The sequence below is a fragment of the Allomuricauda sp. CAU 1633 genome (genome assembly GCF_017313225.1).
In the GTDB taxonomy this organism is placed as follows: domain Bacteria; phylum Bacteroidota; class Bacteroidia; order Flavobacteriales; family Flavobacteriaceae; genus Flagellimonas.
The window spans coordinates 1-57671 of sequence record NZ_JAFLNE010000008.1 but is presented as its reverse complement, the minus strand read 5'-3'; the positions used below and the strand labels follow the sequence as shown (position 1 = coordinate 57671).

Here is a 57671-nt window from a genome sequence, read left to right as displayed (position 1 = left end):
TCCAAATGGAGCTATTACCCTGAGCGAAAGGTGAAAAAAATAGCATCTACCTTCAGGAAACTAAATATACCCTGCGATGCTATTTATTTGGATATCGATTATATGGAAGGGTTTAGATGCTTTACCTGGAACAATCGTTATTTCCCCAATCCCAAGAAAATGGTAGAAGAAATGGAAGAGGACGGATTCAAGGTCATTACCATGATTGATCCTGGGATAAAAATAGACCGCGATTATTGGGTATATCAACAAGCCATGGACAACGACTTTTTCTGTAAAAGGGCAGATGGACCCCATTTTAAGGGAAAAGTTTGGCCAGGGGAATGTAAGTTTCCAGATTTTACCGATCCCGAAGTGCGCGAATGGTGGGCAGGACTCTACAAAGAGATGATTGCCGATATGGGGGTAAGAGGGGTTTGGAACGATATGAATGAACCAGCGGTTATGGAAGTTCCGACCAAAACGGCCAATCTGGACGTTCGCCACGATTATGACGGTCATCCCTGTAGCCATAGAAAGGCCCACAATGTATATGGTATGCAGATGGTGCGTGCCACATATGAGGGTATAAAAAAGTTCACTTTTCCAAGGAGGCCTTTTGTACTTACACGGGCCGCTTATTCAGGGACACAACGCTACTGTGCTACATGGACGGGAGATAATGTGGCTACCTGGGAGCATTTATGGATCGCTAATGTGCAGATGCAGCGCATGTGCATGAGTGGATATTCCTTTGTGGGTTCCGATATTGGTGGATTTGCAGAACAACCTAATGGTGAATTGTTTGCCAGATGGGTCCAATTGGCCATTTTCCATCCATTTTGCAGGGTGCATTCCAGTGGAGATCATGGAGATCAGGAACCTTGGTCTTTTGGTGAGGAAATTACCAACATTGTTCGGAAATATATCGAGTTGAGATATCAGTTACTGCCTTATTTGTATACCATGTTCTACAAGTATATTAAAGAAGGTATGCCCATGCTTCAGTCGTTGGTTTTTTACGATCAAGAAGATACACAGACCCATTTTAGGACCGATGAGTTCCTTTTTGGTGAAAAAATGTTGGTATGCCCAGTACAGGAACCCAATGCCCAAGGGAGACGAATGTTTTTTCCAAAGGGCAAATGGTATAGCTACTGGACCGATGAGGTAATTACCGGAGGAATGGAAAAATGGGTTCCAGCCGAAATTCACAAGATTCCCTTATATGTGAAAGAAGGGGCCATGATACCAAAATATCCAGTTCAGCAATATGTAGGTGAAAAAGAGATCAAGGAACTGCGAATTGATGTCTACTATAAGGAAGGCTTGGAAAATTCCAGCGTGTATGAAGACCAACAAGATGGTTACGACTATAAAAAAGGACGTTTCAGTCTACGGAATTTTAGGTTGCGGGGCAAACAGAACGAATTGATCATACAGCAGTTCAAGGACGGTAATTTTATTACGCCGTACGAAAAATTCAGACTCTACTTCCATGGTTTGCCATTTAGCATTGGAATGGTGGAATTGGACAATGAAGAGGTCAATCCAGAAGACATAAAATTGAATGGAAGCAATTCCATTGAAGTAAGTAAGGATTTTACAGAGCTCCATATTTTTGGAAAATAATTTTGTAATTTCCCTATTACTAAACACTATTAAAAATTACGTATGAAAAGGTTGATTTTGACGGTTGCAGTATTCTTGGTTGTGGCCGCATGCAAAACAAATCCGTTTACAGGGAAGAGCACACTCAATTTTTACCCAAATAGCCAAATTTTTCCTATGGCATTTGCCCAATACGATGAGTTTTTGGGAGATAACAAGGTGGTCACGGGAACATCCGATGCCCAGATGATCACACGGGTGGGGCAGCGTATCGCCTCTGCTGCTGAGCGTTGGCTCGATGCCAATGGGTATCCTGGCTATTTAAAGGATTATAAATGGGAATACAATTTAGTGGATGATGAAACTGTGAATGCATGGTGTATGCCTGGCGGTAAGATTGTATTCTACACCGGCATATTGCCCATCACCCAAAATGAAACCGGAATAGCCGTGGTCATGGGGCATGAGGTGGCTCACGCCTTGGCCGATCATGGTGCACAGCGTATGAGCGCGGGAATGTTGCAACAGATAGGAGCGGTTGCCGGAAATGTGGCCATCCAAGACCCCGAAGCAAGAAATACGTTCAACACGGCCTATGGATTGGGATCAACGGTTGGGGTAATGTTGCCTTTCAGTAGAAGTCATGAGACTGAAGCAGACCGAATTGGATTGCAGATTATGGCCATTGCTGGATATAACCCCGATGAGGCAGCAAGGCTTTGGCAGCGAATGAAAGCACAATCTGGAGGGGAGGCACCACCTGAGTTTATGAGCACCCACCCATCCAATGATACCCGTATCAGTAATTTAACGGCTTGGGCACCGGCAGCAAAACAAGAAGCCCGTAAATTTGGAGTAACATCATTCAAATAAATTGGGATATAACAAACCAAAAATGTCATTTTGAGCCAGCGTGAAATTTAGTTTCATTAAAAGTTCAAAGTGACATTTTTATTTTAACCAACCACCATGGCACAAGTACTGGCACTAAAAGGAAGTAAAAAACTATTGAATGCTTGGGCGTTTTACGATTGGGCCAACTCGGTCTACAGTCTTGTTATTTCCTCAGCGGTATTTCCTATTTTTTACGGAGCCCTTTTCCGTGTGGCCGGTATTGAAAAAGTAACGGTATTTGGCGGGGAAATAGCCCGAGCGCCCCTTATCAGCTATGTTACATCCCTGGCCTTTGTTTTTATTGCCATTGTAACTCCTTTGGTGTCCGGTATTGCAGACTATTTGGGAAACAAAAGGGTCTTTCTCAAGTTTTTCTGCTATTTGGGGGCACTTTCTTGCATAGGTCTGTACTGGTTTTCCTTGGAGAACATTTATTTTGGACTGATCTGTTATTTCTTTGGTTTGGTTGGATTCTGGGTCAGTTTTGCCATCAATAATTCGTATTTACCCGATATAGCCTATCCTGAACAGCAAGACCGAGTCAGTGCAAAAGGTTTTTCTTTTGGCTATGTGGGTAGCGTAATATTGTTGGTTTTCAATTTGGCCATGGTGATGCAGCCCGATGTTTTTGGGATTACAGATAGTGGAGGAGAGGCCGCTGAAATCAAGGCTATGAAATACTCTTTCATTTCTGTAGGGATTTGGTGGGCGCTATTCAGTCAATATACATTCAAACACCTGCCCAAAGGCTACAAACGCGAAGGAGAGCGAAAAAACATTATCATGAACGGGTTTCATGAACTTCAAAGTGTTTGGAGACAACTGGGAGATCAAACCCGATTGAAACGCTATCTGGGTGCCTTTTTTGTCTACAGCATGGCGGTACAGACCGTAATGCTGATAGCCACTTATTTTGGCGAAGAAGAAATAGCATGGGGATCAGACAGTGAACGAACTACGGGATTAATTGTAAGCATTTTGGTGATTCAGATTGTGGCCATTTTAGGAGCAACGTTGACCGCAAAAGCGTCTAGCAGATTTGGAAACATCAATACATTGATGGTCATTAACTGTATTTGGGTGGTGCTATGTGTCTACGCCTATTTTTTGGAGACACCGATGGATTTTTATATCGCAGCAAGTTTTGTGGGCCTTGTTATGGGGGGAATTCAAGCCCTGTCACGATCTACATATTCCAAATTTTTGCCGGAGACCACCGATACCACCTCATTCTTCAGCTTTTATGATGTAGCCGAAAAAATAGGGATTATTATCGGTACTTTTCTATATGGGGCGGTGTCCCAGTTTACTGGAAGCATGCGGAACAGCATCATCTTTTTGGGGCTTTTCTTTTTGGTGGGAATATTTATGCTGGCCAGAGTCAATACTAAAAACTAAACAAATGAAACAGCTATGCATTTTAATCCTCTCATTCCTATGGATAGGGACGGGGCTCAGTGCCCAAAAAACACTTGCGAAACAGTTAGGATACCCATCCAATGCCAAATTACTCATCATACATGCTGATGACTTGGGCGTGTTGCACACGGTAAACGAGGCTACCTTTAAAGCATTTGAAGTTGGATCGGTTAAAAGTGCCAGCATCATGGTGCCAACCCCTTGGTTGGCTGGAGTGGCAGAATATGCCAAGAAAAATCCAGAACATGATATGGGAATTCATCTTACACTCACCAGCGAATGGAAATTGTTGCGATGGGGACCCGTGGCCCCACGTTCAAAAGTATCCAGTCTGGTAGATGAAAATGGCTACCTGTACCCTGATTGCAATCAACTTTGGGAAAATGCAAAGATTGAGGAGGTTGAAATAGAACTGAGGGCCCAGATTGACAAAGCTATAGCCATGGGCATTAATCCAACCCATTTGGACAGTCACATGGGATGCTTGTTTGCACAAGACTCGCGGTACTATCAATTGTATTTAAAATTGGCTGAAGAATATGGAATTCCTGCTATGGTGAACCATCAAATTGCCCAACTGGGAGGGGAAGGTTCACCACCTCCTGTGGTAATTAATCAAATTTTAGGTGCCGGTACCACGGATTACGATACCGATATGGCCGCATATTATGCAAATGCCTTGCGGAAAATGACACCTGGCGTCCATGTAATGATCATTCATTGTGGGTATGATAATTTGGAAAGTCAGGGCATGTCTTTTGAACATCCGTATTGGGGTGCTCAATGGCGACAACAGGATTTTGATTTCTTTACCAGTGAGGAATGCGCTAAAATTTTAAAAGAGGAGAATATTCACGTAGTGACTTGGAAGGAAATAGGACAGTTGGTCAAGCACTAACTTGATACAAACAAAAAACCCCGATGATGACCGGGGCTCTTTCGTTTTTTGATTGGCCCTTCGACTGCGCTCAGGGCAAGTGATAAACTCCTTTTATCCCTTGGAAATGTCTCCAGAACCTGAGGATTTACTATTGATTTTCTTTGGATTTCCGCGATAATGGATGTCTCCCGATCCAGATACGCGGGCATCGATGGATTGATTTGCGGTAACTCTAATATCAGCAGATCCAGAGACCGCTGCAGTAACATGTTCAGCCTCCAATTCGTACGCCTTAATGTCGCCAGACCCTGAAACCTGAACATCAAAATCCATTGTCTTTCCGGAAAGGTTAATATCTCCCGATCCAGATAAAGATGCCTCAACATTTTGGGCTTCAACCATAAGGCTAATATCCCCAGACCCTGCTATCCGAGTACTAAAGCGATTTGATTTTATTGTGGTCTTCCCTACAATATCTCCAGAACCGGAAAGTGAAACTTCCCTGATGGATTCTACAGGAACCGTAATGCGAATTCCCTTGCCCCAGTTGGAAGGTCTAAGATTGACCCCTTTTTCTACCTTTATGACCAAGGTTCCCGCTTTAACCTCAGTTTCTACATATTCCAATAAGTTAGATTCCCCTTCAAGGGTGATTTCACCTTCACGTCCATCTACCAAGTCCACATCGAACCAACCGGCCAATGCCACACCATCGTAATCGCCAACCGAGCGTTCAATGGTGACCACATTACCATCCCCTTTAATTTTTCTGCCCCATTGGGCGTTAGTAACGGCCACAGTGCAAAGTGCCAAGGCCAATGTGATAAGTTTTCTCATGATTCTGTTATTTAATTGTTTTTTGATGTGATTTAGTTTTTATAAAATGTAATGCCTCCGTAATCAGTGGTGATATTGATTCTGTTCCCAGAGTTTTCTTTTCCGTAATAACCTTTATAGTATTTTTCGTTGGATTTTTCCTTACTGATATTGATTTCAAAATCGTCCTTTCCACTTACCCCCGCATATTCTGCCACAATTTCAAAATCGAAGTAATACTCAGGGTGGTATCCAATTTTTATCCCGGTATAATCGGTTCTAATGTCCACATTTCCGGCATCTGGAGCCAACTCATCAATTCGTAGAGACCCATAATCACTGGAGATGTTTACGTTACCATGGACCTTTCCGAGCTTCACCCCGATGTAATCCCCATTTCCGTTTACATTTTTAACATTATGGGCCTCAAGCGAACCATAATCACTGGAATAGTCCAAGTTGCCCATTTCCTCAATTACAGCGTTGGTATAATCTGCTTTGATACGAAGATCCCCTGCTTTTTCAATGGTAAAACCGGAGTAGTCGGCCACAATTTCACCACTGTTGATGTAGCCAAAATGAGACCTTGAGGTGTAATCGAACTTCAATTCATTGTTGCGCCCGCGTAGTTCCCCGGCATCGATTTTACCATAATCACATTTTATTTTGGCATGACCATCGACCCTATCTAAAAAGATGTTGCCATAATCGTTGCTCAGATTTACACTATTTTTTACCGGTAGTTTTATGGTATAGTTCACCTGCACATTAACGTTTCGGCGCTTGCCCCAGTTCCATCCCCAGCTATTGCCGCGGTCGCCAAAAAGGGTTCTGGCGGATACCATGCTGGAGCTGTTTTCAAAGTCGACATCAATTTCGTTTAAGCGTTCCAAGACACGCTCTTCATCATTACCGTTGGTCTTGATGAGCACCTCGATCACTACTCTGTTTTCATTCCAAGAGGTGATGTTGAGGTTACCATAGCTATTGCTCACCTTGAACAGCGCATCCGAGTTTACGTTGAACTCCCTTTTTATGGTTTTTTCCTTGGTGTATTTGCCATTCATACCATCGGTAAGTGCGCTCGTCGTTAGGGGAAAGAGCGTCATGGCCAAAAGGAAACTCTTAAATAGTAATGTTTTCATCATTGTACGATTTTAAATTTTTAATATTCTCTATTTGGCTCAAAACATCTTTTAAAAGGTCAATTCGGGTTTGGAAGTTGAAGATCATCGCGTTCAATATAATTTTGCTATCACCGCCATTGACAAGGTCTTGTTCCAAACTTTTATAATCTTTTTCCAATTTTTTCAATTGCAATAAGGTGTCGTCCACCAATTTTGCAGTTTCAGGGGATTTTTCATTTTGGAGTTGTCTCACCTGCTCTTCAATAAGATTGGCAAAGTAGAACTCCGTTTGGGAAACTTCCGGTGAAATCTCCACCACCTGTTCCTCTAAGCTGGGTCTTCCAGTAAAAACCTGAAAGGCCAATACGGCAACAACCGCAATGGAGGCTGCAATGGAGAGTGGTTTCCACCAGTTGGTCCTTTTTCTGTGGAGGGAAACCGTACCATTGGTTTGGTTCAGTTTCTCCAAAAAGCGATCTTGATGTCCGCTTTGGGGTTCTTCAAGGTCAAACTGTCCCTGAAGCCTCTCAAACAATTTATCTAATTTGTCTTCCTTCATGGTCAAACATTTATGGTCAATTTTTTTCTAAGGCTTTCCTTGGCCCTGGAAATTGTAGTTCTGCAATTGGCATAACTAATATTCATTATTTCACTTATTTCTTCGTAATCGTACCCTTCAATTAAATGTAAGGTCAAAGAAACTCTGTAGTTGTCTTTTAAACTTTTCATGGTTTCCATCACTTTTTGAGCCTTTAGTTCAGCAAAACCATCTGCATTCAAATCAACTTCATCATTATCTTCGACCTTGTACATTACTTCATCCAAGTCCACAGCCCTTAATTTTTGCTGCTTTTTGTAATGATGGATACTGTTGTTGATCACTATCCGCTTTAACCATGCTCCAAAGGCAACCTCTCCTTTAAATGTGTGCAGTTTCGTAAAAGCACTCAAGAACGATTCCTGCATTACATCCTCTGCTTCGGCGGAGTCCTTTACAATTCGAAAAGCTGTGTTGTACATGGCTTTGTAATAGCGATTGTAAATCTCCAACTGTGCACTTTGCTTTCCCTGCATGCACGATTTCAGCAGTGCATCAATATGTTCATTTTGGTGGCTCAAAAAATGATTGATTTGTCTTATAGAGGTGTGAATTTATCAATTGTTACACTTTTTTCTTAAAATTTCAATTTTAATGGCACAGGAATTGCCTATTTAGGAGTGTAGATAAGCCTATTATTCCTTACATATATTGATTATGAGTAAGTTGCAGGGGCTTCATGGTTTAATAAAACGGGCCAATTTTTGTAGTTTATGACAAAATGGCCGATATGATGATATGAAAGAGATGAAAATATCAAGTTTTGACAATATAGATTTTCAGGGACTGGATGAGGATGCGGAACTGATACCGCTGCTCACGCCGGAAGATGAAGAGCAGATGAACAAGGAGAGCCTGCCACAGGTTCTGCCAATATTACCTTTGCGGAATACCGTACTTTTTCCAGGGGTGGTAATACCCATTACCGCTGGAAGGGATAAATCCATCAACTTGATTAAGGATGCCAACAATGGCACAAAGACCATTGGTGTGGTTTCCCAGAAAGATGAGGAGACCGAAAATCCAGGGGTAGACGACATCAACACTTTGGGTACCGTTGCCCGGATTCTGCGTGTGCTTCAAATGCCCGATGGAAATACCACGGTCATCATTCAAGGAAAAAAGCGTTTTCAAATAGACAGTATCGTTTCTGAAAAGCCGTACTTAACCGCTACGGTTAAAGAAGCCAAAGAAGTACGACCCGATGAAAAAGGCGAGGAGTTCGAGGCCATTATTGACTCGATTAAGGAATTGGCGTTCAAAATCATTAAGGATAACCCCAATATTCCCAGTGAGGCCACTTTTGCCATCAAGAACATTCAGAGTAATTCGTTCTTGATCAATTTTGTATCCTCCAACCTTAACCTAAGTGTTGCCGAAAAACAACAATTGTTGGAAATTCCCAACCTACAGGAACGTGCCTTGACCACCTTGCGCTACATGAACATGGAACTGCAACGATTGGAACTGAAAAATGACATTCAGTCCAAGGTGCGCAGTGATATGGACCAGCAACAACGCGAATATTTCTTGCACCAGCAGATGAAGACTATCCAAGAGGAGCTTGGGGGTTTGTCTTATGAAGAGGAAGTGGAAGAAATGCGGAATCGGGCCAAAAAGAAAAAATGGGGCAAAAAGGTCAAGGAGCATTTTGAGAGGGAGCTTGGAAAAATGCAGCGCATGAACCCCCAAGTGGCGGAGTATTCCATCCAACGGAACTACTTGGACCTGATTTTGGACTTGCCTTGGGAAGAATTTTCAAAGGACAAATTCGACCTGAAACGAGCGCAGCAGATTTTAGATAGAGATCATTACGGCTTGGAAGATGTAAAGCGCCGAATCATTGAATATTTGGCCGTGTTGAAGCTAAGAAACGATATGAAATCGCCCATACTTTGTCTATATGGCCCTCCAGGGGTGGGTAAAACCTCCTTGGGGAAATCAGTGGCAGAGGCTTTGGGTAGGGAATATGTGCGCATGTCCTTGGGAGGATTGCGTGACGAAGCCGAAATCCGCGGTCACCGAAAAACCTATATCGGCGCCATGCCTGGGCGAATCATACAGAGCTTAAAAAAGGCAGGGACGTCCAATCCTGTTTTCATCTTGGATGAGATTGATAAATTGTCCAACAGTCATCAAGGTGACCCATCTTCGGCGATGTTGGAGGTATTGGACCCCGAACAGAACAGCGAGTTCCATGATAATTTCTTGGAAATGGGCTATGATCTATCCAAAGTGATGTTCATTGCCACGGCCAACAACCTATCCACCATTCAACCTGCATTACGTGACCGAATGGAAATCATCAATGTCACTGGATATACTATCGAGGAAAAAGTGGAGATTGCCAAAAGACACCTGCTTCCAAAGCAATTGAAGGAACACGGTCTATCGGATAAGGATTTGAAGATTGGAAAACGTCAATTGGAAAAAATTGTGGAAGGGTACACCCGTGAATCAGGAGTACGTGGATTGGAGAAACAAATTGCCAAGGTGGTTCGTTTTGCAGCCAAGTCCATTGCCATGGAGGAGGAGTACAATAGCAAAGTCACCAATGAGGATGTTGAAAAAATCCTGGGGCCAGCACGATTGGAGCGCGACAAGTACGAGCACAACGAAGTGGCTGGAGTGGTCACCGGATTGGCTTGGACCAGCGTGGGAGGTGATATCCTTTTTATTGAATCCATTCTTTCCAAAGGAAAGGGTGCCCTTAATATTACGGGGAACCTTGGAAAAGTGATGAAGGAGTCGGCCACCATTGCCATGGAATACATCAAATCCAATGCCGATACCTTTGGTATTAATCCTGAAGTGTTTGATAAATATAATGTGCACATTCACGTACCTGAAGGTGCTACGCCCAAAGATGGCCCCAGTGCGGGAATCACCATGTTAACGTCTTTGGTGTCCCTTTTTACACAGCGTAAGGTGAAGAAAAGCTTGGCCATGACCGGGGAGATTACGCTTCGGGGCAAAGTATTGCCGGTAGGAGGAATCAAAGAGAAGATTTTGGCTGCAAAACGTGCCCGAATCAAGGAAATCATTCTGTGTGCGGATAATCGTAAGGACATCGAGGAAATCAAAGAAGAATATTTAAAAGGGTTGACGTTTCACTACGTGACCGATATGAGCGAGGTGATTGACATCGCCATTACGGACAGAAAGGTGAAAAATGCCAAGCAACTCTGATATTGTCTAAAGTCCAAATTGATAATATGCGAGCTTTTATAAGAGTTCTACTTTTTTACTTTGTATTATCTCTGTTGAGTTGTAATTCATATTCAGGTGTTGAAGTCGGTAAAGATCATGAGACTACAATTAGAGTCAGGTCGCACAGGAATGATCGTGGCGTATCTGTAATTAATGAGCAATACTTATTTAGGTCCATATGCCCATTGATTAATGATGAGGTGAAAAATCTGTCTATTGGTTGGGTTCCCGAGATATTTGAAAGATGTGAAGGATTGGTTCCTTATGTGATCAGTAAGAACAAGGATGAGGATTTTTTCTATGTTATTAAATCTGGTGATACTTTAAAATATCAACTTTTAGAATTTGAGCAATAGGAGTTGAGATTTCTTAAAAATGCCAAGACCCTATAAATTTTTGATAAAATTCCACTATGAATTGTCCCCTTTAGAGCTTGCACTGAGCGAAGTCGAAGTGGGAAGTTAGGGGTGTTATTCCTATTTTTAGCCAATGGGAAAAATTACAATTGCCGTTGACGGCTATTCTTCGACTGGAAAAAGCACCATTGCCAAGCGTTTGGCGACTGCTTTGGGCTATATTTATGTGGATACGGGTGCTATGTACCGTGCCGTGACGCTTTATGCTTTAAATAATGGATTCATTGGGACTCAGGATGATATTCCGGGGTTGGTAAAGCAGTTGCCAAAAATCAAGCTCAAGTTTGTGCCGAACAAAGAAACGGGTCGTTCCGAAATGTACCTGAATGGTGAAAATGTGGAAGAGGAAATCCGCACCATGAAAGTTTCCCGACAAGTGAGCAAGGTCGCTGCCATTGGCGAGGTGCGCACCAAACTGGTGGAAATGCAACAACAAATGGGCAAGGACAAAGGCATTGTGATGGACGGCAGGGATATTGGTACCGTGGTTTTCCCGGAAGCCGAACTAAAACTGTTTATGACCGCTTCCCCAGAAATTCGCGCTACCCGGCGCTATAAGGAATTGTTGGACAAAGGGGAGAAGGTCACTTTTGCCGAAGTCTTGAAAAATGTACAGGAACGCGACCGTATCGACTCCACCCGAAGCATTTCACCGCTAAAAAAAGCCAAAGACGCCATTGAGTTTGACAACAGTGATATGGGACTGGAAGAACAGTTTGAGCGCATTCATGAATTTGCCAAACGGGTGATTGCGAAGGAGGGGTGAAACAGGGTTGTTTTTTATCTCTCACATATCATTCCCTTACTAGACAAAGTAGTCGGGAGTGGGAACCGAGTAGTCTCAACCACGAAAGGCCAGCTATTGCTTGTAGTAAGTGTTGACGTATGATTTTGTGTTTTCGCTATCATATGTTTTATTAAAATCAATGTGCCATTTCTCAAAAATCTCATTTTTTTCAGGAATTCTCTTTTGAACAAAATTATGGTAGGTAAAAGTTAGGCAACATAAGACTTCTAAACTTATGCTTCTTGCAAATTGATTTTCTCGCATAACTCCAAAACGAACCCCATTTCTAGTTTCGATAAGATTATTTTTTAAAATATTTGTACCATGGACATTTTCAGAATATCCTCTGTAAAAACTTTCATAGAGATAATATTGATTTAAGTGTCTGGCAAGTTGTTCAACATCTTTCGGACCGTCATATAGTGAAAACCAGTTTGGGTTTTTACGGATACTTGAAACTTTTTGATATTCTTTTTCTGCGTTTTCAAATTCGGGAATTTTCAAATTTCTCTCTAAACCTTGCATTGTCCTCTCAGAAAAAGGAAGAGAAATATTTTCAAAAACTTTATTTCTGTGGAGTTTAGCTCTAAACTCTTTCCCAACATCGGTTTTAGGATTCATTTTTTTAAAGAAATTAATTTCTTTATGAATGGTACAAACAATATAGGATGTTGCTCGTTTTTTGTAATCTCTCTCCAATAAATATTCTAAATTCAAAATGTTTTCGACAAGAACTCGAAATAACAATTTTGTATTTTCGATTGACGAATGCTTCATTAGAATTGAAATCCCATCAGCATTTTCTAGAATATTTTTGAAGAAAGTCTGACAAACCGCATTTTCTTTGATAGCAAGATTCTTTTCGATTTCCCACTTTAGCAAATGTGTGCCAAAATTTACAGTATTATCTATGAAAATAGATAAATTTTGTAATTCTACCGTTTGAGAATTTCGCGATAAAATTTCCTTTACTTCCTGAATTTTCATCTTCGGCTTTTTAGGCTTGCTACCAACTCTAAGAATATGGATCGTTTTAATACTTCGGCTGTGCTCAGTACAGGTGAATTATATACACCGATATGTGAAGTTAACATTTTTCCTCTAAAGCTTTTGTTATCAAAAAAAGACGTCCTTGGACGCCTTTAGTATTTAAGTTCTCGACAGCCCCTTCGACTCCGCTCAGGGTGACAGCTCGAACTGACACTTGTTTTACAGATTCGGAATCACCAACCCCTGATTGGGGATGGATTAAATCTGGGTTCTTAAAAAATATCGCGCTATCCCATTCATTCCACACTCTTCAACACCAAAACCCAATCATTGCCGTCCTGAACTTTTCCAGAAGGGATAAACGTTCTTGTACCCTCATTTTGGAGCAACCCAATAGGTGTCTTTTCACCGTTACGGGGATTAAACCAAAAAGCTTTTACCTCTGAACCTTCTATTTTTCCCAAGGCCACATTTATTTTTTGACCGTTGTAGGTATACACAAAGGCGTAATCCGTACCTCGGGTGGCAACTTGGTAGTTATATCCTTCCCCTTGCCCTGAGGCAATCAGGGATTGGTCGGGAATCCTATCAAAATAACTTTCGGAAAGCATCAATTTTTTTAGATGTTGCATTTGAAGTGCACCAGAGGCCCCCAGGGCTTCAGTCCAGTACTCCCGGACACCATAAGCGGGGTCCTTGTCGCCGGGTTTGTGCATTTGCATAATAGCATTATGACCGTAGGTATGCCCAAAAGCTCCTGCAAAAACCGACCAATAGGCATATCTTCTTACGTCATCGGCATTCCAATACGGTTGAGACGGGTCGTGCAATCCCTGCGGGATACTTTCGTAAGACGGCTCACCATCAATCGTGGGTTTTATGGGAACACTTTGGTAGTCATCCCGAACGTATTTCCAATTGTCCTGCCCATAGGCGTTTTCAGTATCATCTTGGTCGTATCGTCTATGCCCCGACTGGAACATATTAAAATCAAGCCAATCCGATTTGTGAAACCAATTGGATGATTTGGTCCTGCCAAATGGGTGGAAGGTTGCCAAATGGTCAGGGGCATGTTTTTTAAGGTTTGTGCCTATACTATTCCATATTTTGGTGCTATCACTCCCTTTGGTATCACCCCCGTTCAACCAAATAATGTTCGATTGGTGGGCATAGCGTTCCGCGAGCCAAGTTGCATATTTCTCAGCTTGGGGTTGGGTCACATGTCCGCTCCTTACATTGGTGCCCCAGACCGGTACCATGGCCATGTACAGTCCCTTTTTTTTGGCGAGATCCACAATAAAATCCACATGGTCCCAATAGTCATATGCTTCGTTATCATCAAATGAGTCGCCAGGAGTTATTTTGGGTTGGGAGATATCACCCTTCACCAAAGCGGAATCACCATAAACATTGGTAAATTTCAGTTGGTGGAGCACCATCACCTGAATGACATTAAAACCGAGTTCGGAACGCTGGGTGAGGTATGTTTCGGCTTCTTTGCGGTCCAATTTGGAAAAAAGCAACCAACCCGTATCGCCCAACCAAAAGAAAGGGTCACCATCCTGGGTCATTAAAAACCGCCCATTTTCGGATATGGACAACAAAGAAGGTTCAGTGTCTTTGGGCTCGCAGGACAGACAAAGGACGAGCAGTAAATTAATAAGAACAAATGCTTTCATATGGTGGTCTTTCTACAATGGCGGTTGACCCAAATATAGTTTTAAAAATGCGTTTTGGATGATGATGGGTTTTGATACCACCACAATATGAAAGTATGGTTATTGAAAAGGTTGCGGGGCTACTATCATCCACGGCAAGATTCGATTTAAAACTTCGCTTACACCCAATACAAAATGAATTATATCGACCTATATCTGAAGTTGGTGATTTTTGACAAAACCTCCTAAAACAAAAAGACGCCCTTGGGCGCCTTTAGTATTGTAATGTCGCATCGAGCACAGTCGAGATGTTAATGAGTTCTCGACTGCGCTCGAACTGACACTTGTTTTACAAATTCGGAATTACCAACACCTGATCCGGGTGGATCAAATCTGGGTTCTTTAAAATATTTGTATTTGCCTCAAAGATTTGCTTGTATTTCATGGGGTCGCCATAATAATGCTTGGCAATCTTACTCAAGGATTCTCCGCTTTTTACGGTATGCCGTGCATAGACAGAATCATCGGCCACGGTAATGTTGGCTTTGATGTCGCTTGGACTTTGTCCACCAATCTCCTTGATTTTATCCCACAATAGGTTTTTCTCATACTGGGTGGCCGCTTCTCCTTTTATCTTCAACACGCCACCTTCTTCATTAACGTCTCCGTTTTTTATGGCTAATTTTTCACCTAGATCCAATACGGGCTGATACTTTGCTTTTACACTCATAACACAAATTTTATAGTTAACAATTAGACTCTCAAGATAACCATTATGGCAACATTCCACTATTAAATTTTTGTAATACTTTCTGGAAATCAAACGTTTTGGGCAGATGCTTTGTGAATCAAGAATTTAATTGTATTTTTGCACTCCTTTTTTAGCAAAGCAGTAAGAGGAAAAAAGGAACTGAAAACAAAGATAAAAACCACTTTCACGGTAATTGCTCAACTCTTATAAAAACGTGGAATACAAATTTTATGTCAGCACATGGCTGAAGAAAAAACAAACGTTGCAGAAGTTGAAGAAACTGTTGCAGCACCAGAAGTAAAAAAAGAAACCCAACCCCAACAAGACCCACAGGAGTATCTTGAGAATTTTGATTGGGAAAAGTACGAAGAAGGAATTGAGCGTGTAGATGACAAAAAGCTCAAGGAATTTGAAACACTTGTAGAGGAAAATTTTGTGGACACTGCCGATGAGGAAGTAGTGGAAGGAAAAGTGGTTCACATGACCGATCGTGAAGCGATCATCGACATCAACGCAAAGTCTGAGGGTGTTATTTCGTTGAACGAGTTCCGTTACAATCCTGATCTTAAGGTGGGTGACAAAGTTGAGGTACTTATCGATATCCGTGAAGACAAGACCGGTCAATTGGTATTGTCCCACAGAAAAGCTAGGACCATCAAAGCTTGGGAGCGTGTGAACAACGCTCATGACAAAGAAGAAATCGTTACCGGTTTCGTAAAATGTAGAACCAAAGGTGGTATGATCGTTGACGTTTTTGGAATTGAAGCGTTCTTGCCAGGTTCTCAAATTGATGTGAAGCCTATCCGTGACTACGATCAGTATGTAGGGAAGACCATGGAGTTCAAAGTTGTGAAGATCAACCACGAGTTCAAAAACGTAGTGGTATCGCACAAAGCGTTGATTGAGGCCGATATCGAAGAGCAGAAAAAAGAAATCATTGGTCAATTGGAAAAAGGCCAAGTTTTGGAAGGTATCGTCAAGAACATTACATCTTACGGTGTATTTATCGACCTTGGCGGTGTGGACGGATTGGTTCACATTACCGACCTTTCTTGGAGCCGTATCAACCACCCCAACGAAGTTGTTGAGTTGGATCAAAAATTGAATGTGGTTATCCTTGACTTTGATGACAATAAATCAAGAATCCAATTGGGTCTTAAGCAATTGGAGAAACACCCTTGGGATGCCCTTGGGGATGAGATCAAAGTAGGTGACAAAGTAAAAGGTAAGGTTGTTGTAATCGCAGATTACGGTGCCTTTATCGAAGTTGCTGAAGGTGTTGAAGGTTTGATCCACGTTTCAGAAATGTCTTGGTCAACGCACTTGCGTTCCGCCCAGGATTTCGTAAATGTGGGTGATGAAGTTGAAGCGGTTGTTTTGACCTTGGATCGTGAAGATCGTAAAATGTCTTTGGGTATCAAGCAATTGACTCCAGACCCATGGACCGATATCACTTCCAAATATCCTGTTGGATCTAAACACAAAGGAATCGTTAGAAACTTTACCAACTTTGGTGTTTTTGTTGAGTTGGAAGAAGGAATAGACGGTTTGATCTACATCTCTGACCTTTCTTGGACCAAGAAAATCAAGCATCCATCTGAGTTTGTTACCGTTGGTGACACTTTGGAAGTTGAAGTATTGGAATTGGACGTAGAAGGTCGCAAGTTGAGCTTGGGTCACAAGCAGACCACTGAGAACCCTTGGGACAAATATTCCGAGGAGTTTGCTGAAGGAACTGTTCATAAAGCTGCCATTGCGGAGATTGTGGACAAGGGAGCTACCATTGATTTCAATGAGGATATTGTTGGATTTGTTCCATCACGTCATTTGGAAAAAGAAGATGGTAAGAAACTTGTAAAAGGTGAACAAGCAGAATTCAAGATCATCGAGTTCAATAAAGACTTTAAGCGAGTTGTGGCAAGCCATACCGCAATCTTTAGAGAGCAAGAAGAGCGAAATGTAAAAGCTGCCAAGAAAAGATCGTCCGCTTCAGATGAAGCTGCACCAACCCTTGGTGATGCCAATTCACAATTGCAAGCATTGAAGGATAAAATGGAAGCTGATTCCAAGAAAAAGTAATCAGGTTTTCATAAATAGAGGAGAAACCCCGCTGGTAACAGTCGGGGTTTTTTTATGCCTTTTGCATTCTAAAGAATTGCTTACTTTTGCATTCAACAGAGTCGGTTGCACAGCATATGAGTCAAAGAGTACTGCTTACTTCAAAAGAGATCAACATCATACTGCACCGGTTGGCTTGTCAACTGTTGGAAAACCATTTAGATTTTTCGAATACGGCCCTTATTGGCATTCAGCCAAGAGGTATTTTTTTGGCTGAACGGCTCGCTAAAATCCTGAAAGAGGATTACAAAGTAAAAGATATACCCCTCGGATTTTTGGATATTACCTTTTTTAGGGATGATTTTGGAAGAGGGGATAAAATCTTGAAAGCTAACTCCACCAAAATGAACTTTTTGGTCGAAGATAAAAAAGTGGTCTTTATTGATGATGTGCTCTACACAGGACGAAGTATACGGGCAGCATTAACGGCGATTCAGTCCTTTGGAAGACCCAAAAGCATAGAATTATTGACATTGATTGACCGTCGTTTCAGTAGACATTTACCCATTCAACCCAATTATAGGGGTAGGCAAGTGGATGCCATAAACGAAGAAAAAGTAAAGGTGATGTGGGCGGAGCATGATGGAGAGGACAGTGTATATTTAGTAAGTAAATAATTTGAAATGAGCGAATTGAGTGTAAACCACTTGCTGGGAATAAAGTATCTGAACAAAAAGGATATCGCACTCATTTTTGAAACCGCAGACCATTTTAAGGAGGTTATCAATCGATCCATTAAAAAGGTGCCCACCCTACGGGATATTACTATTGCCAATATCTTTTTTGAAAACAGTACCCGAACCCGATTGTCCTTTGAGCTCGCTGAGAAACGTTTGTCCGCGGATGTGGTCAATTTCTCTGCGGCATCATCTTCGGTAAAAAAAGGGGAGACCCTCATCGATACGGTCAACAATATCCTTTCCATGAAAGTGGATATGGTGGTGATGCGCCATCCCAATCCCGGAGCAGGGATATTCCTTTCAAAACATGTAAAGGCATCCATTGTCAATGCGGGTGATGGAGCCCATGAACACCCCACCCAAGCACTGTTGGATTCGTATTCCATACGCGAGAAGTTTGGGGATGTAGGTGGTAAAAATGTGGTGATTGTGGGTGATATTCTGCATTCTAGAGTAGCACTCTCCAATATTTTTGCCCTAAAATTACAAGGTGCGAATGTTAAGGTCTGTGGCCCCAAGACCCTCATCCCAAAGCATATTGAATCGCTAGGGGTTACTGTGGAGACCAATCTTAGAAAAGCATTGGAATGGTGCGATGTGGCCAATATGCTCCGCATACAGAATGAGCGGATGGACATCAGTTATTTCCCTTCCACTCGAGAGTATACCCAACAATTTGGGGTGAACAAACAGCTGCTGGACAGCTTGGACAAACAAATTGTGATCATGCACCCCGGTCCAATCAATAGGGGGGTGGAGATTACAAGTGATGTAGCGGATTCTGACCAATCCATAATTCTGCACCAAGTGGAAAATGGAGTGGCCATCCGTATGGCAGTACTATATTTATTGGCTTCAAAAATCAAGTAGTATGATTTTCGACAAAGAAGGCACAACCACTATCGTTTTTCAAGAGAAAACCTCACTTTCAACCTTCATGGAAAATTTGAACAACGCCTATCCCAAAATCAAGCACGATAATATTATTATTAATCTCTTTTCTTTCAAAAAGCTCACAGAGGCTGATATTTTGGAGTTCTTGGATATTTCCAACACTCATAAAGGTGCCGGACAATCCTTTGTTTTGGTCACCGACAAGGTTACCTATGATGAAGTTCCGGATGAAATCAGTGTGGTACCCACTATTCAAGAGGCCAAAGACCTTATTGAGATGGAAGAAATAGAACGCGATCTTGGAATATAGACAAAAGACAAAAGACAAAAGACAAAAGATAAAAGAAGAAAGACTCTTGGCCTTGCCTCTTGATTCTTGTCTCTTGCCTCTTGATTCTTGCTTTCCAAGAAACTAACCATCCAACTATCTATTTTCCAAATGCAATTAGTAACTTTCCGTTTTTAATTTTTCCATAATTTGTGAAACTTACAATACTGGGTTGTTACTCTGCAACACCAAGAACGTTTACCAACCCGACCTCTCAGGTGCTTGAAACCAAGAATCATCTTTTTCTGATTGATTGTGGTGAAGGTACCCAAGTACAGTTGCGAAAATATAAGGTTAAGTTTTCTCGGATTAAACATATTTTTATTTCCCATTTGCATGGCGACCATTTTTTTGGCCTGCCAGGACTGGTTTCCACATTTCGACTTCTGGGGCGGGAGAGCGAACTGCACATTTATGGACCAAAAGGCATCAAGGAGGCCATTACACTGTTTCTTAAATTAGGGGACAGCTGGACCAATTATCCGCTTGTTTTTCATGAATTGGAGTCGAAGGAATCTGAATTGTTGTTCGAGGATGAGAAAATAAGTGTGCGTACCATTCCTTTAGACCATAGGGTGTATACCAACGGATTTCTATTTCAAGAAAAGCCAGCTCCACGAACTTTGGATATAGAAATGGCCAAAAAATATAGGATAGATAAGAGTCAGTTCAATAACATCAAAAATGGGGCAGATGGGGTATCCGAAAATGGAGAGCTTATTCCCAACAAACAAATCACATTGCCTCCTCCCAAGCCTAAAAGTTATGCGTTTTGTAGTGATACGGTATATAAAGAATCTATTGTCCCCATCATAAAAAATGTGGATATGTTGTACCATGAATCCACTTTTTTGGAGACCGAGACGCATCTGTCTACTAAAACAAAACACTCCACAGCAAAACAGGCGGCCCAAATTGCTAAACAAGCTAAGGTGGGCACACTTATCCTAGGTCATTATTCCACTCGATACAAATCTTTGGAACTTTTTAGGGAAGAAGCCCTACAGGTTTTTCCTAATGTGGAGTTGGCCGATGATGGTAAAATCTTTGAAATTTGATGAGATCTAGGGCAGCTGTCATATCATAAAACAAAAAGCATTCTTTTTACAGGCCTATCTTTTGTTGCCATTTGAATTTTACCGAAATTCACATCATGCAAAATAACTTGGGCAACTATAGAAAATCCTACGAGAAAAGCAGCTTGACAGAGGATACTGTTAAGGAGAATCCCCTTGAGCAGTTTCAAAAGTGGTTTTACGAGGTAGAGGCAACCGATGGGGTTGACGAAACCAATGCCATGACCATTTCAACCATTGGTTTGGACGGTTTTCCAAAGAATCGGGTGGTCTTGCTCAAAAAGTATACCCACGAAGGGTTTATTTTTTACACCAACTACAATAGCGAAAAAGGGCGGGCGATAAGCAAGAATCCTTCAGTTTGTCTCTCCTTTTTTTGGCCCAATATGGAACGGCAGGTCATCATTAAAGGTACGGCTGAAAAAGTGGCCGAGAACCTTTCAGACGGTTATTTTGAATCACGGCCTGTAGGAAGTCAATTGGGCGCTGTAGTTTCCAATCAAAGTGAGGTCATTGGATCTCGTGAAGCTTTGGAGAAGGAACTGGAGGCCTTGGAAAAACACTATGAAGGTAAGTCCATTGAAAGACCAAAACATTGGGGCGGGTATTTGGTGCGGCCCATTTCCATTGAATTTTGGCAAGGACGCCCCAATAGATTGCACGATCGAATCAGATATACCCTTCAAGAGGATTATGATTGGAAGATTGAACGTTTAGCACCCTAATTCAATACAAATGAAACAATTGATACTAATGCGGCACGGAAAATCCTCATGGGAGTATGAGGTGTCGGACAAGGATAGACCACTACAAGAAAGAGGGATCAAAGACGCCCATTTGGTGGCAAAGGCATTTGATGAGATTGCCCCTACCATAGATTTTGCTTGTTCGAGCCCTGCCAATAGAGCTTTGCATACCAGTCAGATTTTTCTCCGGGATTTGGGTTTTGATCTCAATCAGTTCAAGGTAGATAAGCACCTTTATGACTTTTCAGGAGATAGCGTGGAAGCCTTTGTGAAACAGTTGGACAACCAATGGGAAACCGTGGCCATTTTTGGACACAATTATGCCTTTACATCACTTGCGAATACTTGGGGAGATCTGTATATTGAGAACGTTCCCACAGCAGGACTGGTCCACATTCTATTCGATGTAGAAGATTGGTCCAAAATTTCAAAGGGAACCACCAAAAAAACAATCTTTCCAAAAGACTTAAAACAATAAATGGTCAAAACAAAGAATGAGTATATAAACAGGGAAATCAGTTGGTTGCATTTTAATGCCCGCGTGTTGCAGGAATGTAATGACCCCAATGTGCCACTGATTGATCGTCTTCGGTTTCTGGGGATTTTCAGTAACAACCTCGATGAGTTTTTTAAGGTGCGATACGCCACTGTTAAACGTATTGTTGATGCCGGAAAAACAGGTAAAAGTGTTTTGGGAGGGGAGCGAGCCAAGGATCTTCTGGAAGAAATCACCAAAATTGTGATTGCGCAGCAGGCCCGTAGCCTTGAAATTTTCACAAAAATTGAAAAAGAACTCAGTGCCGAGAATATTTTCATCATTGACGAGAATGAGGTAAGTGAAAGTCAGGCAGAGTTTATTCGGGACTATTTCTTTAGCAAGGTCAATCAGGAATTGATGACCATCATCTTAAACGACCTTACCGAATTTCCCTTGCTAAAGGATACCGCGGCTTATTTGGCGGTAAAGATTGTGATGAAAAACGGTTCTGGAAATGGTAAGCACAATAGGTATGCACTAATTGAGATACCAAAAGGGATAGACCGATTCGTGGTACTGCCCAAAGAAGGAGACAAGAACTACATCATTATTTTGGATGATCTTATCCGTTTTTGCTTGGATAATGTCTTCACGATGTTCGAGTTTGAGTCCATTTCGGCACACATGATCAAAATTACACGAGATGCAGAGCTGGATATCGATAATGACCTTAGTAAAAGCTTTATTGAGAAAATATCATCCAGTGTAGAGCACAGAAAAATAAGCGATCCGGTGCGATTCGTGTATGATAAAAAAATCGATAAGGATACACTCCAGTTCCTAAAGGAAAAAATGGATATCATGGGAACGGATAGTGTTATTCCTGGAGGCCGTTACCATAACAGAAGGGATTACATGGGCTTCCCCAGCTTGGGGCGGTATGATCTCATGTACGAAAAAATTGAACCATTGCCTGTAAAGGGGCTGAGCATGAAGGGAAGTCTTTTGGAGATGATCGCCCATAAAGACTATATGATCTATGCCCCGTATCATACCTTCAGTTATGTCACCAAATTTTTGCGGGAAGCCGCCTTGGACCCCAAGGTTCGGACCATTCAAATTACGGTATATCGATTGGCAAGTGACAGTCAGATTGCCTCTGCGCTAATCAATGCCGTAAAAAATGGAAAACAGGTTACCGTACAGATAGAACTGCAGGCCCGTTTTGATGAGCAGGCCAATATTGAATACGCCAACCAATTGCAAGCCGAGGGCATTCGATTGATTTTTGGTGTATCAGGGTTAAAGGTGCATAGCAAAATATGCATGATTGAACGGGAAGAGGCCGAAGGGATGAAACGCTACGGTTTTATCAGTACAGGTAACTTTAACGAGTCCACTGCTAAAATTTATACCGATTATACCTTGTTCACGGCCCATGAAGGCATCTTAAAGGACATGAGTAAAGTGTTTGCCTTTTTTGAAACCAATTACAAAATCAATAAATACAAGCACTTAATTGTATCGCCACATTACACCAAATCCACTTTTATAAAACTTATTGATAAAGAGATTGACAATGCCCACGCTGGAAGGGAAGCGTATATCAAAATAAAAATGAATAGTCTTACATCATATAAAATGGTGGACAAACTGTATGAGGCAAGCAGAGCTGGGGTCAAAATACAAATGATTGTAAGAGGAATATGTTGTCTTATTCCTGGAGTTGAGGGTATGAGCGAGAATATTGAGGCCATAAGTGTTGTGGACAAATTCTTGGAGCATCCCCGCCTGTTTATTTTTGGGAACGGTGGCGACCCCAAAATTTATATTTCATCAGCAGATTGGATGACCCGTAACCTTGACTTTAGGGTAGAAGTGGGCTGTCCCATTTATGATCCAGATATTCGCCAAGAATTGTTGGATACCTTTGATATTTCTTGGAGAGACAATCTAAAAGCTAGGATTTTTTCGGATAAACAGGACAATGCCTATAGAAAAAGAGGAGAGAACGAACCTGAGCTAAGGTCTCAATTTGAGATGTACTACTATTATCAAAAGAAGCTGGAATCCTAATACTTCCCAAATTGAACATACGAAAATTTGCTGCTATTGATATTGGGTCAAACGCCATAAGGTTGTTGATTCATAACGTTATTGAACATGCAGAAAAACCAACAGCATTCAAAAAAAGTGAGCTGGTTCGGGTACCCGTTCGTTTGGGCGAAGATTCATTTTTAAGGGGTGAAATTTCAGAAAGAAATCTAGACCGATTGATAAAAACCATGCGTTCGTTCGACTTGTTGATGCAAGTTTATGGTGTGGAAAAATATATGGCCTGTGCCACATCGGCTTTACGGGAGGCTAAAAATGGACAAGAAGTCATTGAGAAAGTCCAAAAGGAGTCCGGAGTGCAAATTCAGATTATTGATGGTAAAATGGAGGCTTCCATTATTGCTTCCACGGATTTAAAGGACCTTATCAAAAGTGACCGATTCTATCTCTATGTTGATGTTGGGGGCGGAAGTACCGAATTCACCATTTTTGATAAAGGAAAACCCATCATGTCCCGGTCATTTGAAATTGGAACCGTTCGTATACTCAACGATTTGGTGAAGGATACGGTATGGGACGAAATAAAACTGTGGATTACCTCCAACATGAACGTGGAAAACAAGGTAGAAATCATTGGTTCAGGGGGGAACATCAACAAACTGCATAAAATGTCGGGAAGAAAAGTGGGACAGCCGTTGTCCTACATTTGGTTGAATGCCCAATACCACTTTTTGAACAGCATGGATTATGAAGATCGTATCTCGGAATTGGGGTTGAACCAAGACAGGGCGGATGTTATCATACCTGCGACCAAAATCTTTTTGAATGCAGCCAAATGGAGCAAAGCAAAGAAAATACACGTTCCCAAAATTGGTCTTGCAGACGGAATGATAAAGACGCTGTACTACCAGTAAATTAACCGTGCATGGTTTCTTTCCTGCCCAAGTCTTTCATGAGAGTGGCTTCGTACTCCAGAAGGTCTTGCCATTTTTGGTCTACTTCTTCCTTGTTTCCATATTTGCGGGCAAATTTCAAGAACATGGTATAGTGATTGGCTTCACTGGCCATTAAGCTGCGATAAAACTCGGAGAGTTCTTCATCTTGAATTTCTTCTGAAAGTAACCGGAACCGTTCACAGCTTCGGGCTTCAATTAAGGCTGCGTATAGGAGTTTGTGCACCAAGTGCATATCACGACTCCCGCCTTTTGGAAAAAATTTCATCAGCTCCAAAACATATTCATCCTTACGTTCTCGTCCCAAGACCCAACCTCGCTTTAAAATTTTGTCATGAACCATGTTAAAATGCCCCATTTCTTCGCGGGCCAAAGCCGTCATTTCCTTTACCAATTCTGATTTTTCTGGAAAACCGATGATGAGCGATATAGCCGTGCTGGCTGCTTTTTGCTCGCAATAAGCATGATCGGTTAGGATTTCCTCGATATTTTTTTCAACAATGTTCACCCATCTTGGGTCCGTAGGTAGTTTTAGCCCTAACATGTTTTTGGATTTGTATTCTGTGATGCAAAGATAGCAGTATTGCTGCAAGCAGCTTAGAAATCAAGATCAAACTCTTTTCGCAAAAGGTCTATGGCAGGATTTTTTTCCTTTAATTTCTCATATTTCTCCTGTGGGGTAAAGGCGAATTTCTTGGCAACTTCTTCATTTACGGTAATATGCAGTGTAATGGAGTAGTTGTTTAGTTTTTGTTTGAGATGATCCAGCATTAAACTCTGTTCCCGCTCCACTTCCTTTTTCATGGTGTTATTGGGCAGCTCAATCCAAATGGTGTTTTCGTTTTTTAACTTGGGTACATCGGTTTGAAGGTTGCTGGCCAAGATTTTACGCCCTTTGCCTTCAAGAATATGGACAAAATCATCCCAATGTTGTTGCATATCGCCCTCAGTGAAGGACTCACTTGGTAGCTCCTCATGGGGTACATCCGGTGTCTTGGTCTGTTCGTGGGCCTTTTTTGCTTTAATGCTGGATAGGGATAGTCCAGAGACTCTTTTTTCAGGCGTCTTAATCTGTATCTTTTTGGTAGGCTGATAATTTTCCTTGGGTTCTTGAACTATAGCTACTTGGGGTTCAGCTACTTCAAGCGCCACTTCTTCGTTGTTTTTTTCAACTTCTTTTGGGGCAGTGCCATTTGTTTTGGGTGCCACTGTTCCATTTTTGGTGGAATTAGAAGTAAAATGGGAAGCGGGGATTATGAAATTAGCGTTTTTTTTTTCTCCATCATAAGTGATGGATGCCAATTTCATTAAGGTGAGTTCCACTAGCAACCGCTGATTTTTACTGCTCTTATATTGAAGATCACAATCATTGGCCATATCAATGGCATTCAATAAGAAATCTTTTGATGTTTTTTTCGCCTGCTCTTGGTACTGCTGCTGCACATCTTCGCCCACCTCCAATAAGGGAAGGGTATCAGGATGCTGACATACCATTAGATCCCTAAAATGGGAAGCTAACCCAGTAATAAAATGATGACCGTCAAAACCAAGGGACAATGTTTTATTGAAAAGCATCAATAATTCTGGAATTTTGTTCTCCAAAATCAAATCTGTTGCCGAAAAGTAGGTATCATAATCCAGCACATTGAGATTGTCCGTTACGGCTTTTCGAGTCAATTGCTTTCCCGAAAAACTTACCACTCGGTCAAAGATGGAGAGTGCATCCCGCATGGCACCATCTGCTTTTTGTGCAATGATGTGGAGCGCACTTTCTTCAGCTTCCACCCCTTGCTGCTCGGCGATATATTTTAGGTAATCTGCTGCATCCTTTACGGTGATTCGTTTAAAATCAAAGATTTGACAACGAGACAGGATGGTAGGGATAATCTTGTGCTTTTCCGTGGTGGCCAAGATAAAAATGGCATGCTTGGGTGGTTCCTCTAGGGTCTTCAAAAAGGCATTGAAGGCCGATTGGGACAACATGTGTACCTCGTCAATGATATAGACCTTGTATTTGCCCACTTGTGGAGGAATGCGAACTTGGTCGATAAGACTTCGGATGTCATCCACGGAATTATTGGAAGCGGCATCCAACTCAAAAATATTGAAGGCAAAATCCTCGTCTTCCCGTTCGGTACCATCTTGATTGATTTTTTTGGCCAAAATCCGGGCACAAGTAGTCTTTCCAACACCTCTTGGGCCACAAAACAATAAGGCTTGCGCCAAATGGTTGTTCTCAATGGCGTTCAGCAGGGTATTGGTAATGGACTCCTGGCCCACAACATCTTTAAATGTTTGGGGGCGGTACTTCCTCGCTGATACTACAAAAGGTTCCAAAATCTGGGAAAAGTTGTATTACTACAAATATAAAAATAGGAACGTGCAAAGTGACTTGTCTGCAACCTAGATCACCTTTTTTTATTAACAATTAGGTTACCTTTGCGGCCAGCAGGCCACCTTATCGCTCCGATAGCTATTGGGGAGGAAAGTCCGGACACCATAGTGCGGCATAGCGGGTAACGCCCGTCCGCCGAAAGGCGAGGACAAGTGCAACAGAAAGGATGTACAGTTCGGCTGTAGTGAAATCAGGTAAACTCTATGCGGTGAAACGTCACGTAAACCAGCGTTTTGAGGGCTGCACGCCCAAGCTGGAGGGTAGGCGGTTAGAGCTTTTGGGCAACCAAAAGTCTAGATAAATGATAAGGCTCGACAGAATCCGGCTTATGGCCTGCTTTTTATTGAAAATTTAAAAACAGTTATCTCAGTGGTCAATTACTGAGCCATCAAAACTGTCCCACATTTCAGGAAATTCCCATTCTTCTACTCCACGTTCATTTTCTACTAAATCATCATCCAATTCAAGCCCAAGACCTGGGCCATCTATGTTTCCTGCTAAGGAAATATGGCCATCATCATCCATTACCAATGGTTTTTTAATGTAACTTTTCCCAAGAGAACTACGTTCTACACCATCATCTGGAGCTGCTTGAAGATTAGGTAATTCGTGTGCCAATAGATTGGGAATACTGGCTACGACATGTAAAGATGCTACAGCTCCAACAATGCCTTCTTTGGCATGGGGTAACATGGCTGCATAGAAAGCTTCAGCAAGTGATGAAATAGCTTTGAGTTCTGTAATACCGCCACAATGTGTTATATCTGGTTGAAGAATAGAAGCGGAGCCCAATGACAGTAATTCTCTAAACTGCCATTTTGTAACCATTCGTTCACCCGTTGCAAAAGGAATATGTGTCTTTTTGGCCATTTCTGCCATTAAGGGAAGGTTTTGAAACTGAATTGGTTCTTCATAAAACCAGGGCTGAAATTGTTCCAAGGCCTTAATCAAAATCATAGAAGTTTGTGGCGAATGATCTCCATGTAGTTCAATTCCCATATCCACTTTTGGGCCAATGACATCTCTAATAGCAGCAATATTCTCCACAACTCCTTTTACAAAATCTGGATTCTCTACGTAACGAGACAGTCTACCACGACTGTATGTAACTCCCACTTTCATGGATGTATATCCTTCGTCAATCACTTTTTGTGCTCCTTCGGGAGTACCGGCCTGCCCATATACCCGTACTCTATGCCTGCTTGGACCTCCAAGTAACTCATATACAGGAACTCCGAGTGCTTTTCCTTTAATGTCCCACATGGCTATGTCAACTGCAGATAAGGCACTGGTAAGAACAATGCCTCCTCGGTAGAATGCATGACGGTATATGGCTTGCCAATGATGCGCCGGTTTTCTTGGGTCTTTTCCAATTAGGTATTTTTCCAATTCTTTTATGGCAGCCATAGTTGTGGGTATACGCCCCTCAACGGTTCCTTCACCAATACCAACAATACCGACGTCAGTGTGCATTTTCACAAAAATTGTACGTAAGGTATGTACAGGAATGATTTCCAATTTGGTAATTTTTATAGGGTCTTTAGGAGATATAAGCGCTTTGTTGACATTAAACGTATTGCCGGCTTCAGAATATTTTATAGGTTGACCAACAAGTTGTTCTGTAACCAAAAGCCCAGCCATACCTGCAGTCATATTTTTAAGCCAATTTCTTCGAGAAAAGTCCTTTTTCATTTTTGGTAAGGTTATATTATTTTTAAGAATTAAACACATGATTATGAGAGAAATATAATCTGTATAACCTAAAAGTAAAGAATAAATGTTAGCTTTCTTATTCAGCAATGGTAAAAAAGCTGAATATACTACCGCCGTATTTTCGGCTCTCTACAAAATGGGAGTGTTCGGATAAATCCGTTTGATCGGAATGCTCAATTACCAAAAGACCATCTTCTTTTAATAATTCATTTTGAAAAACAAGATTGGCAATGGCTAAAAATTGTGCGGTCTCAAAACTATAAGGAGGGTCAGCAAAAATGAGGTTGAATTTTTCAGGGGTCCGCTCCAAAAATTTAAACACATCAGATTTAATAGAGGTAATAGGAAAATCGAGTTCTTTTGCGGTTTTGGAAATGTATTGAACACAACCTGCATAGCTGTCTACGGCCGTTATTTCCTCCGAACCTCTTGAGGCAAATTCAAAACTGATGTTCCCCGTACCCGAGAAAAGGTCCAATACGTTGAGTTCATCCAGATAAAATCGATTGTTAAGGATGTTAAAGAGCCCTTCTTTGGCCATATCGGTGGTTGGGCGAACTGGAAGTTTCTTTGGAGCACTAAGTCTTTTGCCTTTATATTTTCCCGAAATAATCCGCATTATAGTGCACTCAATATTGAGAAATCAATGGCATCGTTCTCCAATTCGTCTAAAGGAAATGACGGATTGTGCGGAACAAACACAGAAATATGTTTTACGTATTGGTAGCATAAATTGTAGACCGGGTCTCCTTCCTCAATGGTGCCAAACAACTTGAGTTGGATTTTTTCAGGGTCCATTTGCAACTGTTCAAAACTGAAGAGCAGGTAGTACAAAAAATCCTCTTTGGTCTTGAACTCAAACTGATTATAGAAGATGAGCTTTTTCTCAGCCACCACCATCATTTCCATTTCCTTTTCAGAAACTTGCACATAGCAAATCGGTTCCGAAGAAATTCTTGCTTGGTTCAGCAATGTATTGATTAGGACGGTACCGCTGTGCTTAAATTCGAATTCGCCAAAAATGTCGAAGATGTAGTTGTTAATATTGGTGTAGGGCACGTAGACATTTACAATTTCTTGATTTGGAATTTCATCAAAGGCGATAAGATCGGTTGCCATGATCTTGGCATTGAACTTTAAATAGTTGGGCAGTTCCTCTGCATTGAAAAGGGGTTTTGGCACCAAACTGAACATGGTGTTCTTGTGGATGACCACTACTTCGGAAAAATCTGTTCCAATATCACTTTTCTGGTTGATGATGGCTTTTAACTCTTTGAGCATGAGATAGGGAGTTGAGGGCGTTTTAAAGCTTACCTTCTCAAAAGCCAGGATTTTATTGGAAATAGTGTCCAGTACACAAAAAGAAAGTCCATTCAAGCCGACTTGAATGGACAATTTCTTAAAAGTGTTATTTTCTTTGGACTGTACTATACTAGTTGTTTTTTCGGTCATAGATGGGAGGCCAGTTACCATTTGTACTTACATCGGTAAGGGAACCTACTTTTATTTCGGTACCGTTGACTTCCTCTACACTTTGATGGGCATTTTCCCTGGCCAGCAAATCTGCAGGTTGGTCATATAACACCACATCCTTTTTTACTTTGGCTTCAAAAACGGGAGCTTTGTATCCGCTTTTGTCAATGATGTCTGCTTTCATTTCAAACTTTTCATCATTTTGTCCGTAAGGAACGTTCATCATGCTCTTATAACTATCATCGGCTCCAAATAGAGAATCCTTCACTTTTACCTGTCCAAGGGTATCTATGATGATGGTATCTTGTTGAAGTTCAATTTGATATACTTTGTCATATCGCATAAAGGAAGAATCCCTTTGCGTGGTAATGGTATAACTTCCCGTATCGATGAACTGTATCAAGCTATTGAAGTTGTCAGCGTATTTCCCATTTACAGTTTTGTAAGCTTCTTGGGCATCCCTAATATCTTTAAGTTTAGTGATGACTTCAGAAAACCTTTCTTGTCTTACTTTGTTGAATTCGATGGGGGCATTAATGGATTTGTAAATTTTGTAGCCCAGAAAAATGCTTAAAAGTCCAAAAGCAAGTACAAGGATGGGCTTTACTTTTTGAGGTAAAAACTTGTCAATCAGGAATACAAGGCCTATGGTCAAAAGGCATATTAATACTACGATAAGGATTAAATTTAACATATCTGCTATTGTCTTTCTAAGTTAATTTAGTGGTTACAGACAAATCTACAATTTTTTTTTAATCACGAAACTTTTTGCTTTAAAAAACCATGCTATCTTTAGATGCCTATGGACAAGCCTACAGCATCAAATTTCCTATCGATACTAGCAAAAAAATTCCCCCATGTTCCAACCATAAAACAGGAACTCGCCTTGGAGAAACTGGCCCACTTTGTGGTAGATGGGAAAAAGGACGAGATTTTCCTTTTAAAAGGCTTTGCCGGTACAGGAAAAACCACCATTGTGGCTACCATGGTGAGCAGCCTTTGGAAAATACGAATGGGCTCCATTCTCATGGCTCCAACGGGGAGGGCTGCAAAAGTGATGTCGGTTTACTCAGGGAACAAGGCTTTTACCATTCACAAGAAAATTTATTTTCCCAAAAAGCAGTCTGGGGGAGGGGTACAATTTGTCTTGGCCCCCAACAAGCACAGGAACACCATTTTTATAGTCGATGAAGCTTCCATGATTCCGGATACACCTGCCGATTCCAAACTTTTTGAAAATGGGTCATTGTTGGACGACCTTATGTTTTATGTGCATTCTGGGCATAACTGCAAATTGGTTTTGATTGGGGACACGGCACAGTTGCCCCCGGTTAAATTGGAGCTAAGTCCAGCATTGGAAGAAGACCGACTTTCTTTAAATTATAATAAGGAGGTGAAGTTTTTGGAGTTGGATGAAGTAATGCGGCAGACCGATGATTCAGGGATATTGTATAATGCCACCAACCTCAGGGAGCAATTACAATCCCAATTTTTTGATGGTTTTAAGTTTGAAGTCGGGCCTTTCAAGGACATTGTTCGACTTATAGATGGCACCGAGATACAGGAAGCCATAGATTCCTCCTATAGCGAAAATGGCAAAGAGGAAACGGTAATCATTGTACGTTCTAACAAAAGAGCCAATCTGTATAATCAAAACATTAGGGAGCGGATTCTCTTTTTGGATAATGATATTGCGGTTGGGGATTATATGATGGTAGTAAAGAACAACTATTTTTGGTTGAAGGCCAGTTCAGAAGCTGGTTTTATTGCCAACGGCGATATTATTGAGATACTGGAGCTTTTCGCCATTAAAGAACTCTATGGCTTTACATTTGCCGAGGTAAAGGTGAAGATGGTGGATTATCCCAACCAAAAACCTTTTGAAACTGTTCTGTTGCTGGACACCATAAATGCGGAATCCCCATCACTTTCCTATGAAGATGGCAATAGATTGTATCAAGAAGTAATGAAAGATTATGCCCATGAAACATCAAAATATAAAAAGTTTCTTGGGGTGAAGAACAACAAGTATTTCAATGCCCTGCAGGTAAAATTTTCCTATGCCATTACCTGTCATAAATCGCAAGGAGGGCAATGGGATACCGTATTTGTTGAACAGCCTTATCTGCCCAACGGTGTGGACAAGGATTATCTACGATGGCTCTACACAGCGGTGACCCGAGCCAAGCGACAACTCTTTTTAATTGGTTTTAAAGATGATTTTTTTGTTGAGTAGGAATACCCTATTTTAGACAAGACCATGAATATGACACCAGATACCATCATAAGTATATTTTTAGGCATAGGTTTGGCTGCCTCAGTGGGATTTAGGGTCTTTTTGCCCTTGTTTGCCCTAAGTTTAGCGGCTTATTTAGGGGCATGGGAACTGAATGATAGTTGGCAATGGATAGGAAGCCTTGCCGCTTTGATAACATTGGGAGTTGCCACCATTATTGAGATTTTTGCCTATTTTATTCCTTGGGTGGACAACGCTTTGGACAGTATCGCCATTCCCTTAGCGGGAATTGCCGGTACAGCCGTTATGGTATCCACTGTAGCCAATCTAGATCCGGTGGTTACCTGGTCCTTGGCCATAATTGCCGGAGGCGGAACTGCAACGGCCATTAAAGGGGCCAATGCGGCAGGCAGAATGACCTCGACGGCAACCACGGGAGGCATGGCCAATCCCATAGTGTCCACTATTGAAACGGGAACAGCTGTGGCCGTATCTACCGCATCAATTTTGGTACCTCCCATTGCGGCAATTTTGGTAATCATCATTTTGATTTTCATTTTTATGATCTACCGAAAACTACGTCCCAAGACCAAATAGCAACATCGATCAAACAAAATAGAAAAAGTGAGAATAATTTCCATGATTCCGGCGCGATACCAAGCTTCAAGATTCCCAGCAAAACTCATGCAGGATCTCTGCGGTAAACCGGTCATTGTCAGAACCTATGAAGCAGCAGTGAAAACAGGACTGTTTGATGCCGTTTACGTAGTAACGGACAGTTCAATCATCTCTGATGTTATCTCCGAAATAGGGGGAGAGGTAATCATGAGCAAAAAGGAGCACCAAAGTGGAAGTGACCGAATTGCTGAGGCTGTGGAGGACATGGATGTGGACATTGTCATCAATGTACAGGGCGATGAACCTTTTATTGATGGCGAGAGTTTGGGAAAAATCATTGAAGTTTTCAAAAATGATCAAAAGAAAGAAATAGATTTGGCCTCGTTAATGACCCCCATATCGGATTGGGAAGAAATTTCCAACCCCAATACGGTAAAGGTCATCGTGGACAATCAAAATTGTGCACTCTATTTTTCCCGTTCCCCCATACCCTATCCCCGTGATAAGGAGGTTGAAGCCACTTATTATAAGCACAAGGGGATTTACGCCTTCAGAAAAAGGGCTTTGATGGATTTTCAAAGATTGCCGATGTTGCCCTTGGAGGCCAAGGAAAAAATAGAGGCCATCCGGTTTTTGGAATATGGAAAGAAAATAAAAATGGTGGAAACCCATGTCACTGGGGTCGAGATAGACACCCCTGAAGATTTGGAACGCGCTGTAAAAGCATGGAAGTAGACTATAGCAACATAAAAGTAATTGGATTTGATGCCGATGATACCCTGTGGGTGAACGAAACCTATTTTAGGGAAACCGAAGAACGTTTCGCGGATTTGCTGGAAGGCTACGAGACCAAAAACAAGGTGGACCAAGAGCTCTTTAAAAAAGAAATGGAGAACCTTGAAATCTATGGCTATGGCATAAAAGGGTTTATGTTGTCCATGATAGAGTCTGCATTGGAGTTGTCCAATAATAGGATTCCCCAAGAGACCATTTCCGAAATATTGAAGTTGGGTAAGGACATGATTTCCCATCCTGTGGAGCTTTTGGATGGTGTCGAAGAAGTACTCTCAAAACTCGTGGATAAATATCGGTTGATTGTACTTACCAAAGGCGACCTTTTGGATCAAGAACGAAAATTGGAGAAGTCCGGACTCTCCAAATACTTCCATCATGTGGAGGTGTTGAGTGATAAAAAGGAAAGCAATTATAGCAACCTTTTGGAGCACTTAAATATCAACGTGGATGAATTTTTAATGATTGGCAATTCTCTTAAGTCGGATGTATTGCCTATCTTGAAAATTGGTGCCAAGGCTGTGCATGTTCCCTTTCATACCACATGGGCCCATGAAATGGTTTCAGAAACAGAGCAGATGAACGATCACCTAAAACTCAACAGCCTAAAGGACATTTTAAAATATTTGAATAAACATTGAAGACCGAAAGCAACTTGAAAAGAGAAGAAATAAAATCACACCAGAAGACCGTGTACCGCAATTTTCCTATGGTGCCCCGTGTAGTTTTTGGGCAAGGAAGTTTTTCACAGTTGGGCGAAATTTTGTTGCCCAAACGTAAAAATGCCGATGCGCCTTTTATTTTTTTGGTTGATGACTACTTTGAGACCAAAGATTTGGTTGCCCAAATTCCATTGATGTTCAATGACAAGATTATTTTCGTTTCCGCCGATGAAGAGCCCAAAACAGCCCAAGTGGATGCCTTGGTGAAGTTAATCAGGGAAGAATATGATGAACTTCCTTCGGGAATAATAGGCATAGGCGGTGGAACCCTTTTGGATTTGGCCAAGGCCGTTGCCATATTGCTGAATAATAAAGGCCTTGCCGAAAACTATCAAGGATGGGACTTGGTGAACAAACCGGCGCTGTACCATGTGGGAATCCCAACCATAAGCGGGACAGGCGCTGAGGTTTCCAGAACAACAGTTTTATTGGGGCCAGAGAAAAAGCTCGGGATCAACTCAGATTTTACCACCTATGACCAAGTGCTTTTGGATCCTGATTTAACCAAAACCGTTCCCAAAGAACAATGGTTCTTTACAGGGATGGACTGTTACATTCACTGTATTGAGTCGCTCACAGGAACCTATTTGAATGCTTTTAGCCAAAGTTATGGAGAAAAAGCCCTGGAGCTTTGTAAGGAAGTATTTTTGGATGATATTCCCGCTAGTGAATCCCGTGACAAATTAATGATGGCCTCGTGGCACGGAGGTATGAGTATTGCCTATTCCCAAGTGGGGATTGCCCATGCCATGAGCTATGGATTGTCTTATCTGTTGGGCATTAAACATGGGATTGGAAATTGTATGGTCTTTCAACATTTGGGAGAGTTTTATCCCGAAGGTGTAGCGCTCTTTAAAAAAATGGTTGAAAAGCATGACATCAAATTACCCAAAGGTGTTTGTGCCAATCTTACCCAGAACGATTTTGATGTTATGGTCAATGTAGCATTGGGATTGGATGCCCTTTGGGAAAATGCATTGGGTAAGGATTGGAAAACCATTATGACCCCAGAACGGCTGCAGGCTTTGTACCAAAAAATTTGAGGATTCTCAACTTTTCCATTTTGGAAATATTTGTTAAAAAAATGCACGCACTGGCCAAGTTTATATACTTCAAGGTTTTGGGCTGGAAACTGAATGGAACTTTTCCAAATATGGATAAATGTGTGGTCATTGTAGTGCCCCATACCCATTGGATTGATTTTTTTCTTGGTTTGTTGGTGCGGAAGGTAGTCAACCAAGAGATCAATTATATTGGAAAGAAAAGCTTGTTTAAGCCTCCTTTCGGATGGTTTTTTCGTTGGACAGGGGGAGCACCCGTGGATCGTTCCAAAAACTCCAATACCGTGGATAGTGTTGTTCAGGTTTTTAACGAAAGAAAGGTATTCCGATTTGCTTTAGCCCCAGAAGGCACCCGAAAAAAAGTAGATGAGCTGCGAACAGGCTTTTATCATATCGCCAAAAAAGCCAAAGTGCCCATTGTCATGGTTGCTTTTGATTTTGGGAAAAAAGAGGTGAAAATAGCAACTCCTTTCCATCCAACCGATGATCAAGAAAGTGATTTTCAAAAGATAAGCACCTTTTATAAAGGGGTAAAGGGAAAGGTGCCCGAATACAGTTTTTAGACTGTTATCTATTCCTGCATACTGTGAAACACGTTCTGAACGTCATCATCCTCTTCAATTTTTTCCAAAAGCTTTTCTACATCAGCCATTTCCTCTTCAGAAAGTTCCTTGGTGACTTGAGGAATCCGGTCAAAACCGGAAGAAAGAATTTCTATATCCCGCGACTCCAATTCTTTTTGGATGGCACCAAAACTTTCAAAAGGCGCATAGATGTGGATACCTTCTTCATCCACAAACACCTCTTCAGCGCCAAAATCTATCATCTCCAGTTCCAGCTCCTCTGGGTCCATACCCTCACCATTTATAGTGAAGTTGCAAGTATGGTCAAACATGAACTCTACCGAGCCCGATGTTCCCAGACTGCCATTGCATTTGTTGAAATAACTTCTAATATTGGCCACGGTTCGAGTGTTATTGTCCGTAGCGGTCTCAATTAAAATGGCGATACCATGAGGGGCGTACCCTTCAAAAAGTACCTCTTTGTAATCCCCAAGACTTTTGTCCGAAGCCCTTTTAATGGCCCGCTCAATGTTATCTTTGGGCATATTAACAGCCTTGGCATTCTGAATTACAGCACGAAGTTTAGAATTGGCATCCGGGTCAGGGCCGCCTTCCTTTACGGCCATTACAATATCCTTTCCAATTCTGGTAAATGCTTTGGACATGGCAGCCCATCGCTTCAGTTTACGTGTCTTTCTAAATTCAAATGCTCTTCCCATACAAATTATTGGTTACGGCTGGGGGCAAATTTAGCAAAAAAAGCACCGCTGTCAAGTGAGTAATTCAGAGGAAAAATATTAGCTATTAATTATACTTTCAATGGTTTTGGCCAAGTCAATATCCTTTTGGGTAACACCGCCAGCATCATGGGTGTTCAATTTGATGGTGAGGTTGTTGTAGACATTTTCCCAATTGGGATGATGGTTTTGCTGTTCACATTCAAACGCAATTCGGGTCATCATGGAAAAGGCTTCTTTAAAATTCTTGAATTTGAAGGATTTCACTATCATATCATCTTCTAAAGACCATCCCGAAAGGTTTTTAAGGGATTCTTCAATTTGAGCAGAGCTTAGCTTTTCCATACTATTCCATTTTATTGAAAGTTAGCCAAATCGATACGAAAAAGCGAAAAGAATTGAATTAATATCAATCCACGGGAATATGGTGGTCAATGATTTCCTGACAGCTTATCCTTAAATTTTTGGGTAATTGATTGTCTTTGGGCAGAGCCGCCAAATAGCGGTCCTCATTGGTGGTAAAAACGTGCTTGAAGATGGGTTTGTGGATTCCACCCATACGCTGAACAATTTCTTTGATGAATTCCTCATGGTGGATTAAATCTGTACTCCCTAAATGAAAGATACCCGTTTTATCTCGGTTGATGAGATAATGAACCTGCTGCGTAAGCCTATCATCATTGGTAACGTTGATGATGAGATTGGGAAATACCTCAATGGGTTCCTTGTTTTCCAAATGGACCTTTATTTCCTTTACTCTGGGTGATGTGTTTCCAAAAACCATCGGAACCCTAAGAACAGCCGTTTTATCCTGGGGCATACGCATCAACATGTTTTCAATCTTTATTTTGAGTCGCCCATAAACACTTTCAGATAGTGTTTTGTCAAACTCATAGGAAGGAAACTTGCTGTAGGCATCAAAAACATTGGCCGAGGAAATGAAATAGAGCTTGGTATGGCTCTTCATCAAATATTCCATGAGATGGTGATGTGCTTGTATCTGGGCTGGAAAATTTCCCCGAAGCGAAGAAATAATCACATCAGGTCGAACTTTCTCGAGAATCTGAAAAATATCATCTTCCTCCAAATCATATCGGAAAAACTGCTTGTTATTGGAAAAACTCCGGTTGGAGTAGTAGGTGCCATAAGTGTCAAAATAAGAGCAGAGTTCCTTGTATATGGCGTTTCCCACAAATCCACTCGCGCCCAATATCAGTATCTTCTTTTTATCCAAACGCTATAATGAGGTTTTATAAAATGGCAATTTTACTAAGGTAGCCGGAACTTTGTTGATGCGTATCTGAATAAAAACAGTACTATCCAACTGGGCATTTTCGGTAGTGACATACCCCAATCCAATTCCTTTGGAAAGGGAAGGGGACATAGTTCCAGAAGTTACTTTCCCAATTTCATTTCCTTTGGCATCCAAGATAGGGTATCCCGTTCTGGGAATACCGCGCTCCTCCATCTGAAAAGCGACTAATTTACGTTTGGGACCTTCTTCTTTTTCTTGGGCAAGGGCATTACTGTTCACAAAATCCTTGGTGAACTTGGTAATCCATCCCAGTCCAGCCTCAAAAGGGGAAGTGGTGTCATCGATGTCATTTCCATAAAGGCAGTAGCCCATTTCCAAGCGAAGGGTGTCACGCGCCGCCAATCCAATAGGTTTGATGCCAAAATCCGCTCCAGCTTCCAAAACTTTGTCCCAAACCTGTTGCACTTCATCATTCTTGCAATAAATTTCAAAACCACCTGAACCGGTATACCCTGTGGCCGAAATAATCACATGCTCAATTCCAGCAAAATCACCTACTACAAAATTGTAGAATTTGATTGCTGAAAGGTCAACTGATGATAAGGACTGCATAGCTTCAACCGCTTTTGGTCCCTGAATGGCCAACAAGGAATAATTATCGGAAATATTCCGCATATCAGCTCCAATGGACGCATTATATTCTGAGATATGGTCCCAATCTTTTTGAATATTGGACGCATTGACCACCAAAAGGTAAGTTTCATCCTTCACCCGATATACGATCAAGTCATCCACAATACCCCCTGTTTTATTGGGCATACAGCTATATTGCGCTTTGCCAACAGTCAATTTAGATGCATCATTGGAACTCACTTTTTGAATGAGGTCCAAAGCCTTGGGCCCCTCTATCAAAAACTCGCCCATGTGGGATACATCAAAGACTCCAACACTTTTTCGTACGGTTTCGTGCTCAATGTTTACCCCTTCATAGGATACAGGCATGTTGTAGCCCGCAAAGGGAACCATTTTTGCCCCCAATGCAATGTGGGTATCGGTCAACGCGGTCGTTTTCATTCCTTTTGGTTTATGGGGTAAATTTATTGAATTCGTACAAGACAAGGCTTTATCAAAATCAATGTTTTGAACAAATCACTGTTAAATTCAAACCGGGAAAACGCTAATTGTCCAGCAGATAGGATTTTAACGCATCGTAGGATGAGATCTTGTTGGATTTTTTTTCTTTGCCCATCACTTTTTGGATTTGGGCCGGGATTTCTGGGCTTAATCCGAGGGTTTCCTCTACCACATCCAAAAACTTTACGGGATGGGCCGTTTCCAAGAAAATACCGTAGGTATTTGGCTTGCTTTTTTGATATTCCTTCAACCCCAAATAGCCTACAGCGCCATGCGGGTCCATAACGTATCCCGTCTGGGAATACACCTCTTTCATGGCAACTTTTGTTGTATCATCTGTGAAAGCATATGAAGAAAGATTCTCCTGAAGTGTGGACAAATCATCTTGATACAAATGCCTGATACGGACAAAATTACTGGGGTCGCCCACATCCATAGCATTGGAAATGGTTGCTATGGAAGGCACCGGGTTATAAATGCCCTGCTGCATGAATTTAGGTACCACATCGTTTACATTGGTTGAAGCCACAAAATGTTTTATAGGCATACCCAATTTTTGGGCGACCATTCCTGCGCAGATATTTCCAAAATTTCCAGAAGGGACAGAGAATACAATTTCCTTTCCTTTGGATTTAGCTTGTTTATAGGCAAACAAAAAGTAAAACAATTGGGGCAGCCATCTCGCGACATTGATACTATTGGCTGAAGTCAATTTTTTGTGGCCTGTAATTTCCCCATCCAAAAAAGCGGTTTTTACCATGCGCTGACAATCATCGAACGTGCCGTCCACCTCCATGGCCACAATATTTACACCCAAGGTAGTCAGTTGCTTTTCCTGAATATCACTGACCTTGCCGCTAGGATACAGAATCACCACATTGACACCATCAACTCCTAAAAAGCCATTGGCCACAGCACCACCCGTATCCCCTGAAGTTGCCACTAAAACGGTGACCTCCTCTTTTTCGCCTTGTGAAAAATAGCCCAAACAATTAGCCATAAATCGAGCTCCCACATCCTTAAAAGCCATGGTGGGCCCATGGAAAAGTTCCAATGTAGCCACATTTTCTTCGATTTCAACCACGGGGAAATCAAAATCCAGAGTATTTTCCAATATTTCTTTCAAAATAGCATCCGGAATGTCTTCGCTGACAAATTGCCGTATGGCCTGAAATGCGATTTCATGATTGGACAATTCTTCTATCGTATCGAAAAAGTCAGACGGAAGCGGGGTAATACTTTCGGGAAAATACAATCCTTTATCGGGTGCAATTCCGGCAATAACGGCTTCTTTGAACGAAGTATTTGGGATAAGTTGGTTTAAGCTGTAAAATTTCATGGAGTTAAGCGATTTTCTTTACGCCTTGGGTGTTCACTTTAGAGATATGGATGTCAAAAGCAACACCAATATTTTTATAGGTTTCTTTCATGGAAGCGGCCACTTTTTGGGCATTGGTTTCCCCTTGGCTCAGCGCAAAAATGGAAGGTCCTGAACCGGATATGCCACAGCCTAGCGCCCCAGCTTCAATGGAGTTGGCCTTGATTTTATCAAAAGCGGGAATCAGAATGGAACGGATGGGCTCCACAATATGATCGTGCAACGAGCGGCCGATCAGGTCGTAATCGCTTTGATACAATCCAGCGATTAGTCCCCCCAAATTGCCCCATTGTTTTATGCCCTGCGCCAACGAAATGGTAGTCCTTAGAATTTTTCGGGAATCCGAGGTCTTTATTTCTATCTGCGGATGAATCACGGTAGCATACAGTTCCAAAGGGGTAGGGATGGGGATAATGTCCAAAGGGTCATAACTCCGCACCAAAGTGAATCCACCATAAATGGCAGGGGCCACGTTATCGGCATGGGCCACATCACTGGCCAATTTTTCGCCTTGCATGGCAAATTGCACCAATTCCAAATTGGAAAAGGGTCTACCCAACAATTCGTTCATGGCCCAAACCGCACCTGCAGAGCTTGCAGCACTACTTCCTATTCCACTTCCGGGTTTGATTCGTTTATCAATTTCGATTTCAAAACCACCTTTGTAATCGCTTTTGGCCAACAAGGCCAATCCGGCCACACCGGAAACATTTTTTTCCGTTTCCAGAGGCAGGTCTTGACCTAAAATTTTAGTAATACGAATGGTGTTTTCTGGAATTTTTCTCACCGTCATCTCATCGCCCACGGAGTCCAAGGCCAATCCGAGGACGTCAAATCCGCAGGAAACATTGGCAATGGTAGCAGGGCAAAAAACCTTGATTTCTTCCATAATCAGAAATTTCCAATTCGTACAATATCCGCAAAGATACCCGAAGCTGTGACATCTGCACCCGCACCGGCACCTTTTATGATCATGGGTTGGTTGGGATAGCGTTCGGTATAGAACAACACAATGTTATCGCTTCCTTCCAGATTGTAAAAATCGTGGCCTTTTGGAATTTTTTGCAGCCCTACTTTGGCTTGTCCCTCTTCAAATTGGGCGACGTATTTCAACTTGCTATCGGAATCGGCAGCTTCTTTGTACATTTTCTGAAAGTCAGCTTCATACTTCTTCAAGGACTCAAAAAAGGCGTCATTGGAATTGGTTTCCAGACTTTCTTTCGGTAAGAAAGGTTCATTGGCAATATCGTCAATATCTAATTGATGGCCACTCTCCCGAGCCAAAATCAAGATTTTTCGCATTACATCAACACCACTAAGGTCGATGGTAGGGTCAGGTTCGGTGTACCCTTGTTCTTGTGCTTGTTTCACCACATCGTGAAAGGGCACCGAATCGTTAAAGGTATTGAACACAAAATTTAGACTTCCAGAAAGTACCGCCTGAATCTTCTTTACCTTATCCCCGGAAGCAATCAAATGCTTTAAGGTGTCAATAATGGGTAATCCCGCTCCCACGTTGGTTTCAAACAGGAATGGCGAATTGTATTGTTTGGCCAACTGTTTCAATTCCTTATAATAGGAATAGTCCGAAGAACAGGCAATTTTGTTGCAAGTCACCACTGAGATACTGTTTTTAAGGTAGTGGGGATAACTTTCCGACACTTCGGCACTGGCCGTATTGTCCACAAAAACACTGTTACGGTAGTTGAGGGACTTTATTCGGTCAAAAAAGGCTTGTTTATCTGTTTTTTCACCATTGGCTAGAACGGCTTCCCAATCTTTAAGGGGAATGCCATTTTCATCAAAGGCCATGGTTCTGGAGTTACTAATGCCAATAACCCTTACATTGAGTTTCAACTCATCCTTCAGGTATTTTTTCTGCTGCCGAATCTGGTCTAAGAATTTAGAGCCCACATTTCCCACACCCATTACAAAAAGATTGAGTTGTTTGATGTTCTCCTCAAAAAAGGTTTCATGCAGAGAGTTGAGCGCTTTTTTTACATCATCTTTTTTGATGACTGCAGAAATATTTCGCTCCGAAGCCCCTTGCGCAATGGCCCTGATGTTTACATTGTTCTTCCCAAGGGTGCTGAACATTTTACCACTCAACCCTTGGTGACTTTTCATATTGTCGCCCACCAAAGCGATAATGGTAAGATCCTTCTCAACGATTACGGGTTTGATTTTTTTGGTTGAGATTTCATATTCAAACGTCTCATTTACGGCTTCCGCGGCAGTGTCAACATCTTCGTCTGCGATACCCACGCAAATGGAATGCTCGGATGAGGCTTGGGTGATGAGCACAATGCTGATATTCTTCAGAGAAAGTGTTTCAAAGAATCGTTTTGAAATTCCTGGAATACCAATCATCCCTGGACCTTCCAAAGACAATAAACTGATGTTCCCCACATGACTGATACCGCGAACGGTTTTCCCATTTCCATTGGTGCTTTTGGTAATGAGTGTTCCTGGATTTTCTGGGTCGAATGTATTTTTGATGGCAATTGGAATTCCTTTGCCCAAAACTGGCTGAATGGTAGGAGGGTAGAGCACCTTTGCGCCAAAATGGGACAATTCCATGGCTTCCTCATAGCTAATGTGTGAGACACATTTGGCTTGTTTCACCAATCTTGGATTGGCAGTGTACATGCCACTAACATCAGTCCAGATTTCCAAAATATCTGCTTCCACTGCACCAGCAATAATGGCAGCTGTATAGTCAGAACCCCCTCTTCCCAAAGTCGTTGAATTTCCTGAGCTGCTAGAAGCTACAAATCCAGGAAGTATGGTAATTTGGTTTGGGTTACTGGCAAAGTAAGCTTCACAAAGAGTATTTGTTCTTTTAAAATCTACATTGGCCTTGCCAAAATTATTGTCGGTAATAATGAGCTCTCGACTGTCCTTGCAAACAGCGTCAAGTCCTTCAGTCTTAAAAAATTCACTGATGATGTAGGAGGACAACAATTCCCCATAGCTCACAATTTTATCGGATAGTTTTGGGGTCAGTTCCCCAATCAAGAACGAACCTTCCAGGAGGGTTTCCAGTACATTTAAATCACTTTTTACCTTGCTTAAGACCGAGCTTTGGTTTTGAACGGGAATCAACTCCCTTATAGCATTGATGTGTTTGTCCTCGATAATTTTTAAAGATTCTTTGTAGGAGGTATCTTGATTAGCTGCCAGAGCTGAAGTGTTCAATGAAAGGTCGGTGACGCCCCCGAAGGCTGATACCACAACGGCCGCTTTTTCTTTGCCCAGATTTTGTACTATGGACTTGACTTTATTGATATTCTCTGGATTGGCCACTGAAGTGCCACCAAATTTTAAGACTTTCATGATGAAATTGTATTGTAAGAACTATTGAAAAATGAATTAAAGTACGGACGGAAATATATAGCAGACTTACCCCAAAGGGGTGGTGGTAATCACGGTGAAGATAGATGAAAAAGATTCCATCTGAAGTAGATTACTATCCGTTTGTTTAACTTGCATTGTTCTGTTATGAGGAGATAAAAGTAGTACTTTTGGTTACTTCATCAAATCCTACAACGTGTTTTTTGCGAAATCCGTACAAATAATCAAATTTTTGTGTTGAATGAAAATTTTTTCTGCCCAACAAATCTACAACGCTGACAAATTCACAATAGAAAAACAGCAAATTGCCAGTGATGTCCTTATGGAGCAGGCCGCTACCAGGTTATTTGAGTGGATACATGCCCGTTTACGGGGTACCACCGTGCAGATACAACTGTTCTGTGGTATTGGCAACAATGGGGGAGATGGTATGGTTTTGGCGCGACTGCTACATGAACACGGCTATGCCATTCAGGTGCATGTGGTGAACTACAGTGATAAACGTTCCAAGGATTTTTTGTTGAATCTGGAGCGATTGAAGGAGGTAAAGGTTTGGCCGGATTTTATTAATGACGACAGCGATTTACCGGAAATTTCACCGAACGATATTGTGGTGGATGCCATTTTTGGGATTGGTTTGAATCGTGCACCAGACGCGTGGGTTGGGAATTTGATACAGCACATTAATGCTTCACAGGCTTTTGTGCTTGCGGTGGATATCCCTTCGGGATTGCCCATGGATAGAAATCCTTGGAACCCATCCCATGTGATTGAAGCGAGTTATGTGTTGAGTTTTCAGGTACCTAAATTGGTTTTCTTTTTGCCAGAGACCGGGATTTACATCAATCAATGGGAGTTGTTGGATATTGGTTTGGATGTAGAAATTTTGGAGAAAACCGAGACCGATTTTGAACTCATCGGTAAATCTGAGATCATCCCAATGTACCGACCGAGACTTAAATTTTCTCACAAGGGAACGTATGGTCATTCCATGATCATTGGAGGGAGTTATGGTAAAATCGGAGCGGTGCAATTGGCAAGCAATGCCTGTTTGACTACCGGTAGTGGATTGGTCACGGGTTATGTTCCAAAATGCGGGTATCAGTCACTCCAAACTGCAGTTCCGGAAGTGATGGTGTTAACAGATGAAGATGAACGGAACATTTCCAAAATCACCCTCCCTTTTGTTCCTGATGTCATTGGCATTGGAATGGGAATCGGGACGGAAGAGAAAACAGTCAAGGCTTTTGGTAATCTTTTGAAAGAGATGAAAGGCCCCATGGTCATTGATGCTGATGGACTTAATATTTTGGCTAAAAACCCTAAAATGCTAAAAGACATTCCCGAAAATTCCATCTTAACACCGCATCCCAAAGAATTGGAGCGACTCATTGGAAAATGGAAGGATGATTTTGACAAATTGGAAAAGGCAAAAACATTTTCCTTAGATCATAATGTGGTGCTGGTCATAAAGGGCGCTCATACCATAACTCTATATAAAGGAAAGGGATATGTGAATACGACTGGAAATCCGGGAATGGCCACTGCGGGCAGTGGGGATGTACTTACGGGAATGATCACAGGTTTGGTGGCGCAGGGGTATGAGCCTGTACATGCTGCTATTTTTGGTGTGTACCTGCATGGTATCTCAGGTGATATCTGTGCATCCCAATTGGGTTATGAAGCCGTTAAAGCTTCGGAAATAATAAATAGGATTGGTCCGGGATTTATGGAAATTCTTAGCCCACCGGAAGTGGAAGATAGAGAAAAGACCTAAAATCTATTTTTTATTCTTTCTTGCTCTCACCCTTTTCTTTACCCATGCCAAAGCGTTGTCAAACTCAATAAAGAATTCCATATTCTTTTTGTAGAACAATTTCTCTATTTTGAAGTTGTGCATGTCTATTTCCTTTTTGGAAACAATGGCAAACGCTTTAAGGTTGTCCAAACCACGAAGATAATTGTAGATGGTGGGATCCACGGCATAGGAATTCTTGCGTAGGCTGATGTAGCCAAAATTCCGGTCTCTAAAGTGTATTTCTGAAATCCCAATCATTTGATAAGCGCGCTCAAGCGTAACTGTGGCACCTTCATCAAAAGTAGCGACCATGTAATCATCAAAAACCTGTATGGTTCCAATGTCCAGCTGATACTCACGTACCACAACGGTCTTCTTCGTAGAAGTAAATCTCATTCCCCAAATAGTTATAGTGTCTCGAGACGAAAGTATGGTGAAGAAGGAGCGATCAGAAAAATATTAGATTAAAAGCAATATTATCGTTTGTACTACATTTTTGGGCATAAAAAAAGCTGACACCTGTCAGCTTTTTTTAATTGTGTTTTATAGTTTTTACTTTTCGGTCTCGGGTGATTTTTCCGTTTTCTTTATTTTGATGGTGAGCTCTTCTTTTTTCTCATCCAAATCCATAAAGATGCTGTCACCTTCTTCCAGTTTGGAGTTTACAATTTCCTCCGCTAGGGTATCCTCAATATACTTTTGGATGGCTCTTTTTAGAGGTCGTGCTCCATATTCTTTGTCGAAACCTTTTTCAGCAATATAATCCTTGGCCTTGTCAGAAAGGCTAAGGTCATACCCTATCTCCTTAATACGCTTGAACAATTTGTTCAATTCAATATCAATGATCTTGTGGATGTCTTCTCTTTCCAATGGATTAAAGACAATTACATCATCGATACGGTTCAAGAACTCAGGAGCAAACGCCTTTTTAAGGGCATTTTCAATAACACTTTTCTGATGGGTATCAGCCTGCGCTTTTTTTGCAGATGTACCAAACCCGATGCCTTGTCCAAAGTCCTTCAATTGACGTGCCCCAATATTTGAGGTCATGATAATGATGGTATTTCGGAAATCAATCTTTCTACCAAGACTATCGGTTAAAAAACCATCATCCAATACTTGAAGCAACATGTTAAAGACATCTGGGTGTGCTTTTTCAACCTCATCCAATAGAATAACAGAGTAGGGCTTTCTGCGCACCTTCTCGGTCAACTGACCGCCTTCTTCATACCCAACATATCCCGGAGGTGCTCCCACCAATCTGGAAATGGCGAATTTTTCCATGTATTCGCTCATGTCTATTCGGATAAGGGCATCTTCAGAATCAAAAAGCTCTTTCGCCAAAATTTTGGCCAATTGGGTTTTTCCAACTCCTGTTTGTCCCAAGAAAATAAATGAGCCAATCGGTTTGTTGGGGTCTTTTAATCCCGCTCTGTTTCGTTGGATGGCTTTGGCCACTTTGGCCACGGCTTCATCCTGACCAATTACAAATCCTTTGATCAACTGTGGCAATTCTGCCAATTTGTTGCTTTCGGTCTGTGCAATTTTATTCACCGGAATACCGCTCATCATGGAAACCACATCGGCAACATTATCCTCAGTAACGGTTTCACGGTGCAGTCTACTTTCTTCTTCCCAACGTTCTTGGGCGGATGCCAATTCTTTTTCAAGACGTTTTTCATCGTCCCGAAGCTTGGCAGCCTCTTCATATTTTTGTTTTTTGACCACGCTGTTTTTCAACTCACGTACATCCTCCAACTGGTTTTCCAACTCCAAAATCTGTTTGGGAACGTCCATATTGACGATATGAACCCGCGAACCGGCTTCATCCAAGGCATCAATGGCCTTGTCCGGTAAAAAGCGGTCTGTCATATATCGGTTGGTCAACTTTACGCAAGCCAAAATGGCTTCATCAGTATAGTTGACGTTATGATGGTCTTCATATTTGCCTTTGATGTTCATCAAAATCTCGATGGTCTCTTCAACGGTGGTAGGTTCTACCATCACTTTTTGGAAACGACGTTCAAGGGCACCATCTTTTTCGATGTATTGTCTGTATTCATCCAACGTTGTGGCTCCAATACATTGAATTTCACCCCTTGCCAACGCAGGTTTGAACATATTTGAAGCGTCCAAACTGCCGGTGGCACCGCCAGCTCCTACAATGGTGTGAATCTCATCGATGAAAAGAATAATATCATCATTCTTTTCCAACTCGTTCATAACGGCTTTCATACGCTCCTCAAACTGACCGCGGTATTTGGTACCGGCCACCAATGAGGCCAAATCCAAAGTCACTACGCGTTTGTTGTACAGGATGCGGGAAACTTTTTTGTTGATGATGCGCAGGGCCAAACCTTCGGCAATGGCACTTTTACCCACACCTGGTTCACCAATGAGGAGAGGATTGTTTTTCTTTCTCCTGCTCAATATCTGGGATACACGCTCAATTTCCTTTTCACGTCCCACAACAGGGTCTAATTTGTTGTCTTCGGCCAAACGGGTAAGGTCACGTCCAAAATTATCCAAAACCGGGGTCTTCGATTTTTTGGCCCCTTTTTGACCAGGGTTGGAACCAAACGTACTTTCCTTGGCATCACCAGAATCGTCTGGGTCGCTCGGAAAGGATTCCGCTTGAGGGGAGTCTATATAGTCATCATCGCTGGTAATCATGGATTTAAACTGTTCTTTGACGTTATCATAGTCCACTTTTAATTTGTGCAACAACTTGGTTGTGGGGTCGTTCTCATTTCTAAGAATGCACAAGAGCAGGTGTGCTGTATTGATGGAAGAGCTTTGGAAAAGCTTTGCTTCCAAAAAAGTGGTCTTCAACGCACGCTCGGCCTGCCGGGTGAGGTGAAGGTTTTTCTTGTCTTTTTGCATGGTTCCCGTGTTTGGATTTGCCGGACTAAGGATTTCCACCTTTCTACGCAGGTGGTCCAAATCCACATCTAGGGCATCCAAAATGTTAATGGCCTTGCCATTTCCATCTCTTAAAAGACCGAGCATAAGGTGTTCCGTACCAATGAAATCATGCCCTAGTCGTAGGGCTTCTTCCTTGCTGTATGCTATCACATCTTTTACTCTGGGGGAAAAATTATCATCCATACCTTTCTTTTTCAGCAATTAAAATTAATAAAAGTATTGTTACAGTGGTCAAATACCGTACCCTTATTCGATAAACTAGTGGTAAATGTCGAAATAAAGGACACTTTTGAGGTTGTTTAACATAGCTTTATTACAATAAGGGGACAATGGTGGGAAATGTTGATAATTTTTTTAATAAAGTAGGCTGTAACCGTTTTGAAGGGGCTTATTTTCTGTATATTGCCATGATATTTTAACCACTAAAAAACAATAAGATTTTAGCATGGCGGAAGGAGAAAAGTTAATTCCTATCAACATAGAAGATGAGATGAAATCTGCCTACATTGATTATTCAATGTCGGTCATTGTGTCACGTGCCCTGCCAGATGTTCGTGATGGACTAAAACCAGTTCACCGTAGAGTACTTTTTGGGATGCATGAACTTGGGGTAAGATCTAACAGTTCGCACAAGAAATCTGCCCGTATAGTTGGGGAGGTTTTAGGTAAATACCACCCACATGGTGATACATCGGTTTATGACACTATGGTACGTATGGCCCAAGAATGGAGCCTTCGATATATGCTAGTGGACGGTCAAGGAAACTTTGGCTCCGTTGATGGGGATAGTCCGGCGGCCATGCGTTATACCGAGGCCAAGATGCGGAAGATTGCAGAGGAGATGTTGGCTGATATCGATAAGGATACGGTGGACCATCAACTCAATTTTGATGATTCCCTGCAAGAACCTACCGTTTTGCCCACACGGGTGCCCAACCTTTTGGTAAATGGAGCTTCGGGTATTGCCGTAGGTATGGCCACCAATATGCCACCCCACAACCTATCTGAAGTAGTGGATGGTACCGTTGCCTACATCGACAATACTGATATTGATATAGATGAGCTGATTACCCATATCAAGGCTCCCGATTTCCCAACTGGCGGAATCATTTATGGCTATGATGGGGTTAAAGAAGCTTTTCATACGGGTCGAGGGCGTGTTGTAATGCGTGCTAAGGCATCATTTGAAGAAGTACAGGGAAGAGAGTGCATTGTCGTTACCGAAATCCCGTACCAAGTCAACAAGGCAGATATGATCAAAAAGACTGCCGACTTGGTCAACGAAAAGAAAATTGAGGGGATTGCATCTCTCAGAGATGAGTCCGATAGAAATGGAATGCGTATCGTGTATATCCTTAAGCGCGATGCCATACCTAATATCGTATTGAACATGCTGTACAAGTACACAGCGCTTCAATCCTCCTTCAGTGTCAATAATATTGCATTGGTCAAGGGTAGACCTCAATTGCTGAACTTGAAGGAAATCATTCATCACTTTGTGGAACATAGACACGAGGTGGTAGTCCGTAGGACCAAATACGAACTGCAAAAGGCCGAAGATCGTGCACATATCCTTGAGGGACTGATCATTGCTTCAGATAATATTGATGAGGTGATAGCCATTATTAGGGCATCTTCGAATGTGGAAGAAGCCCGTACCAGTTTAATGGAGCGTTTCAAATTGACCGAGGTTCAGGCCAAGGCCATTGTAGAAATGCGTTTGCGCCAACTTACTGGTCTGGAACAAGACAAACTGCGTGATGAGCATGCTGAACTTTTAAAGACCATTGAGGACTTGAAGGATATTTTGGCCAAGAAAGAGCGCAGAATGCAGATCATTAAAGATGAGCTTCTTGAAGTGAAAGAGAAGTATGGGGATGATAGAAGGTCTGAAATTAATTACGCTGGTGGTGACTTGAGCATTGAGGACATGATTCCCGATGAGCAAGTGGTCATTACCATTTCCCATGCAGGTTACATCAAAAGAACACCCTTATCCGAATACAAAACCCAAAATAGGGGAGGTGTTGGTCAAAAAGCATCCTCGACCCGAAATGAGGATTTCTTGGAGCACCTTTTTGTAGGCACCAACCACCAATATATGTTGTTCTTTACCCAAAACGGAAAATGTTTCTGGATGCGCGTCTATGAAATTCCCGAGGGCAGCAGAACGTCTAAAGGAAGAGCTATCCAGAACCTGATTAACATTGAGATGGAGGATAAGGTGAAAGCCTTTATCTGTACGCAAGACCTAAAAGATGAGGACTATGTAAACAGTCACTACGTGATTATGGCCACTAAAAAAGGCACGGTGAAGAAAACTTCCTTGGAGCAATATTCACGTCCACGTCAAAATGGTATTAATGCGATTACCGTAAAAGATGGTGATGAGCTATTGGAAGCCAAATTGACAACGGGTACAAGTCAGATTTTCTTGGGATTGAAATCAGGAAAAGCCATCCGATTTGAAGAAGGCAAGACCCGACCCATGGGTAGAAATGCCTCTGGTGTCCGAGGAATTACCTTGGCCGATGATAAGGATGAAGTAATCGGTATGGTTTCTGTCCATAATTTTGAGGATGATATCTTGGTCGTTTCAGAAAATGGGTACGGTAAAAGATCCACCATAGAAGATTATCGCGTAACTAATAGGGGTGGAAAAGGCGTGAAGACCATTTCCATCACTGATAAAACAGGTGGATTGGTTGCGATTAAGAACGTATGTGATAGTGACGACCTTATGATCATCAACAAATCCGGAATTGCCATTCGTATGAGTGTAGAAGACCTCCGTGTCATGGGAAGAGCAACTCAAGGAGTTCGCCTCATTAATCTAAGAGATGGGGATTCCATTGCTGCCGTGGCCAAGGTCATGAAAGAAGATGACGACCTTGATGAAACCGATGTCCTTGATATAGAGGTAAATGACTAGGATGGCATGGCAATTGATAGGAACAATGAGAATAATTAATAATCGATAAACACTAAATAATTACATTTTAACATGAAGACTAAAGTTTTAATACTATTAGCCATAGGAATTTCAACGATGGGCTTTTCCCAGAAGAATGAGATTAAGGATGCAGAAAAGGCGTTGAAGGATGGTGATGCCGCCTCTGCAAAAACCGCTTTGGATGCTGCTTCATCAACCATTGATGCTGCTGATGAAAAATTACAGGCCCAATACTATGCGGTTAAGGGCAATGTGTATTCAGATTTGGCATCCAAGGGAGACGCCACTGCATTCCAACCTGCCATTGATGCTTACAACAAAGTTATTTCTGTTGAAGAGGCCACTGGAAAGGAAAAATATACTACTGTAGCACGTCAAAAATTGGCGCAAATGACAGCCGATTTGGTAAATGCTGCTGTTGAGGACAACAACAATCAGAAATTTTCTGAAGCTGCTGAAAAATTGTACTTGAGCTACAAATTAAGTCCAGCAGATACAGTTTATCTATACTACGCAGCAAGTAGTGCAGTAAATGGGCAGGACTACGAGAAGGCATTGGAGTACTACAATGAGCTCAAAGACCTTAACTATGATGGTAGTGGGGTTACTTTCACCGCGGTTAATATAGAGACGGGCGAGGTTGAGACCATGGATAAAAATACAAGGGATTTGTATGTAAAAGCAGGTACACACAAAGACCCTAAAGAAGAAAGAAGTCCTTCAAAAAAACCAGAGATTGTCAAGAACGTTGCCTTGATTTACCAGCAATTAGGTGATTCTGATAAAGCTCTTGAAGCCTATGCAGAAGCACGGGAAGCTAACCCTGAAGATGTGAATCTTGTTTTGGGAGAGGCAAATTTGTACTATTCCCTTGGTGATAAGGACAAGTTTAAGGAATTGATGGCCCAAGCTTCTGAAATGGCTCCTGACAATGCCGATTTGCTCTACAACATTGGAGTGATCAACATGGAGCAGGGAAATTTGGAAGATGCCAGAGATGCATATAAAAGGACCTTGGCCATTGACCCAGGGTACATCAATGCCCTTCTAAACCTTTCCACTACTTATGTAAATGAAGGGAACGGACTTATCGATGAAATGAACGCTCTTGGTAGTTCTAAGGCTGATATTGCCAAATACGATGAGCTTAAAGCAAAAAAAGATAGTTTGTTCAAGGAAGGAGCAACAGTTTTGGAGGATGCCGTGAAAACAAATCCTGACAACCAAAGTATTTTGACCCAGTTGAAAAACATCTATGGAGCATTGGGTGATACGGAAAACTTTATGAGAGTTAAAAAACTTTTGGGAGAATAATTCTTCTACAATGAAAATTTAAAAAGGGCCGCAATTTTGTGGCCCTTTTTCTTTTAGAGTATTTTTTTGATAACCCTCAGTTTATGGGTGTATAATTTTTCCTGTGTATTGAAGATACCGGTATGATCCAGACGGTCGATTCGCACATGACCGTGGACATGGATAATGTAATTGTCCTTCAATATGATCCCCACATGGTCTATGACCCCTTCATTATCATCAAAAAAAGCTAGGTCACCCGGTTCACTTTCTTCAATAAAACTGAGAGGCTCTCCTTGTTTGGATTGCCCCTCGGCATCTCGTTTCAATTGATACCCATTGATTTTGTAAACCATTTGGGTGAACCCTGGGCAATCGATGCCAAAAGGAGTTTTTCCGCCTTTCAAATACGGTGCATTCAAATACAGAAAGGCAGTATCGACCAAACTCGATTTTGGGCTTTCACCTTCTGTAACCGTACCTTCAAAAGAATGGTTGAGCAATTTGGAAGCGCATATCATGGAACCCAATAAAATAGGCAACAGTATCCCGTTGTTGGCACAGATATGGGAAATAATATCAGAAGAAATCTTCTTATCTCCGCTTACCAATTCATCATAATCATCTTCAGTAATAAAGGTAAATTGATTGTTGGAAACCCATCCTTCGCATTGATCATGGGCCACACGAATCCTGCTCCATTTTTTTCTACTTTCCAGCACTTTAAAGTGTTCCCCATACAAAAGTTGGGAAACCATTTCAGTGCAATCGTCAGGCTGAACCCTAATGGGAACAATGCTCAAATGGCAGATTCCATATTGCATTTATTGGCTGAATTGGATAACTAATTTCTTTCAAGAATAATGGCCGAAGCACCACCACCACCATTGCAAATGGCCGCGGCTCCCAATTTGGCATTATTCTGTTTCAGTACGTTGAGCAGGGTAATGGTGATTCTAGCCCCGGAACAGCCCAAGGGATGTCCCAATGAGACCGCTCCTCCATTCACATTCACATTGGTATCTGTAAGTCCCAAAAGTTTTATGTTGGCCAGTCCTACCACGGAAAAGGCCTCGTTGAACTCAAAATAATCCACATCGGATAAGGAAACGCCCGCTCTTTCCAAAGCTTTTGGTAAAGCCTTAGCGGGTGCGGTAGTAAACCATTCAGGTTCATGGGCTGCATCAGCATACCCTTTTATGTAGGCCAATGGCTCCAATCCCAGTTCTTTGGCTTTTTCCTCACTCATCAATACCACTGCCGCTGCTCCATCATTAATGGTGGATGCATTGGCGGCGGTAACCGTGCCCTCTTTCGTAAATGCTGGTCGTAATGCCGGAATTTTCTCCAGCTTCACATTTTTATATTCTTCATCTTCACTCACTAGGATGGGTTCACCTCTTCTTTGAGGAACCTCTACAGGAACCACTTCATCTTTGAACCTGCCATTTTCCCATGCATCTGCAGACCTTTTGTAGGATTGAATGGCATAGGCATCCTGATCTTCCCTGCTAAACTCATATTTGCTGGCACATGCATCAGCACAAACTCCCATAGCGTTTTGGTCGTATGCATCTACAAGTCCATCTTTTTGCATGCCATCTACCAAGGTTGCTGGACCAAACTTAACTCCATTCCGCATATGCACATAGTGTGGAATAAGACTCATGTTTTCCATACCTCCGGCCACTACAATTGAGTTTTCGCCCAAAGCAATGGACTGTGCTCCTTGCATAATGGCCTTCATTCCAGATGCACATACCTTATTTACTGTGGTGCAGGGGACTGTATTTGGAATTCCGGCATAAATGGCCGCTTGACGCGCAGGTGCTTGACCTGTACCGGCCTGCACTACATTTCCCATTAAAACTTCCTCTACCAGTTCAGGTTTAAGGTTGATTTTTTCCAAAGCGCCCTTAATGGCAATGGAACCCAATTTTGGGGCGGGTATGGTGGACAGAGCTCCCATAAAACTCCCAATGGGAGTCCGTACGGCTGAAACAATAACAACTTTGTTCATATGTGCATTTTTACTGATGCGAAAATACTAAAATTAAATGCAAAAGGTCTAGAAGTACCCATAGGCCACTTCTTATTTATATTTTCTATTTTTGATGTGAACAGCATATAGAATGGGAAAGACTTTAGACAATGTATATAAGCATCAATCACTTGCCTACAAGTATTTTCTATACCTTATTTCTGTTGGGCTCATTGTCTTCTTTTTTCCAAAGGGAGGGAAGTTTAAATATGAATTTCAGAAAGGGAAACCCTGGCAATATGAGAATCTTTATGCTCCCATTGATTTCTCCATCAAAAAGACACAAGATGAGATAGCCCAAGAACAGCTTTCCCTTCGCAATAGAAAAACGGATTATTACACTTTTGATGCTTCTACGGTGACCACTATCAAAAATGATGTGGAACGGGAGTTGAACGGCTTGTTCGGGTCAAACTCATTTTCAAACCAAGAACAGAGAACCCTTTTAAATAATGCAGAGGAGGTTATTGACAGTATCTACGGGCTTGGTGTATTTCAGGATCTGCCGTCATCCAACTCCATAATATTAGTAAGGAATAACGAGGCCATTCCGTTGGATCCCAATAATTTCATGGATGTTGAACAAGCTAGAGTACGAATTGGCAGGATGTTGTCCAATAGTAGTTTTAAAGGGATTTCAAGACTGGAGAATATCATCCAACGAAATATAAGACCCAATCTTTCCTATGATGTGGCCCTTACAGAAAGGGCATTGGAGGAAGAGCTTTCCAAAATTTCCTATACCCGGGGCGAAGTTTCCGAAGGAAGACTGATCATCACAAAGGGAGAGGTGGTTGAGGCCGAAAACTTCAAAATCCTCAACTCCCTAAAAGGTGAGTATGAATCCGAATTGTGGCGTGGCAATAATTACTATTTCATTATTTTGGGGTATACCATTTTGGTGGCACTGGTATTGATCATGTTGTTTTTGTTTTTAAAGCGATATCGGAACGAAATATTTAAGAACAACAACAAGGTCACCTTTATCTTTTTCAATATCCTTCTCATGGTCTTGGCCACCACTTTAACCGTAAAACACTATGAGAGTTATGTGTATGTGGTGCCCTTGTGTATTCTTCCGCTAGTATTGAAGAACTTTTTTGATGCCCGGTTGGGGTTATTTGTGCATGTGCTCACCGTGTTGATTCTTGGGTTTGTGGTGCCCAATAGTTTTGAGTATATCTTTTTACAAACCATAGCCGGAATTGTTACCATTTTAACGGCATCGGAACTCTATAAAAGAGCCAATCTGTTTATATCGGTAGGGCAGATTACCCTGATTTATATTATTGGCTATTTTGCCTTTCATGCCATCCACGAAGGGAATCTTGAAAACATAGAATGGATATTATTTGGGGTTTTTGTGATAAATGGGTTGTTGACCCTTTTTGCCCAACCCTTGATCTATATGTTTGAAAAGATTTTTGGTTTGGTTTCCGATGTTTCATTGTTGGAGCTCTCCGATACCAATTCCAAATTATTAAAGGAACTTTCCGATAAAGCGCCGGGAACCTTTCACCATTCCTTACAAGTAGCCAATTTGGCTGAAGCCGCAGCCAATGAAATTGGAGCAAATGCCATGTTGGTAAGGGTAGGGGCCTTGTATCATGATGTGGGTAAAATGGAAAAACCTACCTATTTCACGGAAAATCAAATCACCAATGTTAATCCGCATGACGACCTTCCCCCGCGGGAAAGTGCCAAAATTATCGTGGACCACGTAATCAAGGGTATTGAAATTGCCCGTAAGAACAATATCCCGGACCGAGTGATAGATTTTATTCGGACCCACCACGGTACTACTTTGGTGTATTATTTTTTCAAAAAGCAGCAAGAGTTGGAAACAGATGTTGACCCAGCAGATTTTAGATATCCAGGGCCTATTCCATTTTCCAAAGAAACGGCTGTTTTAATGATGTCGGATGCTGTTGAAGCTGCGTCCAAAAGTTTAAAAAACCCCACTTTTACCATTATCGATGAATTTGTGGATAAAATTGTGAAGGGTCAGATGCAAGCCGATCAGTTTTTGAATGCCAACATCACCTTAAAGGAAATTGAGATGGTAAAAAAGGTATTAAAACAAAAATTGACCAATATTTACCATTTGCGTGTAGAGTATCCGGAGTAGGGGGTATTGGAAATCAAGTGGTTTTAAAAAAAGTGAAAAATAGTTGCGATCTTTCGGATGAAAAGGTACATTTGCATCCGCATTTTTAAATGCACGTTCATATATTAAATGAATAGGAGAGGTGCCGGAGTGGTAACGGAGCAGATTGCTAATCTGTCGACGGGTAACTGTCGCCTGGGTTCGAGTCCCAGTCTCTCCGCTTTTTCCTTTTACATTGGAATACTTTTCGGGGTGTAGCACCTCGCATTGCTCGGTATAAACTCCGCCCGAGCGGTCTACTAAAGTAGGTTCTATTGGAGTTTGTAATTTTGGTATTGAAATTTTTAGTCATTACGACTATTTTCGGGGTGTAGCGTAGCCCGGTTATCGCGCCTGCTTTGGGAGCAGGAGGTCGCAGGTTCGAATCCTGCCACCCCGACTTGAAAATCAAAGGGTTACAGCTTTTTTAAGTTGTGACCCTTTTTTATTTGCATACAATTTGCATACAAAATAAATGGTTTATAGGGAGGGATAAATGTAGCCTTACCCCTTTTAGGACATCGCTAAATTCATAAAATTATCATTAATGTCGTCTGTTTCGGGGAAGAATTCTTCCCCGAAACGGTTCTTGTATTCCCTTGGTGGCATATCGCCGATGG

General features: G+C 41.8%; 49 protein-coding genes, 2 tRNA genes and 1 other RNA gene (1 of these 52 running past the window's edge). 28 read left to right on the top strand and 24 right to left on the bottom strand.

Annotated features, from left to right (window positions below; translation table 11 throughout):
• The 4 genes from J0X14_RS16845 to J0X14_RS16830 all read left to right on the top strand — a co-directional run.
• A protein-coding gene (locus tag J0X14_RS16845) for a glycoside hydrolase family 31 protein (RefSeq protein WP_207098984.1) crosses the window boundary here: on the top strand, window positions 1-1611 show its 3' portion. It extends 789 nt beyond the left edge of the window; 1611 of the gene's 2400 nt are visible here — the last part of the coding sequence; the start codon falls outside the window, past its left edge; the stop codon is at window positions 1609-1611.
• A gap of 42 nt (window positions 1612-1653) precedes the next feature.
• Window positions 1654-2463 carry a M48 family metallopeptidase gene (locus J0X14_RS16840; protein ID WP_207098983.1) on the top strand — a complete coding sequence of 270 codons (810 nt, stop codon included), beginning with the start codon at window positions 1654-1656 and terminating at the stop codon, window positions 2461-2463.
• A gap of 96 nt (window positions 2464-2559) precedes the next feature.
• Window positions 2560-3882: an MFS transporter gene (locus tag J0X14_RS16835; protein ID WP_207098982.1), complete on the top strand. Its 1323-nt coding sequence runs from the start codon at window positions 2560-2562 to the stop codon at window positions 3880-3882.
• A gap of 4 nt (window positions 3883-3886) precedes the next feature.
• On the top strand, window positions 3887-4801 hold the full coding sequence (locus tag J0X14_RS16830; RefSeq protein ID WP_207098981.1) for a polysaccharide deacetylase family protein: 915 nt from the start codon (window positions 3887-3889) through the stop codon (window positions 4799-4801).
• Window positions 4802-4894: 93 nt separating this feature from the next.
• Here the strand turns inward: J0X14_RS16830 and J0X14_RS16825 are convergent, their stop codons facing one another.
• The 4 genes from J0X14_RS16825 to J0X14_RS16810 are packed head-to-tail and all read right to left on the bottom strand — an operon-like array spanning window position 4895 to window position 7845.
• Complete coding sequence (locus J0X14_RS16825; RefSeq protein WP_207098980.1) at window positions 4895-5620, bottom strand: head GIN domain-containing protein; 726 nt, start codon at window positions 5618-5620, stop codon at window positions 4895-4897.
• 32 nt (window positions 5621-5652) lie between these two features.
• Window positions 5653-6744, bottom strand: a complete 1092-nt coding sequence (locus tag J0X14_RS16820) for a hypothetical protein (RefSeq protein WP_207098979.1) — start codon at window positions 6742-6744, stop codon at window positions 5653-5655.
• Window positions 6725-7285 carry a hypothetical protein gene (locus tag J0X14_RS16815; RefSeq protein ID WP_207098978.1) on the bottom strand — a complete coding sequence of 187 codons (561 nt, stop codon included), beginning with the start codon at window positions 7283-7285 and terminating at the stop codon, window positions 6725-6727. The genes J0X14_RS16820 and J0X14_RS16815 overlap by 20 nt, the downstream gene beginning before the upstream one ends.
• 2 nt (window positions 7286-7287) lie before the next feature.
• Window positions 7288-7845: an RNA polymerase sigma factor gene (locus J0X14_RS16810; protein WP_207098977.1), complete on the bottom strand. Its 558-nt coding sequence runs from the start codon at window positions 7843-7845 to the stop codon at window positions 7288-7290.
• A gap of 217 nt (window positions 7846-8062) precedes the next feature.
• Here J0X14_RS16810 and lon point away from each other — a divergent pair, with 217 nt between their 5' ends.
• Both lon and cmk read left to right on the top strand, forming a co-directional pair.
• Window positions 8063-10513, top strand: coding sequence for an endopeptidase La (gene lon / locus J0X14_RS16805; RefSeq protein WP_207098976.1), 2451 nt, complete (start codon window positions 8063-8065; stop codon window positions 10511-10513).
• 510 nt (window positions 10514-11023) lie between these two features.
• On the top strand, window positions 11024-11716 hold the full coding sequence (gene cmk / locus J0X14_RS16800) for a (d)CMP kinase (RefSeq protein WP_207098975.1): 693 nt from the start codon (window positions 11024-11026) through the stop codon (window positions 11714-11716).
• A 93-nt stretch (window positions 11717-11809) separates the two neighbouring features.
• Here the strand turns inward: cmk and J0X14_RS16795 are convergent, their stop codons facing one another.
• The 3 genes from J0X14_RS16795 to J0X14_RS16785 form a co-directional block, all read right to left on the bottom strand.
• Entirely contained in the window at window positions 11810-12724 is a 915-nt protein-coding gene (locus J0X14_RS16795; RefSeq protein WP_207098974.1) for a DUF5677 domain-containing protein, read from the bottom strand.
• A 299-nt stretch (window positions 12725-13023) separates the two neighbouring features.
• Entirely contained in the window at window positions 13024-14406 is a 1383-nt protein-coding gene (locus J0X14_RS16790; RefSeq protein ID WP_207098973.1) for a glycoside hydrolase family 140 protein, read from the bottom strand.
• Between the two features lie 328 nt (window positions 14407-14734).
• Window positions 14735-15115 (bottom strand): LysM peptidoglycan-binding domain-containing protein, encoded by a 381-nt coding sequence (locus J0X14_RS16785; protein WP_207098972.1) that lies wholly within the window; start codon window positions 15113-15115, stop codon window positions 14735-14737.
• Between the two features lie 261 nt (window positions 15116-15376).
• On the opposite strand from J0X14_RS16785, the gene rpsA reads away from it, so the two are divergent.
• From rpsA to J0X14_RS16740, 9 genes are all read left to right on the top strand, one after another.
• Window positions 15377-17215, top strand: coding sequence for a 30S ribosomal protein S1 (gene rpsA / locus J0X14_RS16780; protein ID WP_207098971.1), 1839 nt, complete (start codon window positions 15377-15379; stop codon window positions 17213-17215).
• A gap of 116 nt (window positions 17216-17331) precedes the next feature.
• The gene (gene pyrR, locus J0X14_RS16775) at window positions 17332-17871 is read left to right on the top strand and encodes a bifunctional pyr operon transcriptional regulator/uracil phosphoribosyltransferase PyrR (RefSeq protein ID WP_207098970.1); all 540 of its coding nucleotides are present in this window, start codon (window positions 17332-17334) and stop codon (window positions 17869-17871) included.
• A gap of 6 nt (window positions 17872-17877) precedes the next feature.
• Complete coding sequence (locus tag J0X14_RS16770) at window positions 17878-18804, top strand: aspartate carbamoyltransferase catalytic subunit (protein WP_207098969.1); 927 nt, start codon at window positions 17878-17880, stop codon at window positions 18802-18804.
• 1 nt (window position 18805) lies between these two features.
• Complete coding sequence (locus J0X14_RS16765; protein WP_207098968.1) at window positions 18806-19138, top strand: ribonuclease Z; 333 nt, start codon at window positions 18806-18808, stop codon at window positions 19136-19138.
• 170 nt (window positions 19139-19308) lie between these two features.
• Complete coding sequence (locus J0X14_RS16760; protein WP_207098967.1) at window positions 19309-20214, top strand: ribonuclease Z; 906 nt, start codon at window positions 19309-19311, stop codon at window positions 20212-20214.
• Between the two features lie 95 nt (window positions 20215-20309).
• Complete coding sequence (gene pdxH / locus J0X14_RS16755) at window positions 20310-20957, top strand: pyridoxamine 5'-phosphate oxidase (protein WP_207098966.1); 648 nt, start codon at window positions 20310-20312, stop codon at window positions 20955-20957.
• A gap of 10 nt (window positions 20958-20967) precedes the next feature.
• Window positions 20968-21456 (top strand): SixA phosphatase family protein, encoded by a 489-nt coding sequence (locus J0X14_RS16750; RefSeq protein ID WP_207098965.1) that lies wholly within the window; start codon window positions 20968-20970, stop codon window positions 21454-21456.
• Window positions 21457-23532, top strand: coding sequence for a polyphosphate kinase 1 (gene ppk1, locus J0X14_RS16745; RefSeq protein WP_207098964.1), 2076 nt, complete (start codon window positions 21457-21459; stop codon window positions 23530-23532).
• Between the two features lie 11 nt (window positions 23533-23543).
• Window positions 23544-24425 (top strand): Ppx/GppA phosphatase family protein, encoded by an 882-nt coding sequence (locus J0X14_RS16740; RefSeq protein WP_207098963.1) that lies wholly within the window; start codon window positions 23544-23546, stop codon window positions 24423-24425.
• Window position 24426: 1 nt separating this feature from the next.
• On the opposite strand, the gene J0X14_RS16735 is transcribed toward J0X14_RS16740, so the two are convergent.
• Window positions 24427-25008 (bottom strand): tRNA-(ms[2]io[6]A)-hydroxylase, encoded by a 582-nt coding sequence (locus tag J0X14_RS16735; RefSeq protein ID WP_207098962.1) that lies wholly within the window; start codon window positions 25006-25008, stop codon window positions 24427-24429.
• Window positions 25009-25061: 53 nt separating this feature from the next.
• Window positions 25062-26801: a DNA polymerase III subunit gamma/tau gene (locus J0X14_RS16730; protein WP_207098961.1), complete on the bottom strand. Its 1740-nt coding sequence runs from the start codon at window positions 26799-26801 to the stop codon at window positions 25062-25064.
• 108 nt (window positions 26802-26909) lie between these two features.
• Here J0X14_RS16730 and rnpB point away from each other — a divergent pair.
• Window positions 26910-27203, top strand: an RNA gene (gene rnpB / locus J0X14_RS16725) — RNase P RNA component class A.
• 22 nt (window positions 27204-27225) lie between these two features.
• Here rnpB and dgoD read toward each other — a convergent pair.
• The 4 genes from dgoD to J0X14_RS16705 all read right to left on the bottom strand — a co-directional run bounded on the left by dgoD (window position 27226) and on the right by J0X14_RS16705 (window position 30739).
• Entirely contained in the window at window positions 27226-28551 is a 1326-nt protein-coding gene (gene dgoD, locus J0X14_RS16720) for a galactonate dehydratase (RefSeq protein WP_207098960.1), read from the bottom strand.
• Window positions 28552-28648: 97 nt separating this feature from the next.
• Window positions 28649-29191, bottom strand: coding sequence for an RsmD family RNA methyltransferase (locus tag J0X14_RS16715; protein WP_207098959.1), 543 nt, complete (start codon window positions 29189-29191; stop codon window positions 28649-28651).
• Entirely contained in the window at window positions 29191-30024 is an 834-nt protein-coding gene (locus tag J0X14_RS16710; RefSeq protein WP_242528072.1) for a DUF3822 family protein, read from the bottom strand. Before J0X14_RS16710 ends, J0X14_RS16715 begins: the two co-directional genes overlap by 1 nt.
• Entirely contained in the window at window positions 30005-30739 is a 735-nt protein-coding gene (locus J0X14_RS16705; protein WP_242528071.1) for a hypothetical protein, read from the bottom strand. The genes J0X14_RS16710 and J0X14_RS16705 overlap by 20 nt, the downstream gene beginning before the upstream one ends.
• Window positions 30740-30847: 108 nt before the next feature.
• On the opposite strand from J0X14_RS16705, the gene J0X14_RS16700 reads away from it, so the two are divergent.
• The 6 genes from J0X14_RS16700 (at window position 30848) to J0X14_RS16675 (ending at window position 36037) form a co-directional block, all read left to right on the top strand.
• Window positions 30848-32281 (top strand): ATP-dependent RecD-like DNA helicase, encoded by a 1434-nt coding sequence (locus J0X14_RS16700; RefSeq protein WP_207099053.1) that lies wholly within the window; start codon window positions 30848-30850, stop codon window positions 32279-32281.
• Between the two features lie 30 nt (window positions 32282-32311).
• On the top strand, window positions 32312-32878 hold the full coding sequence (locus tag J0X14_RS16695; RefSeq protein WP_207098957.1) for a DUF4126 domain-containing protein: 567 nt from the start codon (window positions 32312-32314) through the stop codon (window positions 32876-32878).
• Window positions 32879-32920: 42 nt separating this feature from the next.
• Window positions 32921-33634, top strand: a complete 714-nt coding sequence (kdsB, locus tag J0X14_RS16690) for a 3-deoxy-manno-octulosonate cytidylyltransferase (RefSeq protein ID WP_207099052.1) — start codon at window positions 32921-32923, stop codon at window positions 33632-33634.
• Window positions 33625-34332 carry an HAD family hydrolase gene (locus tag J0X14_RS16685; protein ID WP_207098956.1) on the top strand — a complete coding sequence of 236 codons (708 nt, stop codon included), beginning with the start codon at window positions 33625-33627 and terminating at the stop codon, window positions 34330-34332. Before kdsB ends, J0X14_RS16685 begins: the two co-directional genes overlap by 10 nt.
• Before the next feature lie 68 nt (window positions 34333-34400).
• Window positions 34401-35456, top strand: a complete 1056-nt coding sequence (locus tag J0X14_RS16680; RefSeq protein ID WP_207099051.1) for an iron-containing alcohol dehydrogenase family protein — start codon at window positions 34401-34403, stop codon at window positions 35454-35456.
• Window positions 35457-35497: 41 nt separating this feature from the next.
• Window positions 35498-36037 (top strand): 1-acyl-sn-glycerol-3-phosphate acyltransferase, encoded by a 540-nt coding sequence (locus tag J0X14_RS16675; RefSeq protein ID WP_207099050.1) that lies wholly within the window; start codon window positions 35498-35500, stop codon window positions 36035-36037.
• A gap of 8 nt (window positions 36038-36045) precedes the next feature.
• Here J0X14_RS16675 and J0X14_RS16670 read toward each other — a convergent pair whose 3' ends face one another.
• From J0X14_RS16670 to thrA, 7 genes are all read right to left on the bottom strand, one after another.
• Window positions 36046-36756, bottom strand: coding sequence for a YebC/PmpR family DNA-binding transcriptional regulator (locus J0X14_RS16670; RefSeq protein WP_207098955.1), 711 nt, complete (start codon window positions 36754-36756; stop codon window positions 36046-36048).
• 78 nt (window positions 36757-36834) lie between these two features.
• Window positions 36835-37119, bottom strand: a complete 285-nt coding sequence (locus J0X14_RS16665) for a 4a-hydroxytetrahydrobiopterin dehydratase (RefSeq protein WP_207098954.1) — start codon at window positions 37117-37119, stop codon at window positions 36835-36837.
• Window positions 37120-37183: 64 nt separating this feature from the next.
• Complete coding sequence (locus J0X14_RS16660; RefSeq protein WP_207098953.1) at window positions 37184-38008, bottom strand: sugar nucleotide-binding protein; 825 nt, start codon at window positions 38006-38008, stop codon at window positions 37184-37186.
• A 3-nt stretch (window positions 38009-38011) separates the two neighbouring features.
• Window positions 38012-39103 carry a glycine cleavage system aminomethyltransferase GcvT gene (gene gcvT, locus J0X14_RS16655; RefSeq protein WP_207098952.1) on the bottom strand — a complete coding sequence of 364 codons (1092 nt, stop codon included), beginning with the start codon at window positions 39101-39103 and terminating at the stop codon, window positions 38012-38014.
• Window positions 39104-39206: 103 nt separating this feature from the next.
• Window positions 39207-40502 (bottom strand): threonine synthase, encoded by a 1296-nt coding sequence (gene thrC, locus J0X14_RS16650; RefSeq protein ID WP_207098951.1) that lies wholly within the window; start codon window positions 40500-40502, stop codon window positions 39207-39209.
• A gap of 4 nt (window positions 40503-40506) precedes the next feature.
• On the bottom strand, window positions 40507-41430 hold the full coding sequence (locus J0X14_RS16645; RefSeq protein ID WP_207098950.1) for a homoserine kinase: 924 nt from the start codon (window positions 41428-41430) through the stop codon (window positions 40507-40509).
• A 2-nt stretch (window positions 41431-41432) separates the two neighbouring features.
• Entirely contained in the window at window positions 41433-43877 is a 2445-nt protein-coding gene (gene thrA, locus J0X14_RS16640; protein WP_207098949.1) for a bifunctional aspartate kinase/homoserine dehydrogenase I, read from the bottom strand.
• A gap of 259 nt (window positions 43878-44136) precedes the next feature.
• Here thrA and J0X14_RS16635 point away from each other — a divergent pair, with 259 nt between their 5' ends.
• Complete coding sequence (locus J0X14_RS16635; RefSeq protein ID WP_207098948.1) at window positions 44137-45672, top strand: NAD(P)H-hydrate dehydratase; 1536 nt, start codon at window positions 44137-44139, stop codon at window positions 45670-45672.
• A 3-nt stretch (window positions 45673-45675) separates the two neighbouring features.
• Here J0X14_RS16635 and J0X14_RS16630 read toward each other — a convergent pair whose 3' ends face one another.
• Entirely contained in the window at window positions 45676-46089 is a 414-nt protein-coding gene (locus J0X14_RS16630; RefSeq protein WP_207098947.1) for an STAS/SEC14 domain-containing protein, read from the bottom strand.
• A gap of 156 nt (window positions 46090-46245) precedes the next feature.
• On the bottom strand, window positions 46246-48801 hold the full coding sequence (locus J0X14_RS16625) for an ATP-dependent Clp protease ATP-binding subunit (protein ID WP_207098946.1): 2556 nt from the start codon (window positions 48799-48801) through the stop codon (window positions 46246-46248).
• A 262-nt stretch (window positions 48802-49063) separates the two neighbouring features.
• Between J0X14_RS16625 and gyrA the strand changes: the two genes are divergently transcribed.
• Both gyrA and J0X14_RS16615 read left to right on the top strand, forming a co-directional pair.
• Window positions 49064-51550, top strand: coding sequence for a DNA gyrase subunit A (gene gyrA, locus J0X14_RS16620; RefSeq protein ID WP_207098945.1), 2487 nt, complete (start codon window positions 49064-49066; stop codon window positions 51548-51550).
• 72 nt (window positions 51551-51622) lie between these two features.
• Window positions 51623-52885 (top strand): tetratricopeptide repeat protein, encoded by a 1263-nt coding sequence (locus J0X14_RS16615; RefSeq protein ID WP_207098944.1) that lies wholly within the window; start codon window positions 51623-51625, stop codon window positions 52883-52885.
• A 53-nt stretch (window positions 52886-52938) separates the two neighbouring features.
• On the opposite strand, the gene J0X14_RS16610 is transcribed toward J0X14_RS16615, so the two are convergent.
• Both J0X14_RS16610 and J0X14_RS16605 read right to left on the bottom strand, forming a co-directional pair.
• Window positions 52939-53688, bottom strand: a complete 750-nt coding sequence (locus tag J0X14_RS16610; RefSeq protein WP_207098943.1) for an NlpC/P60 family protein — start codon at window positions 53686-53688, stop codon at window positions 52939-52941.
• A gap of 20 nt (window positions 53689-53708) precedes the next feature.
• Window positions 53709-54884, bottom strand: coding sequence for an acetyl-CoA C-acyltransferase (locus J0X14_RS16605; RefSeq protein ID WP_207098942.1), 1176 nt, complete (start codon window positions 54882-54884; stop codon window positions 53709-53711).
• Between the two features lie 112 nt (window positions 54885-54996).
• On the opposite strand from J0X14_RS16605, the gene J0X14_RS16600 reads away from it, so the two are divergent.
• The 3 genes from J0X14_RS16600 to J0X14_RS16590 all read left to right on the top strand — a co-directional run bounded on the left by J0X14_RS16600 (window position 54997) and on the right by J0X14_RS16590 (window position 57451).
• On the top strand, window positions 54997-57033 hold the full coding sequence (locus J0X14_RS16600) for an HD family phosphohydrolase (RefSeq protein ID WP_207098941.1): 2037 nt from the start codon (window positions 54997-54999) through the stop codon (window positions 57031-57033).
• A gap of 115 nt (window positions 57034-57148) precedes the next feature.
• Window positions 57149-57232, top strand: a tRNA-Ser gene (locus tag J0X14_RS16595).
• Window positions 57233-57376: 144 nt separating this feature from the next.
• Window positions 57377-57451: transfer RNA gene (locus tag J0X14_RS16590), tRNA-Pro, on the top strand.
• Window positions 57452-57671: the final 220 nt, after the last annotated feature.

Excerpts from the sequence above, each read along its gene's own strand:
- J0X14_RS16840 (WP_207098983.1), top strand. The coding sequence starts at position 1,654 with ATGAAAAGGTTGATTTTGACGGTTGCAGTATTCTTGGTTGTGGCCGCA.
- J0X14_RS16835 (WP_207098982.1), top strand. The coding sequence starts at position 2,560 with ATGGCACAAGTACTGGCACTAAAAGGAAGTAAAAAACTATTGAATGCT.
- J0X14_RS16830 (WP_207098981.1), top strand. The coding sequence starts at position 3,887 with ATGAAACAGCTATGCATTTTAATCCTCTCATTCCTATGGATAGGGACG.
- J0X14_RS16825 (WP_207098980.1), bottom strand. The coding sequence starts at position 5,620 with ATGAGAAAACTTATCACATTGGCCTTGGCACTTTGCACTGTGGCCGTT.
- J0X14_RS16820 (WP_207098979.1), bottom strand. The coding sequence starts at position 6,744 with ATGAAAACATTACTATTTAAGAGTTTCCTTTTGGCCATGACGCTCTTT.
- J0X14_RS16815 (WP_207098978.1), bottom strand. The coding sequence starts at position 7,285 with ATGAAGGAAGACAAATTAGATAAATTGTTTGAGAGGCTTCAGGGACAG.
- lon (WP_207098976.1), top strand. The coding sequence starts at position 8,063 with ATGAAAGAGATGAAAATATCAAGTTTTGACAATATAGATTTTCAGGGA.
- cmk (WP_207098975.1), top strand. The coding sequence starts at position 11,024 with ATGGGAAAAATTACAATTGCCGTTGACGGCTATTCTTCGACTGGAAAA.
- J0X14_RS16795 (WP_207098974.1), bottom strand. The coding sequence starts at position 12,724 with ATGAAAATTCAGGAAGTAAAGGAAATTTTATCGCGAAATTCTCAAACG.
- J0X14_RS16790 (WP_207098973.1), bottom strand. The coding sequence starts at position 14,406 with ATGAAAGCATTTGTTCTTATTAATTTACTGCTCGTCCTTTGTCTGTCC.
- J0X14_RS16785 (WP_207098972.1), bottom strand. The coding sequence starts at position 15,115 with ATGAGTGTAAAAGCAAAGTATCAGCCCGTATTGGATCTAGGTGAAAAA.
- rpsA (WP_207098971.1), top strand. The coding sequence starts at position 15,377 with ATGGCTGAAGAAAAAACAAACGTTGCAGAAGTTGAAGAAACTGTTGCA.
- pyrR (WP_207098970.1), top strand. The coding sequence starts at position 17,332 with ATGAGTCAAAGAGTACTGCTTACTTCAAAAGAGATCAACATCATACTG.
- J0X14_RS16770 (WP_207098969.1), top strand. The coding sequence starts at position 17,878 with ATGAGCGAATTGAGTGTAAACCACTTGCTGGGAATAAAGTATCTGAAC.
- J0X14_RS16765 (WP_207098968.1), top strand. The coding sequence starts at position 18,806 with ATGATTTTCGACAAAGAAGGCACAACCACTATCGTTTTTCAAGAGAAA.
- pdxH (WP_207098966.1), top strand. The coding sequence starts at position 20,310 with ATGCAAAATAACTTGGGCAACTATAGAAAATCCTACGAGAAAAGCAGC.
- J0X14_RS16750 (WP_207098965.1), top strand. The coding sequence starts at position 20,968 with ATGAAACAATTGATACTAATGCGGCACGGAAAATCCTCATGGGAGTAT.
- ppk1 (WP_207098964.1), top strand. The coding sequence starts at position 21,457 with ATGGTCAAAACAAAGAATGAGTATATAAACAGGGAAATCAGTTGGTTG.
- J0X14_RS16735 (WP_207098962.1), bottom strand. The coding sequence starts at position 25,008 with ATGTTAGGGCTAAAACTACCTACGGACCCAAGATGGGTGAACATTGTT.
- dgoD (WP_207098960.1), bottom strand. The coding sequence starts at position 28,551 with ATGAAAAAGGACTTTTCTCGAAGAAATTGGCTTAAAAATATGACTGCA.
- J0X14_RS16715 (WP_207098959.1), bottom strand. The coding sequence starts at position 29,191 with ATGCGGATTATTTCGGGAAAATATAAAGGCAAAAGACTTAGTGCTCCA.
- J0X14_RS16710 (WP_242528072.1), bottom strand. The coding sequence starts at position 30,024 with ATGACCGAAAAAACAACTAGTATAGTACAGTCCAAAGAAAATAACACT.
- J0X14_RS16705 (WP_242528071.1), bottom strand. The coding sequence starts at position 30,739 with ATGTTAAATTTAATCCTTATCGTAGTATTAATATGCCTTTTGACCATA.
- J0X14_RS16700 (WP_207099053.1), top strand. The coding sequence starts at position 30,848 with ATGGACAAGCCTACAGCATCAAATTTCCTATCGATACTAGCAAAAAAA.
- J0X14_RS16695 (WP_207098957.1), top strand. The coding sequence starts at position 32,312 with ATGACACCAGATACCATCATAAGTATATTTTTAGGCATAGGTTTGGCT.
- kdsB (WP_207099052.1), top strand. The coding sequence starts at position 32,921 with ATGATTCCGGCGCGATACCAAGCTTCAAGATTCCCAGCAAAACTCATG.
- J0X14_RS16685 (WP_207098956.1), top strand. The coding sequence starts at position 33,625 with ATGGAAGTAGACTATAGCAACATAAAAGTAATTGGATTTGATGCCGAT.
- J0X14_RS16680 (WP_207099051.1), top strand. The coding sequence starts at position 34,401 with ATGGTGCCCCGTGTAGTTTTTGGGCAAGGAAGTTTTTCACAGTTGGGC.
- J0X14_RS16675 (WP_207099050.1), top strand. The coding sequence starts at position 35,498 with ATGCACGCACTGGCCAAGTTTATATACTTCAAGGTTTTGGGCTGGAAA.
- J0X14_RS16670 (WP_207098955.1), bottom strand. The coding sequence starts at position 36,756 with ATGGGAAGAGCATTTGAATTTAGAAAGACACGTAAACTGAAGCGATGG.
- J0X14_RS16665 (WP_207098954.1), bottom strand. The coding sequence starts at position 37,119 with ATGGAAAAGCTAAGCTCTGCTCAAATTGAAGAATCCCTTAAAAACCTT.
- gcvT (WP_207098952.1), bottom strand. The coding sequence starts at position 39,103 with ATGAAAACGACCGCGTTGACCGATACCCACATTGCATTGGGGGCAAAA.
- thrC (WP_207098951.1), bottom strand. The coding sequence starts at position 40,502 with ATGAAATTTTACAGCTTAAACCAACTTATCCCAAATACTTCGTTCAAA.
- J0X14_RS16645 (WP_207098950.1), bottom strand. The coding sequence starts at position 41,430 with ATGGAAGAAATCAAGGTTTTTTGCCCTGCTACCATTGCCAATGTTTCC.
- thrA (WP_207098949.1), bottom strand. The coding sequence starts at position 43,877 with ATGAAAGTCTTAAAATTTGGTGGCACTTCAGTGGCCAATCCAGAGAAT.
- J0X14_RS16635 (WP_207098948.1), top strand. The coding sequence starts at position 44,137 with ATGAAAATTTTTTCTGCCCAACAAATCTACAACGCTGACAAATTCACA.
- J0X14_RS16630 (WP_207098947.1), bottom strand. The coding sequence starts at position 46,089 with ATGAGATTTACTTCTACGAAGAAGACCGTTGTGGTACGTGAGTATCAG.
- J0X14_RS16625 (WP_207098946.1), bottom strand. The coding sequence starts at position 48,801 with ATGGATGATAATTTTTCCCCCAGAGTAAAAGATGTGATAGCATACAGC.
- gyrA (WP_207098945.1), top strand. The coding sequence starts at position 49,064 with ATGGCGGAAGGAGAAAAGTTAATTCCTATCAACATAGAAGATGAGATG.
- J0X14_RS16615 (WP_207098944.1), top strand. The coding sequence starts at position 51,623 with ATGAAGACTAAAGTTTTAATACTATTAGCCATAGGAATTTCAACGATG.
- J0X14_RS16610 (WP_207098943.1), bottom strand. The coding sequence starts at position 53,688 with ATGCAATATGGAATCTGCCATTTGAGCATTGTTCCCATTAGGGTTCAG.
- J0X14_RS16605 (WP_207098942.1), bottom strand. The coding sequence starts at position 54,884 with ATGAACAAAGTTGTTATTGTTTCAGCCGTACGGACTCCCATTGGGAGT.
- J0X14_RS16600 (WP_207098941.1), top strand. The coding sequence starts at position 54,997 with ATGGGAAAGACTTTAGACAATGTATATAAGCATCAATCACTTGCCTAC.